Below are 57,671 nucleotides of genomic sequence, written 5' to 3'. Positions count from 1 at the left end.
GTCTGCCCATGAATATCATTCCTCTTCTCATGCTCGTCCTGTCGCAACCGGTAGCCGACCCACCCGTGCCACTCAACGAAACCCAGCAACGTGACCTGTCCTGTGTTGCCGTGCTGGCGATCATCGCTTCGGAGCAGGAGCGCGGCGTGGCAAGCGCATTCGATTATCCTTTGCTGACCGAACGCGGTGCGACCTATGCCGGTCTGGTCGGAAAGCGGATCATGGATGAAACCGGCAGAACGAGGGAGCAGGTCCGCGACGATATTCTGGCGGCGCTGGCGGCCGAGCAAACCCTTGGGAAAAATGCCGCGGATCCCGATGAAGCAGTCCGGCGGGAAATGACAACCTGCCTGCCCTTGCTCGATGCCGCGGTTCCGCCCAAACCGAAACCCGATCTCAACCAGTGCGCCGGCATGTTGCAGCTGGCCTATGAAGAAGTCCACGACCGGGAGGGTTTGTCCAAAACCGCGCAGGATTTGAAAACCCTGGCCGCTGTTCTGGACAGCCGCGCCCGCGACAGGATGCGCGCCGAGGGTCTGAGCGGTCAGGAAAGTGATATATTGCTCACCCAAAGCCGTGAGATGATACTGGCGGACGCTCAACAGAAAGCGGCCTTGGGTCAGGGTTCCGATCTGGATATCGAACATTGCTTCACGCTTGCCGCGCCCGAAGATAAAGGCAAACAATATGAACATTGAAACAAACACGCCGCTAAGGCCCTTCCATCTCGCCTTTCCGGTGCGCGATCTTGAGGAAGCGCGAAAATTTTACGGTGGCCTGCTTGGCTGCGCGGAAGGCCGCAGTGACCAACGCTGGATTGATTTCAGCCTGTTCGGACATCAGATCGTTACCCATCTCGACAAGCAGCATGATAACCGTCAACTGATCAACCCGGTTGATGGCGAAGAGGTGCCGGTTCCCCATTTTGGCGTGGTGTTGACAATGTCTGGCTGGCAGGCGCTGGCTGACCGTCTAACGGCAGCAGGCATCACCTTTGTCATCCCGCCGACGATCCGCTTCAAGGGCCAGACTGGCGAACAGGCAACGATGTTTTTTCAGGACCCCAGCGGCAATGCGCTCGAGTTCAAGGCCTTTGCCAGCGACGATCAACTGTTCGCCAAGGATTGAGAATCAGAGAAGCCTAGGCTTCATGCTCGCATTTCCAGCGTTCCAGCGCGTCTTCAAGTTGCCTTTCGGCCATGTCCCGGGCGGAATCGCGAGGCAGACCGAGCGAGCCAGACAGACGGTCGCCGATCAGCGCATCACCCAGGGCCATCAGAACCAGCGCCAGCGTGTCATCATGCTTTTCCCGGTCTTCGTGGCCGCCTTCGCCAATATCATCGACCAGCGCATGGATAGCATCGACAATCGGGTCGAGCGCGTCCTCGTTGCCGGTCAGCATCATCCACGACCAGAGCGCCGCCCCGCCCTGCTTGTCAAAAGCGTCGAACGTCAGGTCAACAATATCACGGACAGTCCCTTCGCCGGTACGGGATTTCAGGATCGCCTGCGCAATCATACCGCAAACCTCGTCTGACAAATAAGCTGCAAGCGCCTTTTGCAGGCCGGATGCGGAACCGAAATGGTGCAATAGATTGGCGTGGGTACGCCCGATACGGGCGGCAACCGCCTTTAAAGTAACCGACTGCGGGCCCGTTTCGATCAGCAAATCGCGGGCTGCTGCCAGCGCCATGTTACGGCTTGCTTCGGGGGACAGACGTCGCTTCGCTATTGACATTTATGTTAGTAACCTTATTATGAACCTCCTGACTATAGGCCGCATTCCGCAAAATGGAAACATCCGATGACCATGCTTCGTTCCGTCAACGCCAAACCGGAAACCATCCAGACGCCAACACCTGCCGATCATAAAATTACACCGCGCGACCGTCGTTTCGGGCGGGAAGAAGGTTATGATCCTGGAAAATACTGGCAAAATGGCGATCCTGTTGCGACAGCTTTTTACAATTGCCTGTCGCTCACCTTTCCGCGCGGCGAGGCGTTTTTCATTGAAAGCGTAAAAGCATTTAGGGACCATACGCCCGAAAAGCTGCAAAACGAGATTCGCGCTTTTGTAAAACAGGAAGTGATCCACAGCCGCGAACATCTGGCGCTCAACCGACGGGTGGAAGAAAATGGCTATGACACCAGCCGGATAGAAAAGCGGATCACCGAATCTCTCGCGATGACCAAGGACCGGCCCGAGATAACCAATCTGGCAGCGACCATGATCCTCGAGCATTTTACCGCGATCATGGCCCAGCAATTTCTGGCCAATCCGCTGCATTGGAAAAATTCCGACGAGGAAACCGCCGACCTGTGGCGCTGGCATGCACTGGAAGAGATTGAACACAAGGGCGTCGCCTATGACACATGGCTCTATGCGGCCAGGGACTGGAGTCGGCGAAAACGCTGGCAGGTGAAAGCGGTGATGATGATATTGATCACCCGCAATTTCTGGGGCAACCGCTGGCGTGATACGCTCGACCTGCTGGCGCAGGACGGTATCACCGGATGGCGGGTGAAAATGAAGCTGCTGAAATTCCTGCTCGTCAAGCCGGGCATTGCGCGGGCGATTATCATTCCCTGGTTCAAATTCTTCCTGCCGGGATTTCACCCGTGGAATGAAGACGACCGGCATTTGATCCAGCGGGCCGAAAGCGAATATGAAGCGGCGATCACGGGACGACCGGCGACAGTCTAGATCGCAGTGGTCAATGCGCCGCTTTGCTGACGTCGACTTTGTCGACCCATTCCGGGAAAAAGCTTGGTGCACGATTGGACCATCCGGGCGCTGTCGCAGCGGCCTCGCTGATCGATTGCAGCAAGCTCTTGCGGGACTTCGGATGGAGATGCGGAAGCGATGCCGCTGCACAAAATGCGCCGGGCAGCCATGGACGCGATTCCGGACCGAGCAGACGCTCATATAGAAAACGAAATGCCGGAAAACTGTGGATACGCCCCTGCCCCAGATCAAAGGCTGCCAGAGAAATCAGCGAAGGCATGAAGGCCTCGATACTGTCGATGGCACAATCCTCGGGAATTGCTTTGCGAATATCGCCGATCCGCCGGTATAGCGACATCTGGACCTTGATCCCCGCCTCCTCGACCTTGTCGCGAGACCATGTTTCAACGGCATCGGAGCGCTCAAGACCAATATCAAGCGAACGCCGGATATAGCGTTGGGTCGCAGAGCTGAAACTCGCGAACTCCTTCATCTCGGCCAGCGTCATGGCGCCGGGAACCGCTTGTGTTTCCTTGGGCATGTCTGCGCGTCTCCCTGTGGGCTCATCCCACCCGGACATTTGAGCAATATATGGTTAGCAATTGGTTAAATCGGCGGGATATAATTCCCTGCGGACGGGCCAAATTCAGAAAGTTGCGCGCCGGACTCAGAAAGTTTCGACCAACCGTAAGCCTGTTTCGACGGGACACGATTCCACTAGAGACAATTGATACCATATTGTCCTAAGCTGATGCGCAACGATGATTGAACACATATGAGAAAATTTGAACTGGGAAAACACAAGCCGTCGGTCGGGCATCAGGTCGCCATCCTGTCGATTCTGGGCTTCTGGCTTTTCTACGTGATTGTCCTGACCCTGCGCGCCTCGATCGGCGACTGGCCAGCTCAGGGTGAAATGGCAATGCGGCGGATTGTCGTGACGATTTTCGGTATCGGCATCACCTATCTACTCTATCTGTTATTTCAGCGCTTTGAGGAAAAGCCCCTGTCGACGCGGATCATCACGGCCTTTGCGGCCGCGATTCCCGCCGCAATCATTATCGCCTCGTTCAACCATTATATTTTCAATATCTATTATCCGGAAAATCTGTGGGACGAAGCGCATGTCGAGGAAATGCGCAAATATATGTCCCAGGAAAATCTGGCGCTCAAGGCCATTTCCGAAGATGCTATCTCCCGCTTTTTCTTCCTTATCAGCTGGGCCTCGCTCTACCTGACGCTCAGCTATGCCGGGGAAGTCCGTCAGGTCGAGCGCAAGGCCGCCCGCTTTGCGCAAGCAGCGCAGGATGCGGAACTCCGGTCATTGCGCTATCAGGTCAACCCCCATTTTCTGTTCAACACACTCAACAGTCTCAGCACTTTGGTCATGCGCAGCCAGCCGGAAGAAGCGGAAGAAATGATTCTCAATCTTTCAAAATTCTATCGCACCAGTCTCTCTGGAGATCCGCTGGAGGACGTTCCCTTGTCGGATGAAGTGCATCTGCAGAATCTCTATCTCGACATCGAAGCGGTCCGTTTCCCGGAACGCCTCCGGACCCAAGTGAATATTCCCAACGAATTGCTGGGCGTACTGGTGCCGGGTCTGATTCTGCAACCTCTGGTCGAAAACGCGATCAAACATAGCGTCGCACACAGCAAACGCCCGGTCACGATCACAATCAGTGCGCGGTCTGATGGCGATAATCTGATCCTGACGGTGGCCGACGATGGCGATCCGCGTCCGGTGGATCTGGACGATGACGGGACGAGCAGCGGTATCGGCCTCGCCAATGTCCGTGACCGGCTGGAAACGCGCTTTGGCCAGCAAGCGAGTCTACAGACTGTACGTCTCGCGGAAGGTGGCTATATTGCCCAACTGACCTTTCCGTTGATGCTGGACAATCCATGATAGAAGACATCGAAACCAAAGCGCTCAAGACACTGATCGTCGATGATGAACCGCTGGCGATCGAACGCCTGCAACTGCTTTGCGCACGACAGCCGGATATTGACCTGATCGGTACGGCCAGCGATGGCGAAGCGGCGCTGCGCCTTACCGAACAATTGAAACCCGATCTTCTGCTGCTCGACATCGCCATGCCCGGCAAGGACGGATTGCAGGTCGCGCGTGCCCTTTCCGGCAAGGCCGATGCCCCCGCGATCATCTTTGTCACCGCCTTTGACAGATTTGCTGTCGAGGCCTTTAATGTGGCAGCGATCGATTATGTGCTGAAACCGGTTGAGAACGAGCGACTGAAACTGGCAATTTCCAGGGTGCGGGAGCGGACTGCGGAACCGCGTAGCAGTGATGCGGACAATTCGCCCTGGGCAGAAGAATTCTGGGTTCCCTACAAGTCAGAACTGCGCCGCATCGTCGCCAGCGAAATCGACCGGGTCGAGGCCGAACGCGACTATATGCGGTTGCATGTCGGTAGCGTCAGCTATCTGCTGCACCAGACCATTACCGGTCTTGAAGAGCGTCTGAACCCGGAAGAGTTCATTCGCTTGCACCGTTCGCATCTGGTTCGCCGCGACTGGATTGCGGGACTGCGCCATGATGGCGGCGGCGTGTGGATGGCCTGCCTGAAGTGCGGCACCGAAATCCGCATCGGCCGGACCCACCTGGCAGAAGCGAAGAAGCTGGCGGGACGCTAGACGGATCAAACGCCCTAGAATCTGTTGCGCGCACCGATGCAATTGGGATTAATAATCGACAAGCGGCCCGGCAGGAGTCTATCCTGTCCCTCCATCTTCCGTGATCATCGGACTTTGTCTTGATATTGAATATTTTCATCATCCTGTCGGTGATAGCGACCGGCTTGCTGTTGCTCGCGCCGCGCCTGTCAAAATCGCAGGTCTGGCGGGCGACGGTGACGCCGCTGGCTTCGATCATCGGCAGCGGATTCCTGGTGCTCGCGCCGATATTGGTATCGGATTACGGCTATATCGCGCCGGCTATCATGGCTGGTCTGTGTCTCGGGGCCTATCTGTTCGGATCGGCGATCCGCTTCAATATTTTTCATCGCAATGTCCGCAAACCGGTTCAGAATGACGGCGTCAACCGGCTGGAAAATGCCGCCTCATGGGCGCTGGTTTTCGCTTTCACCATTTCGGTCGCCTATTATCTCAACCTGTTCGGTGCCTTCGGCGTCAGCCTGACGTCTTTCGACAGTCGTGCCAATGCCAAGTTGCTGACGTCCGCCGTCTATATCCTGATCCTGATCGTCGGCTGGACCCGCGGGTTCAAGGCGCTGGAAAAGATGGAATATAGCGCCGTGACGCTGAAACTGGCGATCATCGTTGGCCTGCTCGTCGGCCTGACCTGGTATTTCTACCAGAAGGCCAGCGCCGAGACGCTCTTTGCCCATCCCCCCCTGCTTTCCGGCTGGCCAGCTATAACGCTTGCCTTTGGCTTGATCATCACGGTCCAAGGCTTCGAAACCTCGCGCTATCTTGGCCGAGACTATGATGCTGCGACCCGGATCAAGTCGATGCGCCTCGCCCAGATCGTCAGCGCGGTGATCTACATGATCTATATCGGCCTGTTCGCCTATAGTTTCGAGCGCGAACAATTCGCCCTGACCGAGACCGCCATCATCGACATGATGGGTATCATTACCCCGGTTCTGCCGTTGCTGCTGGTGGCCGCTGCGCTGGCGGCGCAGTTCAGCGCGGCAATCGCCGATACCAGCGGATCCGGCGGGCTGGTCGAAGAATTGACCAAAGGCCATGTAAAAGCGCGTGCCGGTTATGCAATCTTGGTCGGAATCGGCCTGTTCCTGACCTGGAGTGTCAATATTTTCCAGATCATCGCTTACGCCAGCCGCGCCTTCGCACTCTATTATACGCTACAATCGGCGATTGCCGCACGACGAGCATTTCTTACTCCCGGAAAGCGACTGGAAGGCGTAGGTTTCATCCTCATGGCCATGTTGGGAACCATGATCATGTTGTTCGGCAATGATGTCGAATCAACTAACGGATAACAATTGCCTCAACTTTTGATCGTTCGTGGGCGCGCTTGCCGATAAGTTCCCAGAACCCGCACACTATTGCAGTGAAAGCTCAACTCCTCGAGCGCGCGATCTACTGCCGGATCCCCTGGAGCACCCTCAATGTCGACGAAAAATTCGGTCGCGGCAAAGCTGCTTCCCTGCTGGTAACTTTCGAGCTTGGTCATATTGACACCATTGGTCGCAAAGCCGCCCATCGCCTTGTATAGAGCCGCAGGAATATTTTTAACCTCGAAAACAAAAGTCGTCATCACCGGACCACTGGCTGCGGGTGTCGCTGCATCCCGGGCGAGCACAACAAAACGGGTGATATTGTCAGGAGAATCCTCAATCGCATCTTCAACCGGCTCCAGATCGTAAATCTGTGCAGCCAGACCGGGCGCAATGGCAGCCGCGTGCGGATCGTCGGACTGGGCGACAAAAGCCGCTGCGGCCGCTGTATCGGCATAGGCGACCGGGATGATACCGCGCTTGCGCAGATAATGGCGGCACTGGCCTAGCGCTTGCGGGTGACTCATCGCTGTCTTGATATTGGCGTGGGCCGATTTGGCCATCAAGCAATGCCGGATCGGCATGAAATATTCGTCGACAATATATAGTCCCGATTCGGGGAGCAGGAAGTGAATATCGGCAACCCGACCGTGCAGCGAATTTTCGATCGGAATGATCGCGCTTTCCGCCGTACCCTGCTTCACTGCATCGATCGCGTCTTCAAAAGCGAAACAGGGAACGGGTAGACAGTCCGGAGCATATTCGAGCGCAGCCAGATGCGAATTAGCACCGGGTGCGCCCTGAAAAGCAATTGCTTTTTCTGGCATCTCGGTGCCTTTTTCGGTCATTTTCCTGACCATACCCAATGCGTTTTTCGGAAAGCTGTCCATCATGCCTCTCTTTTGCAGCGCTGCGATAGTCGAACGGAACATGGCGGGGCAAGAAAGAAGTGGCCTTTCGACTAGGCCCAATCAATTTAGCAGCGATAATTGCGCCATTTGCGGCAATTGAGGTCTTGCGTTGCTCCTTCGCCCTCTTTACAGACAGCACAAATTTGGCAGGCCTATAGCCGCCGCTCACTCAGGGGTTTGAGAGACAATATGAGCAACAGTAACACCATCGCAGGCTGGGTTCTTGCTGGCGGCATTGCCGCACTGGGATTTTCCATCGTTAGCGGCAAATATTTCCACGCTGGCAAGCACGAGCGCCCGGAAGTCATGGGTTATGTGATCGAAGGTGTGGAAGCCTCCGGTGGCGCCGCGGCGGGCCCCTCGATTGAAGAGTTGTTGCAGACCGCCGATCCTGCTGCCGGCGAAAAAGTTTTTGCCAAATGCGCAGCATGTCACACGATCAACCAGGGCGGTGCCAATGGCATTGGTCCGAATTTGTGGGCCTCGATGGGCAAACCGCATGGCCATGTCGCCGGCTTTGCCTATAGCGATGCGCTGAAAAGCGTCCCGGGCAATTGGGACTGGAAAAGCATGGATGCCTGGCTGACCTCACCACGCAAATATGCAGAAGGTACGAAAATGACCTTTGCCGGCCTTGGCAAGGCTGAAGACCGTGCGAATCTCATGGTCTATCTGAACTCGCAGGGATCGAATATCCCCCTTCCCCCGGCACCGGTAGCGGAAGAACCCGCCGAAGAAGCTGTTGATGCGGAAGCAGAAGCAGGCACGGATGCCGAAGCTCAGGAAGCAGTCGAGGCAGACGCAGCGGCAGCGGAAGAATAATATTCCGCTGAATAGGCTCAGTTGCAGTCCAGTTCATAAAATTTCTGGATAATATCCCAGGCCTCGTCCGCGGTTTCCACGAACTGGAACAGATCAAGGTCCTTGCGGCTGATTGTGCCTTCATCTGCCAGGGCCTCAAAATTGACCACTCGGTCCCAAAATGTTTTACCGAACAACAATATCGGTAGCTTTTCCATTTTGCCGGTCTGCACAAGCGTGACCAGCTCGAGAAACTCGTCCAGCGTTCCAAACCCGCCAGGGAACACGGCAACCGCCCTCGCCCGGAGCAGAAAGTGCATTTTCCGCAGCGCGAAATAATGGAACTGGAAACTCAGGGACGGCGTCACAAATTTATTCGGTGCCTGCTCATGAGGCAGAACAATATTGAGCCCGATTGATTCTTTGCCGACATCAGCAGCACCGCGATTGGCGGCTTCCATGATCGAGGGTCCGCCACCGGAGCAGACAACGAAATCGCGCTTGCCATTGCTGGAAATACCGCAAGCACTGGCCAATCGTGCCAGATTGCGCGCTTCGTCATAAAATCTGGCTTTTTCTTTCAACCGCTTGGCGACTTTGAGAGTTTCCTCGTCCGTCGCGGCGTCGATCAGTGCGTCGGCTTGGTCAGGCGCGGGGATTCGTGCGGATCCGTACATCACCAACGTGGAGCCGATACCGGCTTCGTCGAGCAGCATTTCCGGCTTCAGCAATTCGAGCTGGAAACGGACAGGACGCAATTCTTCACGGAGCAGAAATTCGGTATCCTGGAAAGCCAGCCTATAGGCGGGGTCTCGCGTCTGAGCCGTGCCGACATCGGCCTTTTCGGCAAACTCGGCTTCCTGTTTGGCGTGGTAAAATCGGTCGTCGCGGAGATCTTTATTGGTCATGGCTTCGCCCTAGAGCAAAGATTTGTGACTGACCAGTGACCTTGTCCTGTTAACGACAATATCCGTTGCCGCTCATATCCAGATGAAAATGGTCGCGATGTGCTGCATTGTAATTGGGGCTCAGAACGGTGCCAAAACGCTTGCAGGCACTGTCATGTATCGCAGCCAGAAACAGCATTTCCTGACGTCCGCTTTTCCAGTTATTTTCAACCGTTATCCGGCGACCGTCGGTCAGCACAAAGGCCGACACGTCGATCGCATTGGCGTGGGCATGTTGTGACAATTTGCCTGATCCGGCAATATTGCGGCAATTGTAGCTGCCCATGGTTTCGATACGCTTGAGATCACTACCAAGATATTTGCGCGCCGCGCGTTTCACTGCATATTCGGTCCAGGCAGCAAATTTTCCGGCCAGCTCGCATTTCACCGGACCGAGATTGGTAACATCCGCTCCCACGTCAAGCAGTTTGATACTGTCGATCTGGCTGCATCCGCCACTGAAATGCCGATTGGGCAAGGGAGAGAAACGAACGTTGGCTTTGCCGAGATCGCTGAAACATTGGCGAGCGGCGGGCGTGGGGTTAAAAGAACCGAGCCCCGCAGATGGCTGAGGCCGTTGCGATTGACCGCTATTCCCCGCAGGTATCGCACCACAAGCGCTGAGCAATAGGGAAGCCAGGGCCAGAAATCCGACAGTCCGGCCACGGCGTGTAATTTGTAATTTCATTTCCATGCCAGGTTCAATGACAGAAGATGGTTAAATCCAAGCTGAAGATGATGGTTAATAAATGCTTACCAAAGGAGCGAATCGGAGCCTGCGACAGGTTGCGACAAAATTATGCTGGACCAAAGGGTCTGCGAATCCCATGATATTATCATGTCCCTTGTCCGAAAAATGAACAGCCTGCCGGTCTTTTGGCTGGTGCTGTCTATTCCTGCCATTCTGCTGGTCAGGGAATATTGGACAGGCGATATCATCGCGATGGACATGCTGCATCCGACGGGCGAATTTTCCGCGCGGTTCATGATCCTGGCTCTGATCATTACACCGCTTTCGGTGATATTCGGAAACCGCCGGTGGATTGGGTGGTTGATGAAACGCCGCCGGTCCTTCGGGCTTGCCGCCTTTGGATATGGTATGCTGCATCTGGTCTTCTACGTGATCGATATGGAAGCGCTGAAGCCGATTCTGGCAGAATTCTGGGCACCGGGAATCTGGACCGGATGGGCAGCGTTGATCCTGTTTGTACCGCTGGCGATTACCAGCAACAACGCATCCATGCGATGGCTCAAGCAGGGCTGGAAGCGATTGCAGCGACTGGTATATGTTGCTGCCTTGCTGACGCTGGCGCATTGGCTGTTGATACATGATGGCGTCAGCGGAGCTCTCGTCCACTTCATTCCGCTGTTGCTACTTGAGCTTTTGCGAGGCATTATCATATATGCCAGAGGAAGCAATGATGCGAAGCAGCGCGAATCGCTGCAAACCGAATAGGCCTGGAGAAAATGAGATGAAATATTCCGTAATAGCCGTCGCAACCGCCACGTTTCTTGCCACCGCTGGCTTGTCCTCCCCTGCTCTGGCAACCGGAAAGATGACCTGCGAAGCAGGACCACAGTCTGGCTGGAAAACGCAGGCCGAACTAAAAGCCGATCTGATCAAAAAAGGTTGGACCATCAAGAAATCAAAGATCGATGGCGGCTGCTATGAAGTCTATGGCACGACGCCGGAAGGAGACCGGGTCGAAGCCTATTTCCACCCGGTATCGCTGGAAAAATTGCTGGTTTCACGCCGCGGCGAGATTCTGTTCCGGAAGAAATAGCCGGTTTCATTCGCAACCAAGAACGCGCTTGACATGCTGCGCCGCACAAGACAAAGCGGCGCCGGGCCACGCGGTCCCAACGCCGCGCGAGCTCTCTGTAAGGAGAAGCGTTTAAATGACTGATACCAATGTACCGACGCCAGAATTGCGTCCTGACTGCCCGAATTTTTCTTCGGGTCCCACAGCCAAATTTCCCGGCTGGTCCCTCGACAAAATCAACACCATCGCCATGGGCCGTTCGCATCGTTCCGCAACCGGCAAGGCGCGCCTGAAATATGCTATCGACCTCAGCCGCGAGCTATTGGGCATCCCCGACGACTATCTGATCGGCATCGTGCCGGCGTCTGATACCGGAGCCGTCGAGCTGGCGATGTGGAATATGCTGGGCGCCCGTCCGGTGACGGTCGCGGCTTGGGAAAGCTTTGGCAATGTCTGGATCCAGGACGCTGTAAAGCAGCTAAAGCCTGCGAACCTGACCGTGCTCGAAGCCGATTATGGCGAAATTCCCGACCTGACCACGATCGACAAGGGTGACGATATCGTCTTCACCTGGAACGGCACGACCTCGGGCGCAAGAATTCCCGATACCGACTGGATTGCCGACGACCGCGAAGGTGTCACCATCAACGACGCGACCAGTGCCGTCTTTGCCCAGCCGATGGACTGGTCGAAGCTCGATGCCACCACCTACAGCTGGCAGAAGGTCATGGGTTCCGAAGCCGGTCACGGCATGCTGATCCTCAGCCCGCGCGCCGTCGAACGGATTGAAAGCTACACCCCGTCCTGGCCGCTGCCGAAAATCTTCCGGGTGAAAAAGGGCGACAAGCTCAACACCGCGATTTTTGAAGGCGCGACGATCAACACGCCGTCGCTGCTCGCGACCGAAGACTATATCGCTTCGCTCGAATGGGCCAAGTCGATCGGCGGCTTGCCCGAACTGCATGCCCGCGCCGACCGCAATGCCAAGACGGTTCACGACTGGCTCGAAGCCACGCCGTGGATGCGCAATATGGTCAGCGATCCGGCCAAATGGACCAACACCGGCGTCTGCATGGTGTTCCAGGGTGACTGGTATGACAGCCTCGACGACGACGCCAAGGCTTCCGTGCCCAAGAAGATCGCCGCAATGCTCGAGAAGATGGACATTGCCTATGACTTCAACGGCTATCGCGATGCTCCACCGTCGCTTCGCATCTGGTGCGGTTCGACGGTCGAGCAGGAAGACATTCGCCGTCTGCTGCTGTGGATCGAATGGGCCTATGCTCAGGTGAAAGCCGAGCTTTCCTAATTGTGTCGCCCCGGCGCAAGCCGGGGCCAGACCAATGCCCTGCTGTAAAGCCATTGGTCTAGAAGCCGGCCCATGCCGGCGCGATCATTCCGACAAGGAACATTATCATGCCAAAAGTACTTATTTCCGACAAAATGGACCCGAAAGCCGCCGAGATTTTTCGGCAGCGTGGTTGCGACGTTGACGAAATTACCGGCCAGACGCCGGAAGAGCTGATGAAGATCATCGGCGAATATGACGGCCTTGCCATTCGCTCCTCGACCACAGTCACGCCCGAAATACTGGAAGCCGCGACCAACCTGAAAGTCGTTGGCCGCGCCGGTATCGGCGTCGACAATGTGGATATCCCGGCTGCTTCCGCCAAGGGCGTCGTGGTCATGAACACGCCGTTCGGCAACAGCATCACCACGGCAGAACATGCCATCGCGCTGATGTTCGCCCTCGCGCGCCAGCTTCCATCAGCCGATGTGTCCACACAGGCTGGCAAATGGGAAAAATCCAAATTCATGGGCGTCGAGCTGACCAACAAGACGCTTGGCCTGATCGGCGCCGGCAATATCGGTTCGATTGTTGCCGAGCGCGCCATCGGCTTACGGATGAAAGTTGTCGCTTATGATCCGTTCCTGACCGAAGAGCGGGCCGTGGAAATGGGTGTTGAGAAAGTCTCGCTGGACGATCTGCTCGCCCGCGCCGACTTCATCACCATGCACACGCCGCTCACCGACCAGACACGCAATATCCTGTCTGCGGAAGCCCTGGCCAAGACCAAGCCGGGCGTGCGCATCATCAACTGCGCGCGCGGCGGCCTGATCGACGAGGCAGCCTTGAAAGAGGCTCTCGAATCCGGCCATGTCGCCGGCGCTGCGCTTGACGTTTATGCACAGGAGCCAGCGAAGGAAAATGCGTTATTCGGTACGCCGAACCTGATCTGCACCCCGCATCTCGGCGCTTCGACCAGCGAGGCTCAGGTGAATGTGGCAATCCAGGTCGCCGAACAGATGGCCGATTATCTGGTCAATGGCGGCGTCGAAAATGCGCTCAATATGCCAAGCCTCTCGGCTGAACAGGCGCCGAAGCTGAAACCCTATATGGCGCTTGCCACCCAGCTCGGTTCTCTCGTCGGCCAGCTTGCCGCCGACCAGATCAAGGGCGTTGCGGTTGAAGTCGAAGGCGCAGCAGCCGAACTGGACCAGAAGCCGATTACAGCAGCGGTGCTGGCCGGACTGATGCGGGCCTATAGCGACACCGTGAATATGGTCAACGCGCCCTATCTGGCGAAAGAACGCGGTCTCGATGTCCGCGAAATCCGTCACGAGCGCGAAGGCGACTATCACACGCTGGTCCGGGTATCGGTAACCACCGACGAAGGCGAAAAATCGGTTGCCGGCACCCTGTTCGGATCTTCCGGACCACGGCTGGTCGAGATGTTCGGCATCAAGGTCGAAGCCGATATGGAAGGCGACATGCTCTATATCGTCAACCGCGACGAGCCCGGCTTTATCGGCCGCGTCGGTTCGACGCTTGGCGAAGCGGGCGTCAATATTGGCACGTTCCACCTTGGCCGTCGCAGCGATGCGCCAGGTGGCGAAGCGGTCTTGCTGCTTTCGATCGATTCGCCGGTGGAAGAGCCGGTTCTCTGGTCCGTTTGCCAGTTAGAAGGCGTAAAGACGGTCAAGGCACTAAGCTTTTAGTTCGATAGACCGAGACCCAAGAAAAAGGATGGCCTGAGCCTTTGCTTGGGCTATGGAGCAGGGCCATGCGAACACCATCGAACCTCTTGCCCGAAGGATTCCACGACGCGCTGCCGCCTTATGCCGAGGCGGCATCGCGACTCGAACGCGACGTGCTCGATACCTTGGCCAGCCATGGATATGCCCGGGTAACGCCTCCGCTCGCAGAATATGAAGATGGACTGACCGAACGGATGCAGGGGGCATCGCGTAGCGACCTGATGCGCTTCGTCGATCCGATTTCTCAGCGCACTCTGGCGTTGCGACCGGATATGACGATGCAGATCGGTCGTATTGCCAAGACCAGTCTGGCTGATCGGTCGCGGCCGCTCCGGCTCAGCTATTCGGGACAGGTTTTGAAACTGCGGTCGGGACAATTGCAACCAGAACGCAGCCGGTTGCAAATTGGCGCCGAGCTGATTGGCAGCGATAGCGTCGTCGCGGCCAGCGAAATTGTCTCGGTTGCGATCGAGGCACTGGAGCGTGCAGGCGTTTCTGGCATTACCGTCGATTTCACCATGCCCGATCTGATCGACATATTGGCAGCGGGTCCGTTGCCGCTGAACGAAGCCCAGATTAAAGAAGTGCGCGGCGAACTGGACATGAAGGATGCCGGTGGCCTGAGCGCCATGGGTGCAACCGGCTATCTGCCGCTGATCGAAGCGACCGGCCCGTTTGACGAGGCAATGGCAAGATTGCGCGAATTTGATACCGACGGCTTGCTCGATTCGCGACTGGATGGTGTTTCCCGGATCGCCGCAAGCATCAAGGGGAAAGCCAGCCTCACTCTTGACCCGACCGAACGCCATGGCTTTGAATATCAGAACTGGTTCGGCTTCACGCTGTATGCCGAAAGCTTTATCGGCGCGCTGGGGCGCGGCGGCAGCTATGAAATTGCGCGTCACGATGACGAATCCGAAGCGGCGGTCGGCTTTTCGCTTTACCCCAATCCGCTGATCGATGCCGGTTTTGGCGCGAAAGCCAGCGAGCAGGTTTTCTTGCCGCTCGGACATGATCAATCCGCAGCCGCACGGTTGAGAGAGAACGGCTGGCGCACGGTGGCCGCCCTTTCAGACAAGGATCAGGCCGAAGCGCTTGGTTGTTCCCATATTTTGAACGGCAATCAGCCGGAACCATTATAAGAAAGTGAATCCATGGCCAATGTAACGGTAATCGGCGCACAATGGGGTGATGAGGGCAAAGGCAAGATAGTCGACTGGCTGTCTGAACGCGCCGATGTTGTGGTCCGCTTTCAGGGTGGCCATAATGCCGGCCACACGCTGGTTGTTGATGGCGCGGTTTACAAGCTTTCGTTGCTCCCGTCTGGCATTGTCCGTGGCGCATTGTCGATCATCGGCAATGGTGTCGTGCTCGATCCCTGGCATTTGCGCGATGAGATCAAGAAGCTGGAAAGCCAGGGTGTCGCGATTAACATCGATAATTTCGGTATCGCCGAAACCTGCCCGCTGATCCTGCCGATCCACCGCGATCTCGACGCCATGCGCGAAGACGCCAGCGGAAAGGGCAAGATTGGTACAACCCGGCGCGGCATTGGGCCCGCTTATGAAGACAAGGTCGGGCGCCGTGCGATCCGGGTCTGCGATCTCGCCCATCTCGACGATCTGGGACCGCAGCTCGACCGGCTGTGTGCGCATCATGACGCGCTCCGTGCCGGCTTCGGCGAACCACCTGTGGATCGCGAACGGCTGCTCAATGACCTGAAGGAAATCGCGAGCAGCGTTCTGCAATATGCCCAGCCCGTCTGGAAACGCCTCAACGAAGCCCGGCGCGACGGCAAACGCATCCTCTTCGAGGGCGCGCAGGGCGTGCTGCTTGATGTCGATCATGGCACCTATCCGTTCGTCACCAGTTCAAACACGATTTCCGGCACCGCTGCTGGGGGATCGGGTATCGGTCCGTCCGGCACGGGCTATGTCCTGGGAATAACCAAGGCTTATACAACCCGGGTCGGGTCCGGGCCGTTTCCGACGGAGCTCGACGATGCGATCGGTCAGCGACTGGGCGAACGCGGGCATGAATTTGGTACGGTAACCGGCCGTCAACGGCGCTGCGGCTGGTTCGATGCCGTGCTCGTGCGCCAGGCGCTCGCCGTGTCTGGTGTTGCCGGAATTGCGCTTACCAAACTCGACGTGCTCGACGGGTTCGAGGAACTGAAAATATGTGTTGGCTATGATCTGGACGGCGTGACATATGATTATCTTCCACCGCATCATCAGGATCAGGCGGCGGTCAAACCGATTTACGAGACGCTGGAGGGCTGGAACGAAACCACCGCCGGTGCGCGCAGCTGGGCAGACCTGCCGGCACAGGCGATCAAATATATCAAGCGGGTTGAGGAACTGATCCAATGCCCGGTTGCACTGGTGTCGACCTCGCCCGAACGTGACGATACGATTCTGGTGACGGATCCCTTTGCTGATTAAACGCTATCGGCGTCCCGATAACGGGGCACTGGTCTATGAGGATCGGACAAAAGCAATGCTGAATGTCGGGTCTTGCATGGCTCATGGTTCCTTGATCACCGCGCCACCTCAGGCTCTCCTGACCATTTTGGTGAAGGCAGGCCTTCATTGACTATACATCGTCAGTTCATCGCGGCGATGTCACCAAGCTCGAGCAATCATGTCCCATTTTTAATGTGGTCGTTCTAAACCAAAGTAATCCCTGTTTTATGCGTAGCTTTTTCAAACTCCAGTCACTCGACTTGGCGATCGATCTCGGTACTGCCAACACGCTCATCTATGTGCGCGATAATGGTATCATGCTCAACGAACCATCCGTCGTGGCTCTGGAAACCAATGACGGTGTGACAAAGGTGCGTGCGGTCGGCAGCGATGCAAAATTGATGATGGGCAAGACGCCCAGCAATATCAGCGTCATTCGTCCCCTCAAGGACGGGGTCATCGCCGACCTGGATGTCGCCGAGCAGATGATCAAACATTTCATCCAAAAAGTGCACCAAAAGAAGCCGGGGATGTTCCGTCGCTTCGACATTGTCGTCTGCATTCCTTCCAGTTCGACCAACGTGCAACGCCGCGCACTTCGCGATGCCGCCTCGAATGCCGGCGGATCGAGCGTATTCTTCGTTGAGGAACCGATGGCCGCTGCCATTGGTGCGGGGATCCCGGTCGCCGAACCAACCGGCGCTATGGTGGTCGATATTGGCGGAGGAACGACCGAAGTTGCAATTCTGTCCTTGCAGGGCTTGGCGTATAGTACATCCGGACGGATGGGCGGCGACAAGATGGATGACGCCATCGCCTATCATATCCGGCGCAAGCATAACCTGGCGATCGGTGAAACCACCACCGAACTGATCAAACATGAAATGGCGAGCGCGGTGAGCCCGGTCGACAAGGGCCAGACCATGCATATCAAGGGCCGAGATCTGGTCAGCGGCATGCCAAAGAAAATCGCTATCACCGAAGCCGAAATTGCCCATGCCATTGCCGAGCCAGTGAGCCAGATAGCCGAATCCGTGCTCAATGCGCTGGAGAATACCAAACCGGAACTGGCCGCCGACATCATGGATCAGGGCATTGTCCTGACCGGTGGTGGTGCATTATTGGGACGGATCGACGAATTTATCGCCGACAAAACAGGATTGCCGGTTACCATTGCGGATGACCCGCTGACCTGCGTCGCCAACGGAGCTGGCCGTGCGCTGGAAGACCCGCTTTTCACCAATGTATTGTTTCCTACGTGACACAGTAATATTTACGATGGCAGAACGCGCCTAGACATCGTCGGCCGAGATCATTTCCTCACGGTCAATCTCACCGGTCATTGATGCGACGGTCACTGCAACCGCGGCATCGCCGGAGACGTTGGTGGTGGTCCGCATCATGTCCATGATCCGGTCGACGCCGGCAACAAAGGCGATGGTTTCCAATGGCACGCCAACGCTACCGAACACCAAAGCCATCATGATCAGGCCCGCACCGGGGATGCCCGCTGCACCGATGGCACCGAGCGTCGAGGTGATCGAGATCAGCACATAGTCACCAAAGCTGAGGTCGACGCCGAATATCTGCGCGCCGAACAAAGTGGCGAGCCCGAGATACATCGCGGTGCCGTTCATGTTGATCGTGGCGCCGAGCGAGACGACGAAGCTGGCTACCGAATTGCTGACACCGAGATTGCGTTCGACGCAGCGCAGGGTCACCGGCAACGTCGCATTGGAAGAAGCGGTGGAATAGCTGACGGCGATCGCATCGATAATCCCGCGAAAGAAATCGATCACGGGCAGCTTGGCAACGAACTTGATCATCCCCGAATAAACAATCCCAATGATCAGCAGGCAACCCAGATAGTTGAGCCCGACCAGCTGCGCCAGTGATATCAGGGCGTCCGTGCCGAGTGTCCCGGCGACCCATGCCATCAGCGCAAAGACACCAAAGGGCGTCAATTCCATTACAATCATCGTGACTTTCTGCATCACAATGGCACCGCTATCGAAGATTTTTGCCAGCGGCTTGCCGTCTTCCTTGGCCATGAGAATACCGATGCCGATCAGCAGCGCAAAGACGATCAGCGGCAGCACCCGCACGTCGGCCATCACCTGAACAGGACTGTCGGGGACAATCGACAGGATCATGTCAATGGCACTGGTGTCATTGGGCATCGGCGTTTCGCCCTTCTCGATCGCGCCTGTGTCTACACCGTTGCCGGGTTGAAAGAAGGTGCCGAGCGCAAGACCCAGCCAGGCAGCAATCTGCCCGGTGATGACGAACAATATCATCGCCCGTCCGCCGACGCTGCCCAGTTTCTTCAGATCACCAAGCGCCGCCACACCGGCAACGAGCGAGAAGAAGATCAGCGGGACGACGAGCATCTTGATCGCCTTAATGAAAAAATCGCCGATCCATTTGATGGTTTCAGATTCGGGCCCCCAGATCAGGCCGGTGATCACACCGAGGACAAGAGCCGCGATTACCCGCTGCCAGAGCGGAATCTTGAACCAGAATGCCAGCATGTGATTTCCCCCGTATTTTTCCGGCCCGAGCCTATCGTCAGCAGCAGAGCGCGGCAAGCCTTTAGGGACAGGCTACATCCAGAAGCTGATCGCCAGACAGGTTGATAGTCCGACGCCAAAGGTCAGCGGAATGCCGGCCTTGAAGAAATCGGTAAACCGGTAGTTGCCGGCCGCGTAAACCAGCGTGTTTGTTTGATAGCCGATTGGCGTCGCAAAGCTTGCAGAGGCGGCGAACATCACCGCGATCACCAGCGGCCGGGGATCAACACCCAGATCATTGCCCAGCGCGATGGCTATCGGGGTGATGATGATGGCGACCGCATTGTTGGTCACAATCTCGGTCATGATCACCGACAGCACATAGATAGCGAACACAAGCCCCCAGGGCGGCACTTCCCGCAAAAAAGGAGTCAGTTCGGCAACCAGCAGGTCTACACTGCCAGCCTGCTGCAGACCGAGCCCCACCGCAAGCATGCCAAAAATCAGAACCAGAACATTGCCGTCTATCGACCCCCAGGCTTCTTCCGCATCGATGCACCGCGCCAACAGGATGGCGCCGACCGCAAGAATGGCTGCGACAGCCAGCGGGATGACATTGAGCGCGGCGAGCACCACCACTGCGACCAGTGCGCCGATGGCAATCGGTGCGCGATCCCTACGAAAAGCACGGATTTTGGTTTGTCCGACTCCAAACAGATTCGGATTTTGATACATGCGACGGATATCTTCGCGGGAACCAGTCACCAGCAGTCGATCTGCCGCGTGGATTCGCGCATTGGTCAGGTCTGACCGCGGCAGATTGCGATACCGGGTCATCCCCAAAACACGGACGTTAAGTTGTGACAGAAAGGGAATATCGTACAGGCGATTACCGATGCTGGGATGACTGGGAGCAACCGTCGCCTCGACCAACTCCTCACCCAAAGCGCCCACATCACCTTTATGAACGATACCGACCTTGAAATCTTCCGATTCTCGCAGAGAAATGAGCTCGGCGAGGTCCAGTTGCACGACAATACGGTCGCCCGCCCGCAGTTCGTGAAAATCAAGATCATGGCGGATATAGCTGCTCAACCGCTTGACCGCCGTGACCTTCAGGCCCGCCCGGCGCAGTTCCGGAACGGTGTACAGCTTCTTGTCGATTACCGACGCTTTGCGGCGAACGGTCAATTCGGTGAGAAAAGCACTTTCATCGCTGCTGTCAAACTCCCCCCTGACTTGGCCACCGGGAAGCAGCCAGCTGCTAAAAAGGACCATCATCACAGTGCCCGCAACCGCCGCAATCAGTCCATAAGGTGTGATTTCGAATATTCCGAAACCGGCCAGACCTTGTTCGCGGGCCACCGCATCAACGATCAGGTTGGTCGAGGTACCGATCAGCGTTGTGGTACCACCCAATATGCAGATGAAGCTCAGCGGAATCAGCAGTTTCTTGGACGAAAAACCGGTCGCCCGTGACAGACGCAGGATGATCGGAATCAGAACGATCACGACCGGCGTATTGTTCATGAAGGCAGATGCTACAAAAGCGCCCAGAAACATCTCGGCCACCGCCAGTTTGGGACGGCGCTTTGCACGCTTGATGATGAAACCGGCGATTGCGTCGATCGTCCCTGTTCGCAGCAACGCTCCCGAAAGAATGAACATCGCGGCGATGGTGATCGGCGCGGTGTTGGAGAAAACTGAAAACAGGCCGTCGGAATCGATGATTCCGAGGAACAGAAACATGCAGGCCCCGAGCACCGCGACCACCGCAGCAGGGAAACGTTCCATGATGAATCCGGCAAACAGAAAGCCAAGGATCACCAGACCGATGACAGCCTTGTTTGCCTGAATATATTCGTCGATGATGTGAAGAATGAGGTCGATCATGAATCAGGAACAGCCTTCGATATAGCCGACTGGTCCTGCCAGTCCGGCTCGGAAAGCGGTAACCAATTTGGGCTGGCTTCCGATTTCCATTACATCCACATCATTTGCGGCGGTTTCAAAAATCATGGCATATTTGCCATCGCTGGAGACAAGACGGGGATAGGATTCTGCTCATCCGCATTGCGCCCTGTGCATCATCTTCTGGTCAGCCAGAACCACGGCCATCATCGCCTCGACTACCGGAACGCCGCGAATTCCGACACAGGGGTCATGTCGGCCCTTGGTCGATATTTCGGTCGCCTCGCCCTCCGGCGTGATGGTCGGCACAGGCGTCAATATGGAACTGGTCGGTTTGAACGCTACCCTGCAAAAGACCGGCTGGCCGGTGGATATTCCGCCAGCCGTTCCGCCTGCGTGATTGGAGTCAAATCTCGGGCCATCGTTGCCGGGGTGCATCGCGTCGGCATTTTCTTCGCCGCGCAGACGGGCAGCGGCAAAGCCGTCACCGATTTCGACGCCCTTGGTCGCATTGATCGTCATCATCGCTGCCGCAATCTCGCTGTCCAGCTTGGCATAGATTGGCGCTCCCCATCCGGCGGGCACGCCTGTCGCTTCGCAGGCGATAATCGCGCCGATGCTGCTGCCATCCTTGCGGGCACCATCGACCAGCGCTTCCCAGCGCTTCGCGGCTTCGGCGTCAGGGCAGAAAAACGGGTTGTTGCCGATCTCATTAGCATCAAAATTTGCCGGATCGATGGCATCGCCGCCGATTTCCGCAACCCAGGCCCGGATCGTCACTTCCGGAATCACCAGCCGTGCAACCGCACCGGCAGCAACCCGCGCCGCGGTTTCGCGGGCGCTGGAGCGGCCACCGCCGCGATAGTCACGAAAGCCGTATTTCTGGTCATAGGCATAGTCGGCATGACCGGGACGATAGGCTTTGGCGACTTCGCTATAATCCTTGGACCGTTGATCGACATTCTCGATCATCAGCGAAATCGGCGTGCCGGTTGTCTTGCCTTCAAAAACACCCGAGAGAATTTTGACCTGATCCGGTTCCTGCCGCTGGGTCGTATATTTCGATTGGCCGGGACGCCGCGCATCGAGTAACGGCTGGATGTCCGCTTCGCTCAGGTCCAGTCCGGGCGGGCAGCCGTCAACCAGTGCACCAAGGGCGGGTCCGTGACTTTCTCCCCAGGTGGAAAAGCGGAAAGCATGGCCAAAGATGTTAAAACTCAAAACTCGCTCTCCGCGTTGATAAATTCAATTCTGTTTCCGAAAGGATCATTCACGAAAAAACGGGAATGATGATCAAGCGGTTCGGCAGATTGTATCCGATAACCCGCATTTTTCAGCTTTTCCATCAAGTTGTGGAAATCACTTGCCTGAAAGGCGGGATGTGCTTTTTTTGCCGGGCGAAAATCGCGTTCGATTCCTAAATGCACACGGACTTGCTCCTTCTCAAACCAGCAACCCCCATTCGACTGCAAAGTTGCAGGCTTCGTACGTTCGGGGATATCCAGGAGCTCACTATAAAACTCCCTCGCCTGTTCTTCTCCTGCTTCGGGCATGGCCAGCTGGACATGATGCAACCCCGTGATCATCAATCCAGCGCGATATCCGGCGCGTCTTCCTGCTTCATGCCGACCGTATGATAGCCAGCGTCGACATGATGGGTTTCGCCCGTAACACCTGCCGAAAGATCGGACAGGAAATAGAGAGCCGAAGCGCCGACATCATCAATGGTAACGTTGCGCCGCAGCGGCGAATTCAGCTCGTTCCATTTCAAGATATAGCGGAAGTCGCCAATTCCGGAGGCGGCCAGTGTCTTGATCGGCCCGGCAGAGATTGCGTTGACCCTGATACCGTCAGGACCCACATCATTCGCGAGATATTTGACCGAGGTTTCAAGCGCGGATTTGGCTACGCCCATAACATTGTAATGCGGAATGACTTTTTCGGCACCATAATAAGACAAGGTGAGCATGGATCCGCCTGCGCTCATCAGCGCCGCAGCGCGTTTTGCAACGGCGGTGAAGCTGTAGACGCTGATATTCATGGTCATCAGGAAATCGTCCAGAGTCACGTCAAAATATTTACCGCGCAGCGCTTCTTTATTGGTGAAGCCGATCGCATGAACGACAAAATCCAGCTTGCCCCAGCGTTTTTCGATCTCGGCAAATGCTGCATCAAGCTGGTCCATGTCGCTGACATCGCAATCAATCAGAAAATCACAGCCCAGTTGTTCGGCAAGCGGATTGACCCGCTTGGCCATCACCTCGCCCTGATAGCTGATCGCCAGTTCGGCACCATCTGCAACCAGACGCTGGGCAATACCCCAGGCCAGTGACTTGTTATTTGCAAGCCCCATGATCAAGCCGCGCTTGCCTTTCATTAAATCACTCATCGCCCGGGTCTCCTGAATTCAGATAATCATCGCTGATAAACGCTATCAAAATGATTTTCCAGCGGATCATTCGCTTGTCTCCTTGTGCGAGGGCCTTTCGGCTAGGGCGGCATTAATCTCTGCGCCGATTACCATGCCAAGTCCGATCAGATAGAAAAAAATTAGCGTGATGATAACCCCGGCGAGACTACCATAAGTGAGCTGGTAATTGGCCGCATATTTGAGAAAAACCGGTAACAGCCCGGTGATCAACAACCACCAGCCGCTGATGAATACGGCACCCGGCCATTTGGGATATTGCCGCGGCCTATATTGCCGCGGGGTCAACAGGCGGAACAACAGATAAAGCGTGGCAAATAACATGAAAAACGGGATCGCGCTGGACAGTGAAAGCCAAAGTGCATCGGTTTCAACCGCCGGAAAATAGGTGCCGAGGAAGCCGGTTATCCCGGCCACAATAAACTGCGCACTCAGTGCCAGCATCGCGAAGAATACCGATAATAGAATGAGCAAGATTGATGTCAGGCGATACTCCCAAAACGCTCGCTGTGCCTGTACGCCATATGCACGGTGAAGAATCTCCCGGATGGTCTCGATCAGGCTCGTCGTAGTCCACAACCCGACGATCGCGCTGAACCACAGCAACGGCCCGGTCCGTGCGGTCATCGCGTCTCTGATCGGATCATGCAGCGCTGCCGCAACCGAGGGCGGAACAGTGACCAGAAAAGCCTCTACAAAATCAGTGCCGATTGCCGTCTGTCCGAATCCCCCGACAATTGCCGCGGCTACGATGAAAAAGGAAAAGACCGCGAGCAGCGACAGATAGGCGAAATTACCTGCAAAGGTGAACCCGTCATAATAGACACCGACAGCGGTGCGCTCGAGAATGATATAGGCCCGGCGGAACGGACTTTTCTCGGTTCGCGCGTCAGCGCCGCTATTGGCAGATACGCCCGACGCCCGTTTCTCTTCGCGGCGCGCTTCGGGAGAAAGTTCTGACATCGGGTTCAGAGCCAAAGCTATACACCCAGACTGGCGCGAGGATTGCCTTCCGGATTCCAACCTTTCACAAATTCGATGAGCTTTTCATCTCTTTTTGGCAAAACGATCATCAAGGTGACCAGCTGATTTCCGCGAACACCCGATTTTCCGGTAAAACCCTTGTTTTTGAGACGCAGGGTCTTGCCGGAATCCGATCCTGCGGGGATAGAAAGCATGACCGGCCCATCTACCGTAGGGACCTTGATCTTGGCACCTTCGACCGCCTCTTTCAGACTGATCGGCAGATCCAGCCTGATGTTGTCGCCATCACGTTCATAAAAGGGATGAGGATTGATGTGAATGGTGACAATCGCATCGCCATTGCCGCCCGGCCCCGGCCGGCCCTTACCGCTGAGGCGCATCTGGGTACCTTCCTCAACGCCCTTGGGCAGGCTGAGGTCGATAGTTTTGCCATCTTCGAGCGTAATGCGCTGCTTCTGTAGTGTCGCAGCAGCGACAAATTCGACGTTCAGCCGATAGGCAACATTGGCACCCTTGACCGGTGGAGCGCTGCGCTGTCGACCACCGAAAGGCGAACCACCGCCGCCGCCAAAAAGACCCTCGAAAATATCGCCGAAATCTGCGCCAGCATTTCCGAAATCATGTTGCTGCCCCGCCGGGCCGCGCTGATATCCACCGCCACCATAGCCGAAGGGTGCGGTAGGATTACCGTCCGCATCAATCTCTCCGCGATCGAATTGCGCGCGCTTGTCCTTGTCCAGCAACAAGTCATAAGCCTTGGTGACGTCCGAAAAACGCTCCGTCGCCTTTGGATTATCCTTGTTCTTGTCCGGGTGCAGTTCCTTGGCGAGCTTGCGATATGCGGATTTGATCTCCTTGTCGCTAGCACCCTTGGCAACACCCAATGCTTGATAGGGATCTTTCATTATTTACCCTTTTTCAAATCCTTACCATGCAGAGATTGGAATTATCCGCCAATTTTCAACTCCGCTGTTTTATTCGGGTACAACGGCGTCTGCAACCTTGTTGTGCCGCGTGAAACGCAAAAGCAGATACAGAACCAGCCCCAATGGTCCCAACATGAGAACAAACAGCAGAATAGGTATCTGCAACCAGCGTGCAAACCCGTATTTATCCGCATTGCGCGCTACCCATAGGCCGACAAACAGATCAAAGGCCAGATAGTGGATCCATCCCACGGTCGCGCCGCCTGGACTCCCAAGCAATTGCTGGACGCCAGCCAGAGTCGTGAAATCCGGCACCCCACCGCCTCCGTCAATCATACCGGTCATCAAAGGGATGATGATCACCGCATAGGCGCACGCCAGAAGACCAATGCCTCCGTAGAACAGAACGGTCATTATCATATCGCGCCGGGGTGCAAATGCGAGGATCAGCCACATCAACAATGCATAATTATTGGCAATTGTAAAAACCAGATCCCAGTTCATCACCCGTCCTTTTCCGGATGGTTCTAACAGAAAGCGGCGCCTTGTCGCAGATCAAATTTTTGTTTGTTTGCGGGTCGTCGACAGGATGTTACAGAATGACTCATGACCGATCCATTTTCACTATTCGACACGTGGTTCACCGAAGCACGCGCAACCGAAATCAATGACAGCAATGCCATGACCATCGCCACCGCCGATGCCGACGGGCAGCCCTCAGCGCGGATGGTGTTGCTTAAAGGCCATGGCCCCGACGGCTTTATATTCTACACCAACCAGCAAAGCCGCAAGGCTGGCGATATAGGTGAAAATCCCAAGGCCGCAATATTGTTCCACTGGAAAAGCCTGCGCCGCCAGATCCGGATCGAAGGACATATCTCGACGGTAGCAGATAGCATGGCCGATGCTTATTTTGCTACCCGCAGCCGGGATTCCCAGCTCGGGGCATGGGCCTCGGACCAGTCCCGCCCGCTTGCCGACCGCGCCACGTTCGAAGCCCGTTTTGCCGAAATGTCGCAGCGATTTGACGGCAGCGACGTACCGCGCCCACCACATTGGTCAGGCTATTGCCTCACACCGGCACGATTTGAATTCTGGCAGGACCGGGCACACCGGCTGCACGAACGACGGACTTTCGTCCGCAACGGTGACGAATGGTCGGAAGGACTGCTGTATCCATGACCAACCTGTCTTATTATCACGTCGATGCATTCGCCGACCGCCCTTTCACCGGCAATCAGGCAGCTGTGATGCCCCTCCCGGTCTGGCTGGAGGATAATGTCCTGCAGGCCATCGGCGAGGAAAATAATTTTGCCGAGACCGCTTTTTACCTGCCCGACGCAAGCAATGCAGCGGATTACGAACTGCGCTGGTTCACGCCCACCGTGGAAATCGCGCTCTGCGGCCACGCGACGCTGGCCAGCGGCCATATCATATTATCCCAGAATCCCAATCAGCAGCAAGTGACGTTCCGGACCAGAAAAGCCGGCATATTGACGGTGAAGCGCGAGGGGGATGGCTATGCACTGGACCTGCCGGCCTACCCCCCTGCGCCGAAAGCCATGCCGGAAATCGTGGCGCTGGTCGGTGGTCGCCCGGTCGAAACTCAGTTTCATGAAGGGCGATATCATGTTCTTCGTTATGAAAATGCCGATGACATCCTTGCCCTCAAACCGGACCTGAAAGCGCTCGCCGCACTCGGCAATGCGCAATTCATCTGCACCGCGCCCGGCAAGGATACCGATGTGATCAGCCGGGTTTTCGTGCCCGGTGGCGGGGTCGACGAGGATAGTGTGACAGGATCGGCTCATGCCGTGTTGACGCCTTATTGGACCGAACAATTGGGCCGCGACAGCTTTACCGCCTATCAGGCCAGCCAACGCGGGGGCTATGTCAACTGTCGCCGCGACGGCGAACGCGCGTGGCTAGGAGGGAAATGCGTGACCGTGGTGGAAGGCATGTTTCGCCTGTAGTCTGAGCGCGGCCGGGGCCTAGCCCTTTACCGGAAACAACGCCATGATCCGGCCGATCTGTGCGCTCATCGGCGCAAGAACATCATCCTGAGTCTTGCCGAGCCTGACCACGGTCAACTGTTGTTCCGGTGAGACAACGATCTGCTGGCCCAGATGACCAAGAGCGGCAAATATCGTGTCAGGACCATTGTCAGGAAACAGGACCGGATTTCGGCCTTCCGGACGTTTCTTGTTGAGCCAGATATGTCCACCATAAGCCGGATCATTATTCGACGATGTCTTCATGAATTTCACCCAGCTGACCGGCAGATGCTGCGCGCCTTTTCGGGCCCCATTGTGGCGCAGGAACTCTCCGAACTTTGCATAATCCCGTGCCGTTGCCTGAATGAAGCTGCCACCGAGAAACGTGCCGTTGGGATCAAATTCCGGATAGGTGCTATCCATGCCGAGGGGTTCCAGCAACCGCCCCCGAATGAACCGCAGGGTCACGTCACGCCGGACTTGCGGATCCGTGCTCTCGGTCAGGGTGCGGGCGATGATATCGGAAAGGATGATACTGGTTGCAGTGCTATATTCGAATTTCTCACCCGGCTTGGCCTCCATCGGCCGTGCTTCGGCATAAGCAGCGGTGTTTTGAGCGCCATCGAGAAAAAGCATCCGGTTGGTGTCGGCCTCGAACACCGTTTTTTCATCCTCCCCGGCCACTTCGGTATGATCGAGGCCGGATGACATGTGGAGCAAGTGCCGCAGGGTTATGTCGCCGCGCGGATCGCCGGGTCTCTGCCACGCGGGCACGGGCGCCGGGTCATCAAGCACCAGTCGCCCGTCGGCAACCAGAAATCCGATCAGCGCACCGGTAAAGCTTTTGGCCATCGACCAGCTGATGAATCGCGTGTCTTCATCATATCCCTCGCCATAACGCTCGGCGATGACTCGTCCCTGATACATCACCAGAAACGCCCGCGTCTCCGCCATCGTCGGGTCTTCGAAAAGCGGCGCAATTGCGGCATCGAGCCGCGCCTTGGCTATTGGGCTGTCATCCGTAATATAGGCCAGTTCCGCAGCGCTTTTCTGTGGTGGGGCATTAGGGGCGCTGTTGTCTCCACACCCGGAAATGGCGAGCATCAGGGCCAGGATAAAGGCGAGTTTAATCTTGTGCATATTCTATCGTTGCACCAATAGAAGCCGCTATGGCAACACCAAAAGGCACATCCCGAAATACCCTGACCCGAAAGCGCGCTGCAGTTTATGCCGGAGCATTGTTCCTGCTCATTCTGGCCATGCTCTTTGCTTATAATTACAGCTCTATCAAAGGCCAGCTGGACGTCGGCACCGCCTATGGAGCCCGGGTGGCCTGCTCCTGTCACTTTCTTGGCGGCAGGGATATCGAGGATTGCAGCAAAGATTTTGAACCGGGTATGGAAGTGATCGGATTGTCAATGGACGAGGAGCGCAAAAGAGTGACCGCATCTGCTTTGCTGATGGAGTCGGCTACAGCCGAGTTTCGCGAAGGCTGGGGTTGCGTGATCCTGACCGATGCGCAGCTTAAGGCTGAATAGCCTAGACTTCGACGCCGGCTAGCCATTGTTGTTCGACCGCATTGGTGCCGTCAATCCAGCCGCCCCCCAACACGCGTTCCTTGTGATAGAAAACTGCCGCCTGACCGGGCGCAACGCCGAATTCCGGATTGTGAAATTGTAGCTCCTGCCCTTCCAGCCGTGCAAGGGTCGGTTTTGACATCGACCGGACCTTGACCTCGACCGGGCCGGCATAATCACCGCCGATCCAGTTGATGTCACGAAGTGACGCAGCCGCAACCGCCAATGCGGCTTTCGGGCCGACAATCACGCGTTTCGCTTCCGGTTCCAGGCGGATAACATAAAGCGGCTCGGCCTGACCGCCGATTTCCAGCCCTTTGCGCTGACCAACGGTATAATGGATGAGCCCCTTGTGCCGTCCCATGATCGTACCATCGATATGGACGATCTCGCCGTCATCATCCGCGTCCGGCCGCAATTTGCGCACGACACTGGCATAATCGCCATCGGGAACGAAACAGATATCCTGACTGTCCGGCTTGAAGGCCACTGCAAGTCCCATTTCTTCGGCTATTTCGCGCACCTGCGTTTTCGGCATATCGCCCAGCGGGAAGCGCAGATAGTCCAGCTGATCCTGTGTTGTGGCAAAGAGGAAGTAGCTCTGGTCTCGGGCCGGATCGAGGGCCCGGTGCAGTTCGGCACCACTGGCAGTTGCGACCCGCCGCACATAATGTCCTGTTGCCAGACAATCGGCGCCCAGTTCGCGGGACAGTTGCAACAGATCAGTAAATTTGACGCCCATATTACATTGCACACAGGGAATCGGAGTCCGGCCCGCCATATATTCATCGGCGAAGACATCCATCACCGAATCCTTGAAACGGCTGGCGTGATCAAAAACATAATGGGCAATGCCGAGCCGGTCGGCCACGGCGCGCGCATCGCGGATGTCCTGTCCCGCGCAACAGCTGCCAACCCGTCCCACCGCTTCACCATGGTCATATAGCTGCAATGTAATGCCGATCGTTTCTGCACCGGTGCGTGCAGCCAAGGCGGCAACCACACTCGAATCCACCCCACCCGACATGGCCACGACAATGCGTTTGCCCGTCAGATCGTCACCGAGCTGGAAATCTCCATTGATCATATTCGTCATAATAATGATGCCCCTAGAGAAATCCTATCGTTTGCGCCAGTGCTGCGCGCTTAGCCGGTTAAAGCGTGCCTTGTGTGCCATTTTGGCATGCTTGGGTTGGATTCAAGGGTCGCATTGTTTAATTAGTCCTAAGATGGTGTGAACAACCCTTTTACCGAAGTTTATATCTTCACTGCTAGATCAGGGTCTATGGATTTGAACTTTCCCCATAAGACCCTGGAATGGACGGCTTTAAATGGGCGCAATGCTGCGACCGCTCAAGTTGCGGATCAAGGCTCATTGCTTGCCGAGGCCATTGCGCGGCAGGCATCGAGCCAGTCGGCACGATATTATGTAGCGGCGACCCAGGATCAATCAAATCCGTTAGCGGGATCTCCGGGTTCCTTCCTGGATGACCGGATGGCTTTTTTTGCCGGAAGAATGAGATCGGACAGAAAACGCTATCGGGACAGGACATTATTCACATCCGGCTGTTTTCGACCGGATTTGGCGCGAAAGGAAGTCACCGCGATGCATGAATAATCGAAATTATGAACGTGACGTTTACCTTGGCAATTCAGGTAATCGAAAAGCTCTCCCGGTACGAAGACCAGACGGAACGGAAAACAGGGCCAAATGCCGAAAGGCAAATTTTGAGGGTAGTATGATTGAAAATCAGAAAATAAAACCAGCGCAAGTTGTCGGTCCACTGGGTGAGCCACTCACCATCAGTGATTTGCCGAAACCTGGTACGACTCGCTGGGTGGTCCGTCGGAAGGCGGAAGTTGTTGCGGCAGTCAATGGTGGCTTGCTGACAGTTGACGAAGTTTGCGATCGCTATGATCTTTCGCTGGAAGAATTCGCCTCCTGGCAACGGGCGGTGGATCGCTCTGGCATGCCCGGCTTGCGGGTGACCCGAATCCAGCATTATCGGGACTTATACGAGCGTCAGCAGAAATATTGACCGGTATTATTCGACTAAAACCGTTATTGCGCGGACTGATTAGCTCGGATACTTCTTTTTATTTCTTCAAGTCCCCGGTAAAATCCTCTATGTGACTGTATTCACGAGCGTATGAATTGCACGCTCGCATATAATCAGGAGGTACATATGGGTTGGATTATTGCATTGATCGTCGGCGGTATCGCAGGCTGGCTGGCCAGCATGGTGATGGGACGTGATGCCTCCATGGGCATCTTCTGGAACATCATTGTCGGGATCATCGGTTCGGTAATTGGCAATTTTGTTGGTCGTTACCTAGGCTTCGGTGGTAGCATTCAGGAATTTTCAATCGCTGGATTGATCACCGCCTTCGTAGGCGCCGTGGTACTGTTGCTGATACTGAACCTCATCCAGCGTGGCAGGGTACGCTAAAGCCTGCTTTTCAGAATAAATTCGGAAACTGGAAGGGCCGGTTCGTTCGCGAACCGGCCCTTTCGTGAGACTACATCGGTTGTTGGTCGAAGCTAGGCTTGTAAAACTGGCTGAATACTGTTCCAGCTTGCCGCTGGTGACATATTGATGTAACACAGCTAAAGAAAATCCGAATAGACCGGAAAATCAGCGATTCTTTTGTGTATTGCGTGCAAGAATGCGATAAGGGCCTGACCGAAGAGTGAAAAAATGAACTATGAATCGACCATCCCCGTCAATGAGATTTCGATTATGGATGATCCTGAGCAGCGCAATAGCAATCGTCGCCGTCTGATTGTCGCAGCAGCCGTGGTTGTGGCGCTACTGGCGGCTTATATCGGCTATCATTATTTTTTTGGTGCCTCCGGCGATGAAGAAACCGTGAGCCAGGCGCCCATGGTTACGGTCATGACTCCCGGCAAGCAGCAGGTGACACGAACTATCAATGCAACGGGAACGCTGGCGGCCCGCCGCGAGATACCGGTGAGTGTCGTCGGTGAAGGCGGCCGGGTCACCCATGTCTACGTCGACGCGGGCGACTGGGTCAAACAGGGCCAGATCATGGCCAGCATCGATCGATCGGTTCAATCCCAGCAAGCTGCTGGACTGGAAGCGTCGGTCGGTGTGGCGCGCGCCGATCTCGACCTGGCGCAGTCAAATCTCGATCGTGCGCTGAAGCTAGTGGACCGGGGATTTATCGCCAAGGCAGATGTCGACCGGCTGACGGCAACCCGCGATTCCGCTGCCGCCCGACTACGATTATCCCAGGCCCAGCTAAACGAGACCCAGGCGCGCAACAGCCGTTTGAATGTCGTAGCTCCCAAGGCCGGTTTTGTACTGGATCGCAATGTCGAGCCGGGGCAGACGGTAACCCAGGGCAGCGGTGTTCTCTTCCTGCTGGCACAAAATGGCGAAATGGAATTGCAGGCACAGCTTGGCGAAAGCGATTTGGCCAATATTTCGGTGGGCATCTCCACACAAGTCACCCCTGTCGGTACCGACAAGGTCCTGACCGGACAGGTCTGGCAGATTTCGCCGACCATCGATCCACAGTCCCGTCAGGGTATTGCCCGAATTGCTCTGAGCTATGACAGCGCTCTACGACCCGGCGGATTTGCCAGCGCGCGGCTTCAGAGTGGCACTTCCGAGGTCGCGATCCTGCCCGAGTCCGCTTTGCAAAATGACAGCAAGGGAAGCTTTGTCTATATCATCGGTTCAGACAACAAGGCGATACGGCGCGATGTCGTCGTCGGCGCAGTGTCGTCCGCAGGGCTTTCCATCACGTCCGGATTGAATGGAAATGAGAGGGTCGTGCTTCGAGCAGGCGGCTTCCTGAGTCCCGGCGAAACCGTGCAGCCGAAACTCCAAAAGAAAGCCGGCGGCGCGTGAGTCGTGCACAAATTTGAGGCCTGATCGATGAATCTTCGCAATATTTCCGCCTGGAGTACCCGAAATCCGGTGGCACCATTGGTGCTTTTCGCCGGGCTGCTTTTTGCGGGCTTGTTAAGTTTCAATCGCATGGACGTCGTGAACAATCCGGACGTCGAATTTCCGGCAGTTTCTGTTCAGATTTCGCAGCCAGGTGCTGCGCCGACAGAAATTGAAAGCCAGATCACCCAACGGATAGAGGCAGCGGTCAGGTCGATCAGCGGCGTCAAGAATATCAGTTCGACAGCCAGCGAAGGCAGCAGCCGGACCTTTGTCGAATTTGAAATTGGCGCGGATGTAAACAATAGCGTCAATGAAGTAAAAAACGCGGTTGATCAGGTTCGCGGGTCTTTGCCGGAAGGCATTTTGGAACCGCAGGTGGCAAAGGTCGATGCGGTGGGCGGCCCGATCGCATTTTTTGCCGTTAAAGCCGATGACATGACCGTCGAACAGCTCAGCTGGTTCGTCGATGACACCGTGGCCAAGCGGCTGTTGTCGGTTGATGGAATGGCGGAGGTTGACCGGTTTGGCGGCGTCGACAGGGAAATCAGGGTTATATTGCGTCCCGACCGGATGCAGGCGCTGGGCGTTACGGCCAGCCAGATCAACACTGCTTTGCGCCAGATTAATATCAACGCGGCTGGCGGACGAGCAGAAGTCGGGGGCACACGGCAATCCGTCCGCGTTCTCGGCAATGCGGATGATGCCTATGATTTGTCACAGACCCAAGTATCGCTGGGCAATGGCAAAACGATCAAGCTGAGCGATGTTGCAGAAGTAAACGATTCCTTCGGCGAGCGCAGTTCAATCAGCAAGGTCAAGGGCGTTGAGGTTGTCAATTTCTCCATGACCCGCGCCCGGGGCGCATCCGACGTGACCGTCTACGACAATGCAATCGAGATCATGGACAAGATCGAGGCCGAAGTCCCCGGCATCGAATTCATCCCGCTTTTTAACAGCGTCACCTATACCAAGTCGCAATATAAAAGTTCGATGCTGGCGATGATTGAAGGGGCCATTCTGGCCGTCGTTGTGGTTTTCATATTCCTGCGCGACTGGCGAGCGACGGTTATCTCGGCGATCGCCATTCCCTTGTCGGCAATACCAACATTCTGGTTCATGGACCTGCTTGGGTTCAATCTCAATTTCCTTTCGCTGCTGGCACTAGGTTTGGTAGCCGGGGTGCTGGTCGATGACGCGATTGTGGAGATCGAGAATATCGTGCGCCATATGCGCATGGGGAAAAGTGCCTATCAGGCATCGATTGATGCCGCCGATGAAATTGGCCTTGCGGTCGTCGCCACCTCATTCTGTATTGTCGCCGTATTCCTGCCGGTAGGCCTGATGCCAGGAATATCTGGCCAATTTTTCAAAAATTTTGGCATCACAGTGGTTATTTCGGTGCTGATGAGCCTCGCGGTCGCGCGAATGATAACGCCCATGATCGCGGCCTATTTCCTCAAGGCTCACGGCCAGGCCGAACATGGCGGTGGGATCTGGATGGACCGGTACATGCGATTGCTGCAGTGGGTATTGGATCGGTCGGAGGCTGACCGTATCCGGCAGACGCTAGTCCCCGCCAAAGCCGAATGGTGGCAATATCTGATCGGCTTTGTCCTGTTCACCCTGATCGTAGTGGCATTTATCGTACCAGCGAATTTGGCGGGTGGTCAGATCTACAGCGTCCTTACAACTTTGATACCCAGTGACTTGCTGCGAGCTATATTGAGCCTGATAGCCGGTATCACTGCCGGTTCCTTCGCTGCGCTCCTGCTGGCTAAGGGTATCAAATGGGTGGTTAGCAGGTTCGATGGCCGCTTTGCTCTCTGGTATGCCTATCGTTCCGGTCGCTTCCGCGCCCGCGGATATGATCACCGTATCTGGATGATGGGAATCGGTCTGCTTGCCTTTGGCTTCACCGTCATATTGTTCATGATCACCCCTGCTGAATTTCAGCCGAAAATCAATGAAGACAACAGCCGCGTCCAGATCGAGGTCGTGCCGGGCACAACACTCGAACAGACCGAAAAAATCGCTGATCAGGTGTCAGAACTAATGTATGCACAGCCAGAAGTGGCACGCGCCCTGACACGGGTCCGAGAAACCAACGCCACGGTTTTCGTCAGTCTGAAGGAAGACCGCAAGAAAACATCGATCGAATTCGAGCGCGACCTGGCCCCAGAGCTTCAGAAAATTCCCGATGCGCGGATTTCCTTCCAGTCACAAAGCGGTGGCGGTGGAACCGGACGCGACATTTCCATCATGCTGACCGGTTCTGACCCGGATTTGCTGGATGCTACTGCTGCCGAATTGGTCGAGCAGATGAAGGACATAAATCTGGTGCGTGCGCCACGGGTGGCCTCGGATCTCAGCCGACCTGAAATCATTATTACGCCTTATATGGAACTCGCATCGCAACTCGGCGTTACAACGGCAGCGCTCAGCCAGACGATCCGGATAGCTACCTTGGGTGAAATCGATCAAAATGCTGCGAAGTTTTCACTGTCGGACAGGCAGATTCCAATCCGTGTCATGTTGCCGCTCGAATCACGAACCGATCTGACAACTATCCAGAACCTCCCAATCCCAATTGCCAGTGGCGGCACGGTTCCTCTCAGCCGAGTGGCCTCGGTAAGTTTCGGGTCTGGGCCAACATCGATCCAGCGCTATAACCAGAACCGCCGGACATTTGTCGGTGCGGATCTGGCACCGGATGTCGTCAAGGGCGATGCCATGGCAAAAATATTCGAACTGCCGATCATGAAAAACCTGCCCACGGGCGTGTCCAATGAAGCTTTCGGCGAAGACGAATGGCAGCAGGAGATGCTGCTTAACTTTGTGATCGCCTTGATCGCCGGCATATTGCTTGTGTTTGCCACACTCGTATTGCTTTACAAGCGCCTGATGTCACCTTTGGTCAACATGGGATCGCTCGCGCTGGCACCGCTCGGGGGTATATTGCTGGTCTGGGCTACAGGATCAACCGTCTCCATGCCGGTCCTGATCGGTGTGCTTATGCTGCTCGGTATCGTCAGTAAGAACTCCATTCTGCTGATCGATTTTGCAATCGAGGAAATGCAAAAGGGCGTTCCAAAATTCGAGGCGATCATGGATGCCGGGCACAAACGTGCACAACCGATCGTGATGACCACCGTGGCGATGACCGCGGGTATGGTGCCGACCGCCCTGTCCCTGTCTGGCGATGGCGCCTGGCGCGCGCCGATGGGCATCGTGGTTATTGGTGGCCTGACCGTTTCGACCTTGCTCACCCTGGTCATTGTGCCCGCAGGATTCAGTCTGGCCGATGGTTTCGAACGACGGGCTGGCCCATGGCTCCGGAACAGGATGCTGACTTACAAGCCCGGCGATGACCGTCATGACGGAACCAACATTGAGGCCCAGCCAGCCGAGTGAAGCCAATTTCGTCACAATCAGGTAGCGGAGGCGCCACGAACTCTGTCACGAAACCCAAGAATGCCGGCCGGGATATGAAGATCATCGCCACCGGCATGCTGGTGGTCATGGCAATCATATATTTCACCTCGAAAAGCTATGAAGCGGTGCATCCGGCCCTGGGTTTTGTTCGTGCCTTCGCCGAGGCCGCAATGGTCGGCGGCCTTGCGGACTGGTTCGCCGTCACCGCCCTGTTCCGCCATCCGATGGGCATTCCGATCCCGCATACCGCGATCATTCCGCGCAACAAGGACCGGATAGGCGACACGCTGGCCAATTTCCTCAAGGACAATTTCCTGATTTCGCGTCTGGTGGCCCAGCGGATGCGAAATGTGGATCTGGCCAGTGGCATTGGCCGCTTTCTGAAATCGCCAAGCGGAGGCGAAGGCCGGCTGAAATTCGGGGCCTCGCGACTGCTCGGTGACGCCATTGCCTCGCTTGACAAGGATCGTCTCGGGACCATGTTCAAGGGTGCGGTCAAGAAGCAGGCCGTAGGTCTCGACATCGCAACACCCATGGGACAGATTCTGGAAGTGGTTATGGCCGAAAAACGCCATGGCCCGCTGATCGATTCCACCATTCGCTGGGCCTATCGCACGCTCGACACCAATGAAGCGGTGATTCGCAATATCGTGACCGACCGCGCCAATGCGGTGATGCGCTGGACCGGGCTTGATGACCGGGTCGCCAACGAAGTGCTCGACGGTCTTTACAAGCTGCTGGCAGACATGGCGGCCGATCCGCATCATCCGGTCCGCGCCAAAACAGAAGAAAGCATTGAGCAACTGGCCGCGGAATTGCAGCGTGATCCGGAGCTTCGCGAGAAGGTCAACGAGTGGAAGCTCGAGATGATTGAAAACCCGGCCATCGCGTCATGGCTGGACGGGATATGGGAACAAGGCAGAGAGGCACTGCTGCGCGCCGCTCGTGACCCCGATGCCGCGCTTGCCGGCCAGTTTGGCGACGCTCTGATCCAGCTCGGAAACAGCCTGCAGCAGGACAAATTGCTCAACCGGCAGATCAACCGGTTCGGTCGGCGCGCCGTCATCGGCGTCGTCGCCAGTTACGGCGACAATATCGTCAAGCTGGTATCAGAGACGATCCGTGACTGGGATACCCAGACAATAACCGACCGGGTCGAAAATGCCGTTGGCCGCGACTTGCAATTCATCCGTGTAAACGGAACGCTGGTCGGCGGTCTGGTCGGCCTCTCCCTTCATACGCTAGGCTATTGGATCTAGCGCGAAAGCAACAGCCGCGCCTGCCCGGCAATTTGGGCCAACATCGCTATCGAGGGTCTTGCCGACTGCTGCGCCCGGTCCATGATCTTTCTGAATTGTGCAACGCGGTCGATATTGCGTTCAGCCCAGCTTTCGACAAATTGCGACATATCCTTGCCCCGGGTCCGGCGTAGAAAATCAAGACGCATCTGCTGAAAGTCGCGAGCCAGCCCTGCCACCAGCAAGCGGTCCCACGGATCGGACGGATTGATCCGGTTAGCGGTCATTTGTGCCCAGTCCAGGCCTAGCTGGCTACCAAGCGCGGTGAAGGCAGCGGCCACGTCCAGGGCATCAATCTCGCGGCTGTGCGCAAGATAGGCGATCCCGGCAGCGCCATCATTTTTGTAGATATCGGCAATTTTTGCAGCGATTTCCGGAGTTGCCCCCGCCTCGACCATCGATTTCGTCTGTTTTGCAGCCTGCAAGCGCCCTTCGGCGGTTATCAGATTTTCGACATTCTCGTTGAGCGCAGTCACGCCCGGCGCCAGCATATTGACGGTATCGTCAATCCGGTCGTCGGACACGCCGATCCGCATCAGATCCGCCATGTGCGAGCGCAGGACGTAAGCGAGGCGATCAAAAAGGGATATCCTGATATCTTCCCCGATTTCAGCGACTTCCAGCGTGTGCCAAAGCCGGTCTGCGTGGAACAGGCGTTCGGCCATGACGAATGCGCGCGCCACTTCGCCAAGCGAGCAGCCCTCTTCCTCGGCCAGTTCAAACGGGTCAATCAGACCCAGCCGGTTGATCATCCGGTTTGCCAGTTTGGTGGCAATGATTTCGCGGCGTAACTGATGATGGAGGACGGCCGATTCATGACCTTCCTGCATCGCAGTCGGGAATGCCAGAAGCAGCTCGCTGTTCAGGCCGGGATCATCGCCCAGATCGCTATTTTCGATGGCATCCTGCAATACCAGCTTGGCGGTCGAGATCAATACAGCCAGCTCGGGACGGTATAGCCCCTTGTTTTCCTGACCGCGGCGGATCAGGTCTTCATTGCTGGCCAGCCCTTCGACGGCCCGGTTCAAATGGCCCTGTTCTTCAAATTGATCGATCAGACGAACGTAGGACGGCAGGTTTTTCGAACCGCCCTTTTCGGCGATCGACAGACCCAGAGCCTGCAAGCGGTTGTCTTCCAGAACCAGGGCGCCGACATCGTCGGTCATCGATTCAAGCAGGATATTGCGTGCATCCGGCTTCAGCTTGCCGCTGGCCAGTTCGGCGTTGAGCGCGATCTTGATGTTGACTTCATTGTCCGAGCAATCAACGCCGGCGCTATTGTCGATAAAATCGGCATTGAGCCGTCCGCCTTTGGCAGCAAAGGCGATACGCGCGGCTTGCGTAATGCCGAGATTGGCACCCTCGCCAATCACCTTGACACGCAGTTGCTCGGCATCGAGGCGAATCTTGTCATTGGCCGGATCGCCAACTTCGATATGGTTCTCGGACGCTGCCTTCACATATGTGCCGATGCCGCCAAACCATAACAGATCCGCATTGCAGGCCAAAATGGCCGTCATCAATTTTGTCGGCGTCGTCTCGGTATCATTGGACAGTCCCAGCAGGCTGGCAATCTGCTTCGATATTTTTATCGTCTTCAAACTGCGGGAGAATACGCCACCGCCCTTGGATATCAGCTTCTTGTCATAATCATCCCAGCTGGAGCGCGGAAGTTCGAACAGCCTTTTGCGCTCGACCCAGCTTTTCGCAGCATCGGGATCCGGATCGATGAAAATATGGCGATGGTCAAAGGCGGCCACAATCTTGATGCTTTTCGACAGCAGCATGCCGTTACCGAACACATCACCCGACATGTCACCGACACCGACGACGGTAACGGGAGCGCTTTGTACATCGACGCCCATTTCGGCGAAATGGCGCTGCACGGATACCCACGCACCGCGGGCCGTGATCCCCATCGCTTTGTGATCATAGCCGTTGCTGCCACCACTGGCGAAGGCATCGCCAAGCCAGAAACCACGATCAATCGCAATCTGGTTGGCAATATCGGAAAAGCTGGCTGTACCCTTGTCGGCGGCCACAACAAAATAGGGATCGTCTTCGTCAAGACGTTCTACCTTTGAAGGGGGAACGACCTTGCCTTCGACAATATTGTCGGTCACCGACAGAAGCGCGCTGATGAAGATTTTATAGGCTTCGATGCCTTCCGCGATAAACGCGTCACGATCATCGCCCGAAGGCAATTGCTTGGCAAAAAAGCCGCCCTTTGCACCGGTCGGAACAATCACCGCATTCTTGACTCGCTGGGCTTTCATCAGGCCCAGTATCTCGGTGCGGAAATCATCTCGCCGGTCCGACCAGCGCAAGCCGCCACGAGCCACCGGCCCGGCCCGCAAATGGATGCCCTCGACGCGCGGGCTGTAGACAAATATTTCCCGCCAGGGAACCGGAGCGGGAAGCTCCGGAATTTTGGCGCTTTCTATCTTGAACGCCAGCGCTTCACCGGCCTGATAGGCGAAAGCATTGGTGCGCAATATCGATTCAATAACCGCACGGAACAGACGGAGGATGCGATCATCGTCAATCGCGTGAACGCTGACCAGAGCCGCGTCCATATCGCGTATTGCAAGGCCAGCAGCCTGCGACCGGTCCCCCTCGAACGCAGGATCATGCAGGGCACGGAAAAGCTTGATCATCGCCGCGGTGACATCCGGAGCCTCGGCCAACGCCTCGACAACCGTAATCAGGCCGTAACTTAAACCGGTCTGGCGCAAATAGCGGAACCAGGCCCGCATCCACACTGTCGACCGGGCATCAATACCCGCGGTCGTGATCAGCTGGTTAAAGGCATCATTTTCGGCCTCACCGTCCAGCACGCTGGTTATCGCCGCTTCTATTTCATCAGCGCGGGCAATCAGGCTGTCACACCGTTCCTTGGATCGCAGTTCGAGCATGAAATCGTGAATATAGCCCAGCCGGCCGTCATCCAGCGGGGTCGGAACCGACTCGAGGACGGTAAAACCAAAATTTTCCAGCGTCGGAACCGCATCAGAAAGCGGCAGCGCTCCGCCCAGATGATAAATTTTCAGCCGCAACAAATGCTCGGCGTCACTCGCAAGCCGATAGAGCCGCGTCGACCGCTGCCCGCCCCGTTCGAGCCGGAACAATCGCATGATATCCTTGGCTGCCTCCAAAGCACCATAGGTCGATTGATAAGTGCCCGGAAAGCAATTGGCATAGCGTTGCGCCAGCACCGCTGCCCGATTTTCCTGCCCGGCTTCTCTCAGATTCCGTTCCACTTCCGGTTTCCAGCCCCGGACCATATTTTCCAGTTCCTGATCGAGCAGATCAGGGTCTGGAACTCTGCCATTTGCCCCCATATCGAGCGTGTAACGCAGCGAAGATACGCCGCCTTCTTCGAGCGTACTCGACCAGCTCAATATTTTCGCATCGGTCGCGTCCATCAGCATTTTCTCGACATTCTTGCGCCGGGCGGTCGAGAGCTGCTCGCGTGGCAGCCATACAAAGACAAACAGATGGCGAGCCAGTGGCGAAATCACGCTATGCAATTTCGGTCGCGGACGATCGATCAGTGACATCGAGATCAGCGCCAGCTTTTCAAGATCATCTTGGGCGAAGGTGATCAGGAGATCGTGGGGCAGCGCCGTCAACGCATGGGTGAGACTTTTGCCTGCATGGCCCGCTTCCGAAAATTCGAACTTGTCAAACAGCCGGGTGAGTTGGGTGCGCAATACCGGAATATTTTCTGGCGCAGCGGCAAGCGCGGCGCTGGTCCACATCCCGTATATGATCGAAAGCGCGACTATCTTGTCCTTTTTCCTCACCGGAACGATGATCAAGTCCATCAGGACATGACGATGAACCGTTGAAAGCTGATTGGATTTGATGATCAGCGGTGCTTTTCCGCCATGTTCATACCATTCGAAGGCGCGTCGGCGGCTTTCTTCAGACAGGATTGGCTCAGACCGCATCCGCGCGAGTCCGAGCTTCTGTGTGCGATCACCGCTGTTTGAGACAATTTCGTGGCCAAGCAGCGTAAAATTTCGATCAAGGAACCAGCGCAGCAATGTTGCGCCCTCACCTTCCGGAAGCGCATCGGCATTTTCGCCCAGCACGATCTGCAACTTCAGCCAATCGGCCACAGCAACGGCAACATCCTTCAGGTTCGAGCGCAATGCGCTGATCAGTTTCCGGCGAATACGAGCATCGGTCCGTTCGAGCTCAATATAGATTATCGATTCGCGTTTCTCACCGCTGGTCGCCTGTTCGGTTATCTCGATCAACTGGCCTTTAGCATCCCGCCGCACCGCGACCACCGGGTGGATCAGCCGCTCTATGGTCAAGCCGAAACCGGCGATGGTGGCACAAACCGAGTCGACCAGAAAGGGCATGTCGTCGTTAACTATCGCGAGACGTAAATGCCTGTGATGCTGATGGCCGCTGACGCTTTCCAGCGACAGACTTGCTTCGCTCCCCTGGCGCTCCTGCGCGCATCGCAGAGTGAAGCGCGCCGCTTCTTCACAAGCCTTTTTGTCAAAACCGATATTCTCGCCGGGTAAGGCGCTTTCTCGAAAAGCGGATACAAGAGCCTGTTCTAAATTGTCACCGGCTTTGCCCTGCCGCGCGGATTTTGATTTGAGTTCGGCTGCCATTTTCTTCCCCAAGTGGATCACGACGGGTTATAACCCTGTCATCATGGCTGTGCTATGCGCCCAATCCCCAACCCGCTCAAGAGGCTAGCCAAACCTTTTGGACTAGATATTGGGGAATATTGGGAATAGTGATATTTTAGTTACATTCGGTACTATTTAATGCGTGATGGCAGGGGAATTTCTGCCGTTGGAGCGATTAGAACTGGGTATGTTTTAGGACCCGACTGGTCAATTTGTCGTCAGCTCGAACAGGTCCGACAATAGTCAGCTCGCCAGCCAAGTCCTTGCGGGCGACCAGCACGACAAATTCGGAATCTCCAGCGTCAATCTCCTGCAACTGGCGCGACGGCGCGGAACGCAATTTCGCCAACAGATCTTCGCCGACTGTGCGAGCCTTGGACAACAGGCCAGACGGTCGTTTTGCGTTGCGTTCGGCATAGACAATCGCTTTAAGGCCACCGTCATGCTGACGAAGCAAATCGCCGAGCGCTCCTTTCGCGATCGCATTGCGTTGCGCATATTTGAGTACGGTCGCATATTCGGTCAGTCTTGTTTTGTCATAGTCTGCGCCAAATACCAATTTCACAATCGGCGTCATCGGCGCACGCTCCTGCACCACCAGACCGGCATCTTCGAGCAATATCTGATAATCCTCCGGATATTGCTCGGTCATCAGATAGAAATCATAAGCCTGACCGATTGCATTGTAGAGCGCCAAGCGACTGCGCTCCACGCAAACAGCGGCATTGTCAGCACTATCCCGGGCGGCGCAAAGCCAGTCGGCCAGGCTCGCCTCTTCATCCAATGGCGTGGCAACGACGCCGAAGTCATCATCGGGCATGATCTCCAGTTCTGCCGTGAGTTCATACTCTTCGAGATCCGCCGAATTCGGTCCGTCATCCCACACCGGCCCCGCCGCGGTTTTTGCCGGAGCGGATAGCATCGCTTCGGAAACCTCATCTTCGATTTCTTGCCGTATGGTGTCGGCAGCGACTTCTTTCCAATTGATTACGCCATAGATAAAATCGATGGTATCATCGTCGGTCGAGAATGGCAGCAGAATCCCGCGATACATGATCGTGATGCCACGCTGATTGACGAATTCGGCTTCAAAGCCGATCGGCGCCTGATTGGCGATAATCTGAAGATAATGGTCGGTGATCCGCGACAGCAGCGAACGTGCGGGCACGTCGGCGACCGACGTGATCGAATCATCAATCTCGCATTCATCGCGCAGCGCCCGGCCGAGAAACTGGATCGTCGGATTTTCAAAACCATCGGTAAAGTCGAGCAAAACACTATTCGGTCCGAAATCGTCGTCGGTTTCAGGCTCTAGATCTTCGACGCTGGGAAATTGCCGTTCGCCCAGTAGGCCGGCCCAGAAATTATAGGCGCGCACATGCATCCGGCGCTCATCCTGACCAATGGCGGGTGGCGCTTCAACGGCACCGTCGTCATCTTCATAGACGTTGTAATCAGGTGCCGCAGCCAAATCCTGATCGTTAAGTTCGCCGTGATTTCGTAGGTTTTCCATGCTTCCCCACTGCAATTCCATTGGTTCGACCTTGATATGCATCGCCTAGGGTAAATATATGGTAAATTTCCCGATAATGACCTTCGGGCATGATTGGTTATGATATCCACCCAAACACCGATTATCGACCGTACGGACTTGTCACGGCAAAGCTGTGCTGGTAATGGCGCGCGATCGATGAAAACGCATGAGCCCGATGCCCATCCGTTTCGACCATGCCGCTTTAGCTCAGTTGGTAGAGCATCGCATTCGTAATGCGGGGGTCAGAGGTTCGAATCCTCTAAGCGGCACCACCCATTTTTCACTTTTCGACCGTCTCTGCACCTGCTTCGATATAGCAGAATTAATGCTATATTCCCGTAGCTTACGTGAGGGTCGTCGATCACATGCACGACCAGAGACGCTTTGTCGGTGGCGGAACGGTGCCAATATGGCCCGTAGGCTCAGAGGGCCATTTGGTGGCTGTCAGATGCAGACCGAGATTTTTGGTTGAGCGTTCAGGCGAACCTGAACATTTTCCTCTGCCTCGGCCAATCGAGCGGAATCGCATTGGCGCGGGTAAGCTTGCGACCCCTCAGATTGACCGGCGGTGTTCCATCCATGATGGCTCCGATGATATCCGGCGCGAGCCAAGAGATGCGAACCAACTGTCCTGGATACTGGCGGCTGTAATCGCAAAGCGCTTGATTGGGTTTGCCGGTGAGGAGAAGATCTTGTGCAGCAAAGGCTGGCAACCAGCTTTTGCAATGTAGCATCGGGTGCCGGGTTGATGATTATCCACTATGTTAAATTTCCGATATAGCGATCGGGCCAATCGTCACGATCAAGCTCCGCGCTCGCCCTCATTGTAAATTATTGGAATTTAAAGAATCGCTTCAGTTTGAGCGATTTCATCAATAACGTTCGCCTTCTCAATGGTTATAACATAATGATGTTTTAGCTATATGGGATTAAAAGTTACTGTTAATGCGCGTCGCGAACCTCCGCTCCCTTTTGAATAATCGCAATTACGCCATTTACACAGTCGGTAATGGTATTTCGCTGACCGGTACCTGGATTTACGGGATAGCCTTTGCTTGGCTGGTTTGGCAACTTACCGAATCCACGCTCTGGTTGGGCATCGTGGCCGCAGCAGGCATCCTGCCCACCATATTGGCCGGACTGATCGGTGGCGTCCTGGCCGATCGGCTCGACAGATTGAAGCTGGTAATCTGGACACAAATATTGGCTTTTCTGGCGACAGGACTGCTCTTCATTCTGTACCAATTCGACGCGGTCGGCATCTACTGGCTGATTCTATTCAAAATTGTAATCTCAACCACCGTCGCGATCTCCCAGCCGGCGCGGATGGCACTTATACCCAATCTTGTTGGAGAGAAGATGGTCGGTCCAGCGATTTCGTTCGGATCCATGGTTTTCAATACAGCACGATTCATCGGGCCTGCAATCGCGGGATTCATTATTGCTCGAGGCGGCGTCGGCATCGCCTTTTTGATCAACGCATTGACCTATATCGTAATGGCCGGGGCCATATTGATGGTGCAAATCCCTGACCGTTTGGTGCGTTCGCCAACGCCCGGCTCGAAGCCAAATAAAATGTCTCGGGATATGCAGGACAGTCTGGCATATATCCGCAATCATTCCGGCGTACTCACATTGTTTGTACTGATGATTTTTGTTGTCCTTGGCTTGCGCCCGATATCGAATTTCCTGCCGGCGATTTCGACAGGAATATTTGATCGTGGCGTCGACGGATTGGCGATATTGACATCAAGCGCAGCTGGTGGAAGCATCATCGGTGGCATCTGGTCGGCTGGAAGAGATATTGGCGGCCTCACAAAATCAGCTCTTGTGACGGTCAGCATTTATGCCATCCTCATTATCATATTCTTAGTGACACCTTGGTTCTGGATGGGATGTATTGTTTTTGCAGCTACCGGTTTTTTTACAACGATTTTTGCCATATCGGCGCAGACGTTGGTGCAAGCCAGCGTCGCGGATGAAATGCGCGGTCGGGTGATGAGCCTGTGGTTCATTCTTACACGCGGGGGGCCAGACGCGGGGGCCCTTTTCATCGGTATTGTCGGCGAAGTAGCCGGACTGCCAACTGCCTTCACGGTCGGAGCGAGCATATGCGTTGCTATCGCAGGCTGGGCATGGCTGCGACGTACAGACCTCGCCAAAGAATTGGAAGGCGGGACAAAACACATCGATTCCCGGGTAGCCGACCGACCGTCAATCTAATTCTCCTTAAGACATTGACAAAATTATATATTATAATATTATAACATCATAATCAATAACGGCACTCTATCAAATCCCTGACAAAGGACGGTCTCTCTATGAATAATGCCGATAGTCAACAGCATGCACGGCGCACAGGCGAGTCAACGCTCCAGCCCGGAGATGTCATCATCGTTGCCAACGACACCGTTCAACCGGCCGATATGCGCGCGGGACTGAAGGGTTGGGGGCGGCTGTTGCATTGTGACGATCAGCTTCGCATCAAGGGCGAATTGTTTACTGGAAAATTCGATCTGCTTCTGGGTTTGTCGATGGATGATCAACAACGATTAATCATGACCTGCCCTTCTACGGCAGACATATCTGTGTTTGACATGAACATGCAGGCGGTGACGACTAGGCTTCCCCCGCGCCGCCGCTATGGCAATATCATCAGTGATCGAAACAGCGGATTTCTTCTGGGAATCCATTCAAGCTATGGTGAGCCACTACCCCAAGACGAATTTGGTGATGGCAAGCTGGTCCAGTTCAAGCCACATGACGGACAAACTACAATCTTCGACGTGGATGTCGATGGCGGGCGCGGTAACAAGCATTTTGTCAGCAACTTGGCGATTGCACCAGACAGAAAAACTGTTTTTTATACGTCAGAAGCCGGTCGCCGGTTGTTGCGATATGATATAGAAAACCAGACCCAACTTGACGATTTCGCGACATTCGAGCCAGAGGAAGGCGGCACCTATGGTGTCGATGTGAATGATCAGGGGCATATTCTCATTGCCCGGGGCAGCTTCGCCGAAATCTACGACGCCTCCGGAAAATTGCTGCAACGTCTGGAAGGTGACGGCCGAAGCGGCTGGACCAGAGCAACCTTCTGTCACGACCAGAAATTCTATTTTTTCAGCAATTTTCTCGAGGGTGTATTTCAGCGACGCGATGTCGCGACAGGCGAAGTCGTTAGCGAATTGGTAACCGGCATGCGTGGTTCCTTGACCGCCAGCGTAGAATATTTCCCCGCATAGACCATTCAGGCAAAAACCATCAATCCTAAAAAGTGAGGCAAAAATCCGTGGCCAACAAGACCAATTATGATGCGATCATCGTCGGCGCAGGCCCAGCAGGAATGACCGCTGCCATTGCATTGGCAAACCGTGGTGGCCGGCTAGCTCTTCTGGAAATGTCCGACGACGTTGGCGGCGCAATGCGCATCAACCGCGGACAATTGAGTGGTGCCGGAACAAAGTTACAGGCCGAGCAAGGAATTTCCGATACGCCGCAGGAACATTTTGATGATGCCATGCGCCTGAGCCGCGGGACATCTGATCCAGATTTTCTGAAACTGGCGGTCGATTTGCAGGGCCCGTTTATAGACTGGCTGATGGAACATGGCTTTGACATGGAAGACAATATGCCATGCATTATCCATGGAAACGAAGCTTACAACAAGTCGCGAACCTATTGGGGGCGCGAACTGGGCATTTCATTGATCAAGACGCTCAAACCGATGCTGGACGAGAAAATCGAGGCGGGCAAAATAGATCTGTTATTGCACACCGAAGCCAGAGAACTGATCGTTGACAATGGAAAGGTGACCGGCCTGAAGACCGCCGATGGCCTTTCCCTTTATGGAAGTTCAATCGTGCTGGCCTCGGGCGGTTATGCGGCCAATCCCGAATTATTTGCCCAGCTTCACGACGGCGCCACCTTATGGTCGGGCTCCTATGAATATTCGACTGGCCAAGGTATCGAGATGGGCCAGAGGGTCGGCGCTAAAGTTGTCCTCGCCGATACATTATTACCGAATTTCGGCGGCTTTCTGGATCACACCCTAGATACTCCCCGTTACCGCGCGCCTGGCGGCCTGACGCCGCAAGACAGACAGCCTTGGGAAATCGTTGTGAACAGGCAAGGCAAACGATTTTATCCGGAAGACAATGAAAGCGTCGATGAACGGACAGTTCGCCTGCTGGAACAGGAAAACTCGCAGGCATGGGTGATTTTCGACCAAACCATCCGTCAGTCCGCACCTACCATATTCAGTTATTTCCCCGACATGGCTGAGCGTTTCTTTGAACCCGAAAGCAGCATGGAAAATGCCGATAGTTTGGAGGAGCTCGCTGATAAATGCGGTATCGACAAGAACGCTCTACTGAACACTGTAAGCCAGTATAATAGGGCTGTGGAAAAAGGGGCGGATGACGAATTTGGACGCAAACACATGCCCGTAAAGATTGAGAACGGTCCATTTTATGCGCTGCCAATCGTATCATATACGGTCAGGGGTTATGCCGGTCTGAAAGTCGATCTGAAATTTCGCGCACTGGATGAAAAGGATGAACCCATAGAAGGTCTTTATGCCGTCGGCGAGATATTGGGGTCGCTATTGTCCGGAAAAGGAAGTGTAGGCGGGATGAGCTTAGCCCCGGCACTGGCTTTTGGACAATATCTAGGGGAAATTCTGCCCGTCGATCCCGCTTGAAGGCGGCCGCTCTGGTCTCTGGTCCAGGGTATCGACTCTATCGCCCTGAAAGGCGCTCCGCGGTCATACTTTCCACCAAGGAAATCGCGAAAGCTTCTCCCGTTATTGGAAGCGAGTTGCAAGACATTGCTTCCGTCGCGACTTGTTCGCTGGGAATTACATTGCGGCGGCCGAAACCTTTCGCCTCGCGGGCGCGAGAAAGATGAGGAAGGTTGCATGAAGGCCTAGTCGGAAGGGCAAATCCCGACATATTTGAGTGAAAAAGCACATAGGCGACAGCCGGTTTGCTATGCCATAGCTTCCTGAATTCCCAATTCTTGCCTTCCAAATTTGGCCATCGCAGAGTTCCAGTCCATATTCGCCAGACTTTCCAGAGCGCGCATATCCCGAAACCGGCGCTGAACCGTATTTTTTTCGCTGAGCCCCATGGCGCCCATCTGCTTGTGCAGTCGTCCAATTGATTCCACGAGCTGCCGAGCGATATAGGCACCGTCCCTGACCAGTTCTATACAAGCTTCCTCCGACGGACCATTGCTGCCGATAGATGCGCGCAAATTGTCGTAAAGCATACGCACGGCTTTCATTTCGACACTGCTCTCGGCCAGACGAGACTGAACTTGGGTGAATTGTGCAACCGAAGCACCACCAATACCCGAAACCCGCTTGCGGGTCGATTGTACATAGTCGTCATAAGCCGCTTCGGCGACACCCATTAAAGCGCCCAACATCGCGATTCCGGTTAGCCGGTCCGAGCTGACCTGCGGTCGGATCGCAGTTTTATCAACCTTCACACCCCGCACGTCCACTTGCGACCAGCCCGCGCCTCTCAGGCCGCCAAAATAGTCCTTTTGAGTGATGGTGGCGTCCGCCGGGCGGATGAGTGCCGAGACCGGTTGGCCATTCAACGACAGCCCATGTAGCAGAATAAGCGATGCATGTCGGAGACCGCCGACAGCGGACCAAGTTCCGTCAATAATGAACATATCGCCTTCTGATCGAATGGACGCATCATCATGAAACAGTGCCGGAGCTACCAGATCATCGTCGCGTGCCAAATCCATATCCTTGACGGCGTCCAGGGATTGAGAAAAGCTGATTGCCAACATTCCCGACGCACCGCAAACGCAAGCGATTTGTCGTGCCATCTCCATCAACTCGGGATATGGTTGTGGAACGAACATTCCGACCGATTGCATCGCTTGAATCGTCTGATCGGAAATACCGTTCAAATCGGTATCGTCGGCATTTTGCTCTATCTGATGCAGAACGTCTTCGGTCGTCATTATAGCGTGATCCCTGTCATCAGCATGTTTAATAGCTCGTGTCATAGAAATTAAAGATGGTTACGAATTAGCTGAGGGTTAAAATGTCATTGGGCAGATCAAAGCTTGCCTTTGCACAGTTCAGCATATTGCGATCCCAGTTGACCCCGATCTGTTGCATCATTGCACAGAGGTCACGATGATGCCGCTGAATGGCATCGTCCGTCAGGACGCTTCGCATTCCCAGATTTTTTACAATCCGATTGGCCCCCTTCATGCACAGATGTGCTGCATAAGTACGGTCACGCACAATCGAGATTTGCGCTTCCTTCCCGATTGGTTGCCCCGAAGTGCCTTCGGCGATCTGCCTTTGCACAACCGAGTCCGTCAGACTTTTGGCCGCGCCGATTTCCGCTGATGCTTCGGCATATTCCAGCATGGTCTGCGGATCATCGAGACTGAGACCCATTTGTCCTTTTGCCATCATCTCTTCAAATTCGCGTAAAATTTCTTCGGCTGTCCCCATGATCGGCCCCATCAGGTTGGTACCTGAAAACGGACGCATGGATTCTGTGCTCAGATAATGTCGATTAATCTTCGAACCGGGGGGATTGGCAGCATACATATCTGCCAAAGAAATCACCCGATAGGACGGTATGAATATCTTGTCGGCAAATACGGTCTTCGAGCCGGTTCCTCGCATACCGCTGACAAACCAGTCATCTTCGATCGTCAGCTCTTCTTTTGGAATGAGAAAATAGGACTGGCGGGCATCGCCGGTGATCGAGGCGCGCAGAAGAGCCCAACTGGCATGGTCAATGCCGCTTGAAAAGCTCCAGCGACCGGTCAGAATATAACCGTCTGGTTTCTCCGAAATTTCGACGTCACGAATAACCGATCCGGTCGAGACCAAAACATCTGGCCCATTCCCCCAAACATCTTCCTGTGCTCTGGGATCCATTCGAGAGATATAGATCGGATGCGAACCGACGACACATGCTATCCACGATGTTGAACCGCATCCCCGGGACAGCGCGCGACCGACAGCAATCTGGTCGCCCCATTCCGCCTCAAAGCCACCGAATTTTTGCGGAACGAACAGTCGCAAAAGGCCCTTTTCGCGCATTTCATTCATGGTCTCCACCGGCAATATACGGTTTTTCTCGGTTTCGACTGCGCGTGCGCGCAAATTCTCCTCCAATTGCTGACCAAGCGCATATAACTGATCGGCATCGAGGCGTTCATCGCTGGCGATTGCGTTCACAGCTACATTCATCATCAATACTCCCGTTCGGTAGATGTTATATTACTATAACATTATAATGAGTCAACTTGTTTGTCGTCGATTCACTTTTGCAAAAAAGTAAAGGGACCGGAGACTCCAATCCAAAAGAAAAGCGCGGTGTTGAAACACCGCGCTCAGAAATTAACAAAACGGATGGTCTAGCGCATTCAGCAACCGCCAGATCCTGTCGCTGATTTCAAATATCCGATCAGATTCACACGCTCTTGCTGCGAACTCAAACCTGAAAATACCATCTTTGTACCTGGCGTGAAGCGAGATGGCTTTGCCAGAAAATCGTCGAGATTTTCATCATTCCATTTGGGTGCTTTTGTACGGAAAGAATTTGAATATTTGTAGCCCGTTGCACCCAATGCTGGTCGGTTAAACATGTTGCCAAGATTCGGACCTACGCGGTGCTTTTCGCCCCGAGGCAATGTGTGGCATGCGGCGCACTTCAGATACGACCGCTTACCATTTGTAATATCCGCAACATATGCACCCCCATTGACCTTGATCGAACAGGTCGTCGCGGCCCCCTTGGCCGCGACGCCGGTTAAAGCAATGCCTATTGTGGCACAAACCAACAATTTTTTGATGACCATCACTTGTACTGCTTTAGAACTTCTTCGTGACACTTAAACCAAACTGCCGTGGTTCTTGCAGAATAGCACTGAAGGATCGCTGTACCGCAATACCTGCTTGCGCCCCTACCGGCAGATTGGAAGGTGCATCAAAACGCACTGTCCGCAATACTGAAACAGGCGACCGGTCTTGCGTTACGTTTGTAGCAAACAACTCAAGCTTCCAGTCTTCGTTCGTTACACCAGCTCTCAGATTGAGAAGTTCGCGTGATCCACTGGACGCCTGACCATAGATTGAGGCAAACTGCTCACCTACCCAGCTGTAGTCACCGCGGAAGAACCAACCCCAGTCGTCGGTGATATCGCCGGTCAGGGTATTGGTGAGGCTGAAGGTCCATTCAGGATTGCCCGGCAACGGGGTCCCCGAAACAAGGGCACCTTGAGCCGTTGCAGGAAATCCAAAACCTAATGCTTCCGCCACTTCGCTGCCGCTGCCGACAACTTCATAGCTTTTGATTTCGCCATCATTATAGGCAGCTGTTGCCTGCACATTCCAAAAATCCGGGATAATCTCCATTGCGACTTCCGCTTCGAAACCCTGAATTTTAGAACGCCCGACATTGTCGGTATAGGTCATGGCCACCGCACATGCCGGAGGACTGCATTGCTGGGTTAGCTGCTGGTTATCCCAATCCATCGTATATGCCGCCAAGGCAAATCGCAGGCGATTGTCAAAGACACTGCCCTTTACGCCGATTTCCCATGTTTCAATGCTCTCTTCGTCAATTGGAATCAGGTTTGACGGCAAGCCTATCCGAGTATTGAATGACCCCGGTTTATTGCCTTGTGCATATACACCGTAAAGGAGGATGCCTTCCATGGGGGTCACGTCGATCGTAACCCGTGGCAACGTCGCTTTAAAGACAGCACGGAACTGATCTGTTCCCTGATGCAATGAAATTTGATCCCGTTGCGTGCGCACTTCACCGGTAACCGTCAACCAGTCCACCGGCGTAAATTCTGCAGCACCGAGCAATGCGAGATTTTCTTCCGAGTAGGTTCCGCGATCTTCGGGAATATAAGTAGCGGTCTCGTTCCGATCAGACGTAAAGAAATACCCCCCCACAGTCAGCTCGAGAAAGTCGCCAAAAGAACGCCGAATGCGAATTTCTTGCGAAAAATCTTCCCAGTCACGACTAATATCGACTGCACTGCCATTGGGTAGCAGAGGCGAGCTTACCACGGCACGATTCGTCGCATCCGACCCCCACCGTTCATCCTCGGTCTGATATGAACTGATCAGCTGGACAATCGTCGAATCGAAATCGAGATTGGTAATTAACGCGATACGCAAGCTTTCGCGATCCGTGCCTGCTTCGCCGCCAACATAGCCTTGGCTACCCCGGCTACCCGGATATTGATATTGTCCGGTTGAGCCTGCTGGCGCCGGGATTGCGCGGGTAATATTTTTTATGTCATTATAATCAATGTTGATCACGCCACAATAATATTGCCGCGGGGTCGACAGGTTGCAATTGTTGAATTCCGGTCCCTGCGTATATATGCCGATAGGATCAGCCTTGCTTTCGGAATAAGTCGCACGCAAATAAATGTCGGCTACAGAGGATTTGAAACGAAGGCCGAAGGTTCCAGAGTAGGATTCTTTCCCGCCCATATCCTTCCGATTTTCATAGGCGTTGTAAAAGAGGCTATCCTGATTGAAATACCCGCCGCCGGCCAGGAACGAGAAATTGTCATTCAAGGGCCCGGAGACGTAACCGCTAGCCGAATATTCATCCAAAGTTGCAGCTGTTACCTTGACCTGCCCTTCCCAGGTATCAGATGGCCGACGCGTGACATAGTTAACCGCACCAGCGAGCGTTCCGCGCCCGAACTGGGTACTTTGAGGACCCTTGACGACTTCGACACGCTCCAGATTATCCAGCTCCAGCGCGGTAACCGGTCCGGAAACGTAGATGCCATCAACAAAAACACCGGCGTTTGACCCGCCCGTGGTCGAGACTTGAGACACGCCGCGGATGGTAATCCGGTCCGACCGCCCAGTCACATTCGAGTTATAGACGCCTGGCGCAAATAGGAAAATGTCATTGAAATCCTGCAAGCCGGCGGCGGCGATATCATCGGCCGAAAATGCCGAAACCGCCAGAGGAGTCTCGAGAATCGATTCTTCTTTCCGTCGTGCGGTAACAACAATCGCAGGTTGCGAAGCACCCGAATGAGCTGAAGACGCCCTGCTCTGCTCCGCCGTGATTCCATTCTCATCACTTTGGGCCATCGCCCCCGAGAACGGCACCATTGCCGAACCCAATGCTAACAATACCAGTTGGCGCCTAAATTCTTTTCTCACAATATTAGCTCCCTGTTTGCTCAGATTAAAACCGCTTTTTATCGGTTCTTATGTTATAATGTTATAATGACATTAGATTCGCAAAAATTGCAAGAGCAATAACAAACAAAATGAGAATTTTATTACAGGGACAAAATTTCGATAGCGGCGCGCTCCCCGCTCTCCAGAGCACCTTCGATGCCCGCCTCAAGATCGGCAGTATGTTCACCCGCAAAATGCACGCGACCATGCGGAGCCTTGAGACTCTGCTGCAAACGCGACAAATTGCCTGGCGCGCGAAAGGCAAATGTAGACCGGGAAAAGGGATGTTCGCTCCATGAAAAGACGGTGCCGGGTCCGATCGAATCGGCAACCGCCGGACGAGCCTTCAACAACGCTTCTTTTGCACTTTTCGCCGCTAGCTCTGGAGGAAGATTCAGAATGTCCCGCGCATTGGTACCGCTTGCATAATACCACAAGGATGGGCCATCTTGCGTATGCCGATAGAAAACACGCCCTGTCATGCTGTTGCTCCAAAGCGACGGTGGCAACCCGTCCAATTCCCAAAATGGCTTGGTAATGGGAAAAAAGATGCTGACGGCCTGCCCATAGGGAACAGCCGACCACGCCATTCGCTGGCCAGGCGCCGGCAAGGGATCAATGCGGATTTTGTCGAGGACAGGCAATGGCACCGTTAGGACGACACGCGATCCAGAGAACTGCCGGCCGTCGCTACATCTAACGACCACGCCTGAACCGTTATCGGTGATCGAATTTACAATGGCGTTGAGATGCACAGAATCGCCCAGCATATCGGCCATCGCGTCAGGCAGGCGGCTCATTCCTCCCTTGATATATTGCATGTCGCCCTCGTTCACTGATTGCGCCCGGGAGAATGCCCTGCGCATCATGAACAACGCCGATAATTGCTCCTGAGGCAGCGAAACATCGACAAATCGCAACGCCTGATCATTCCCACCATAATCGACCAACAAATTGCGGTAACTTGCACATTGATAAGGCTGATCTGGCTGCAGCCAGGATTCATAGTCGGTTAGCGCCGGTGCGCGGCCCAGCAGCTTAGCCTCGATGGCATAGGGGGCGGTCGAACGCAGATCTTCCGGCAAATGGTTCAATCCGGACGTCCGCCACTGATTGGCTGACATCAATTGCCGATCGACGTGAAGTGCCATGCCCGGCATGGGCGCATCTACAGGGTCGACAAGTGACAGTGAATAGGAATCGCAAAGCTGGCGCGTCCTCGCGTAGAGCGGACCAACTTCAGCACCCCCGGCTTCGTAGTTCAGTTCGCTGTCATATAAAGTCCGGATCCTGCCACCGGGCCGCGAGTCAGCCTCAAGAACGGTGACCGACATCCCCTGCTCTTTCAACAATGAGGCCGCCATAAGACCGGAAAGGCCGGCACCGATAACGATGACGTCGGCCTTTTCCATGGCAAAGGCCATTTTCGGCCGGAAAGCCGCCGCCGATAACGCAGCACCCAATAAAGTTCGCCGGGACAGAATACCGATCTCGCGATTTGCCTTCATTTCCGACGGGGCATTATTGTTGGAGTTATTTTTCTGGACGTTTTTCATCGGCACCGAACCCATATGTTGACTTGCCACTGGATCCCGGTCTTGCAGAATCTCGATAGGCAATGATTAAGAACAGAGCGCACCCATGAATGCTTGAGATGACGCTTCGAGCAACCATGCTTAATCCTGTCCCGAAACCATTTTGATCATGTCTTTGTAATCGACCTTTGGAGCAGTCTGCCTCTCAAAATCGGCGTGAATTATCCGAAGAACCCTATCAACCAGCTCTTTGCGATAGACTGCACGCTGCTTGATTTCTTCTTCATCAGGCTGATAAGCCAGGACGTCATCTCGCTCGAACGCGAGACCTTTGGCAGCGACAGCCGCCAGATTCTCGACCTTGTCGTTCAGCACACTGACTTCTGCGGTCAGCGCTATCACCATATTCAACAGCTTTTCGCTGTCCTCGCTGTCCAGAGCAAACGGACGGCCGCCTTTTGATGCTTTCGGAAGTTCTGCTATTTCCATATTATTCCCCTCTCGCCTTTTGCGCACCATAGCCCAGCCAACCACCGACTTTGTCATTGTGTGTCGGCACTGTTTCTTCAAAAATATCGTCTTTATGGAAGCCGGCTTCGATCGCCGGTTTAACCAGATCCATTTCTCCCAGCGTTGCCCAGAATGGCTCGTTATTGTAGCGAACATCCCAACTGGTGATAAACTGATCGAATGCCTCGGTACGGCGGACAGGCACTTCGACGTGCAGCATCACGCCGCCGGGGCGTAACAACCGTGCGCACTCTGCAACGATATTCGGCAGGGCAGTACTCGAGGTTTCATGCAGAAGAATATGAGAAACGATGAGGTCGAAATAGCCGTCCGGATAATCGGTATGCTCAGCATTGCCTTGCTTGAAATGCACCGCTTTGCCCAACGCCTGTGCGCGTGCGAAACCATATCGCAGAGACGGTGCCGACAAATCGAGGGCATGTACTTCGGCATCCGGAAACGCATCGCAATATGGCAAGGTCGAAAGACCGACGGTACAACCCATATCCAAAACGCGCTTCACCTGAAGATCGGGAAATCGCTTTTTGACAAATGCCGCGCCAGCAACACCCTTGTCTTCATTCAAGGCTCCGTGCTTGCCCATCGAAAAGATGAACGAACCCAGATCACTTCGCGCACCGGACCAGACATCGTCTTCGGTCAGTTCAATGAAGTAGGAACCAGGTACGCAATGGATATCGACGTCATTCTGGTAATCGGGAATCGGCAAGCCCGGCGATAATTGCAGCGAGCCCTTGGTTTCCCCGCCGGTCAATTTCTTATAACGATCAATCAGATCAGGCAATTGCCGTATGCAGACAGCCGAGGTGACGTCGACATAATATTCCTGCTGGGCGCGCCCAAGCGCACTCCACCATTTATAGGCATCGGTCTGCTCCATGGCGTTACCAACTTCACGCCAATCCTGGGGCCTCCGCCCGTTTTCCTCCGCCCACTCGGGTGCAGCGCGATTTTCATAAACCGAAGGAAGTTTTTCCCGCAACGAACCGCGCAGAACGCCCTTGAGAGCGAGCGCGAAGTCCAGCCTCGCCTGCTCTTCGAAATCGGGCATGGGTGACATGGCATGTGGCAAAGGTCGTGTATAAGTCATTCTGCAGCACCTCCGTTTTTATCGCCTTGAGCAGCCGATTGCGCCGGTTCATTTTGAGCAACCTTGGCCATGTCAGCCTCAGCTTCCTGCTTTAGTTCCAGCCAGATTTTGTCATTGCGCGGCTTGGTGGTCGGCACTGCCTCATGTACCCAGCCTTTCGGATCGCGTCGCCGGGCCGGACTTGGAATGACATATATTTTCCGATCCCACTGCGCCTCCACCTTTTCATGATCTATTTCATATCCGGCATCGATCATCCGCATGACCATCTTGCGGAATTCGGTTTCCATCTGATCGGACTGCACCAACATTTCATCGCTGAAGCTTGTTGGCCCAATGGCCGGCCGCACATGCGTGATGACCGCAATATCCTCATCAATCGCCTGTCGCCGTCCATCAATACGTTCCTGATCGTTTTCAGGCTCGATCGCGTAATTACGGGCCTGTAGGCCGAACTGGCGAGTCCTCTTTG

The 57,671-nt window shown here is 55.1% G+C and carries 52 protein-coding genes and 1 tRNA gene (1 of these 53 cut by a window edge); 27 read left to right on the top strand and 26 right to left on the bottom strand.

What is annotated here, in order from left to right; all coding sequences use genetic code 11:
- Window positions 1-8: 8 nt before the first annotated feature.
- Window positions 9-698, top strand: coding sequence for a hypothetical protein (locus tag ACN0VD_RS07925; RefSeq protein ID WP_417593396.1), 690 nt, complete (start codon window positions 9-11; stop codon window positions 696-698).
- A complete protein-coding gene (locus ACN0VD_RS07920; protein ID WP_417593395.1) occupies window positions 688-1,128 on the top strand; it encodes a VOC family protein in 441 nt (146 codons plus the stop codon). The genes ACN0VD_RS07925 and ACN0VD_RS07920 overlap by 11 nt, the downstream gene beginning before the upstream one ends.
- Before the next feature lie 13 nt (window positions 1,129-1,141).
- Here the strand turns inward: ACN0VD_RS07920 and ACN0VD_RS07915 are convergent, their stop codons facing one another.
- On the bottom strand, window positions 1,142-1,738 hold the full coding sequence (locus tag ACN0VD_RS07915) for a helix-turn-helix domain-containing protein (RefSeq protein WP_339688932.1): 597 nt from the start codon (window positions 1,736-1,738) through the stop codon (window positions 1,142-1,144).
- A gap of 66 nt (window positions 1,739-1,804) precedes the next feature.
- Between ACN0VD_RS07915 and ACN0VD_RS07910 the strand changes: the two genes are divergently transcribed.
- Window positions 1,805-2,704 carry a metal-dependent hydrolase gene (locus tag ACN0VD_RS07910; RefSeq protein ID WP_417593394.1) on the top strand — a complete coding sequence of 300 codons (900 nt, stop codon included), beginning with the start codon at window positions 1,805-1,807 and terminating at the stop codon, window positions 2,702-2,704.
- A gap of 10 nt (window positions 2,705-2,714) precedes the next feature.
- Here the strand turns inward: ACN0VD_RS07910 and ACN0VD_RS07905 are convergent, their stop codons facing one another.
- Complete coding sequence (locus ACN0VD_RS07905) at window positions 2,715-3,266, bottom strand: hypothetical protein (protein WP_417593393.1); 552 nt, start codon at window positions 3,264-3,266, stop codon at window positions 2,715-2,717.
- Between the two features lie 234 nt (window positions 3,267-3,500).
- Here ACN0VD_RS07905 and ACN0VD_RS07900 point away from each other — a divergent pair, with 234 nt between their 5' ends.
- From ACN0VD_RS07900 to ACN0VD_RS07890, 3 genes are all read left to right on the top strand, one after another.
- Window positions 3,501-4,634: a sensor histidine kinase gene (locus ACN0VD_RS07900; RefSeq protein WP_417593392.1), complete on the top strand. Its 1,134-nt coding sequence runs from the start codon at window positions 3,501-3,503 to the stop codon at window positions 4,632-4,634.
- Window positions 4,631-5,380, top strand: a complete 750-nt coding sequence (locus ACN0VD_RS07895) for a LytR/AlgR family response regulator transcription factor (protein WP_417593390.1) — start codon at window positions 4,631-4,633, stop codon at window positions 5,378-5,380. The genes ACN0VD_RS07900 and ACN0VD_RS07895 overlap by 4 nt, the downstream gene beginning before the upstream one ends.
- 119 nt (window positions 5,381-5,499) lie before the next feature.
- On the top strand, window positions 5,500-6,711 hold the full coding sequence (locus ACN0VD_RS07890) for a hypothetical protein (protein WP_417593388.1): 1,212 nt from the start codon (window positions 5,500-5,502) through the stop codon (window positions 6,709-6,711).
- A gap of 8 nt (window positions 6,712-6,719) precedes the next feature.
- Here ACN0VD_RS07890 and ACN0VD_RS07885 read toward each other — a convergent pair whose 3' ends face one another.
- Complete coding sequence (locus ACN0VD_RS07885; RefSeq protein ID WP_417593407.1) at window positions 6,720-7,589, bottom strand: prephenate dehydratase; 870 nt, start codon at window positions 7,587-7,589, stop codon at window positions 6,720-6,722.
- A gap of 240 nt (window positions 7,590-7,829) precedes the next feature.
- On the opposite strand from ACN0VD_RS07885, the gene ACN0VD_RS07880 reads away from it, so the two are divergent.
- Entirely contained in the window at window positions 7,830-8,462 is a 633-nt protein-coding gene (locus ACN0VD_RS07880; RefSeq protein ID WP_417593386.1) for a c-type cytochrome, read from the top strand.
- A 17-nt stretch (window positions 8,463-8,479) separates the two neighbouring features.
- Here the strand turns inward: ACN0VD_RS07880 and ACN0VD_RS07875 are convergent, their stop codons facing one another.
- Together ACN0VD_RS07875 and ACN0VD_RS07870 are read right to left on the bottom strand one after the other, a co-directional pair.
- Window positions 8,480-9,349: a TIGR00730 family Rossman fold protein gene (locus tag ACN0VD_RS07875; RefSeq protein WP_417593384.1), complete on the bottom strand. Its 870-nt coding sequence runs from the start codon at window positions 9,347-9,349 to the stop codon at window positions 8,480-8,482.
- Between the two features lie 49 nt (window positions 9,350-9,398).
- On the bottom strand, window positions 9,399-10,082 hold the full coding sequence (locus tag ACN0VD_RS07870) for an extensin family protein (protein ID WP_417593382.1): 684 nt from the start codon (window positions 10,080-10,082) through the stop codon (window positions 9,399-9,401).
- Window positions 10,083-10,226: 144 nt separating this feature from the next.
- On the opposite strand from ACN0VD_RS07870, the gene ACN0VD_RS07865 reads away from it, so the two are divergent.
- The 7 genes from ACN0VD_RS07865 to ACN0VD_RS07835 all read left to right on the top strand — a co-directional run bounded on the left by ACN0VD_RS07865 (window position 10,227) and on the right by ACN0VD_RS07835 (window position 17,917).
- Window positions 10,227-10,844 carry a sulfite oxidase heme-binding subunit YedZ gene (locus tag ACN0VD_RS07865; protein ID WP_417593380.1) on the top strand — a complete coding sequence of 206 codons (618 nt, stop codon included), beginning with the start codon at window positions 10,227-10,229 and terminating at the stop codon, window positions 10,842-10,844.
- 16 nt (window positions 10,845-10,860) lie between these two features.
- The gene (locus ACN0VD_RS07860; RefSeq protein ID WP_417593378.1) at window positions 10,861-11,172 is read left to right on the top strand and encodes a PepSY domain-containing protein; all 312 of its coding nucleotides are present in this window, start codon (window positions 10,861-10,863) and stop codon (window positions 11,170-11,172) included.
- Window positions 11,173-11,287: 115 nt separating this feature from the next.
- A complete protein-coding gene (locus ACN0VD_RS07855; protein ID WP_417593376.1) occupies window positions 11,288-12,460 on the top strand; it encodes a phosphoserine transaminase in 1,173 nt (390 codons plus the stop codon).
- 107 nt (window positions 12,461-12,567) lie between these two features.
- Window positions 12,568-14,151, top strand: a complete 1,584-nt coding sequence (gene serA / locus ACN0VD_RS07850) for a phosphoglycerate dehydrogenase (protein WP_417593374.1) — start codon at window positions 12,568-12,570, stop codon at window positions 14,149-14,151.
- Window positions 14,152-14,216: 65 nt separating this feature from the next.
- On the top strand, window positions 14,217-15,332 hold the full coding sequence (locus ACN0VD_RS07845) for an ATP phosphoribosyltransferase regulatory subunit (protein ID WP_417593372.1): 1,116 nt from the start codon (window positions 14,217-14,219) through the stop codon (window positions 15,330-15,332).
- A gap of 12 nt (window positions 15,333-15,344) precedes the next feature.
- Window positions 15,345-16,634 carry an adenylosuccinate synthase gene (locus tag ACN0VD_RS07840; protein ID WP_417593370.1) on the top strand — a complete coding sequence of 430 codons (1,290 nt, stop codon included), beginning with the start codon at window positions 15,345-15,347 and terminating at the stop codon, window positions 16,632-16,634.
- Between the two features lie 248 nt (window positions 16,635-16,882).
- A complete protein-coding gene (locus ACN0VD_RS07835; RefSeq protein WP_417593368.1) occupies window positions 16,883-17,917 on the top strand; it encodes a rod shape-determining protein in 1,035 nt (344 codons plus the stop codon).
- A gap of 30 nt (window positions 17,918-17,947) precedes the next feature.
- Here the strand turns inward: ACN0VD_RS07835 and ACN0VD_RS07830 are convergent, their stop codons facing one another.
- From ACN0VD_RS07830 to ACN0VD_RS07790, 9 genes are all read right to left on the bottom strand, one after another.
- Window positions 17,948-19,186, bottom strand: coding sequence for a dicarboxylate/amino acid:cation symporter (locus ACN0VD_RS07830; protein ID WP_417593366.1), 1,239 nt, complete (start codon window positions 19,184-19,186; stop codon window positions 17,948-17,950).
- A 72-nt stretch (window positions 19,187-19,258) separates the two neighbouring features.
- Window positions 19,259-21,058, bottom strand: a complete 1,800-nt coding sequence (locus tag ACN0VD_RS07825) for an SLC13 family permease (RefSeq protein WP_417593364.1) — start codon at window positions 21,056-21,058, stop codon at window positions 19,259-19,261.
- 3 nt (window positions 21,059-21,061) lie between these two features.
- Complete coding sequence (locus tag ACN0VD_RS07820; RefSeq protein WP_417593362.1) at window positions 21,062-21,184, bottom strand: hypothetical protein; 123 nt, start codon at window positions 21,182-21,184, stop codon at window positions 21,062-21,064.
- 45 nt (window positions 21,185-21,229) lie between these two features.
- Window positions 21,230-22,297 carry a chorismate synthase gene (gene aroC / locus ACN0VD_RS07815; RefSeq protein ID WP_417593360.1) on the bottom strand — a complete coding sequence of 356 codons (1,068 nt, stop codon included), beginning with the start codon at window positions 22,295-22,297 and terminating at the stop codon, window positions 21,230-21,232.
- A complete protein-coding gene (locus ACN0VD_RS07810; protein WP_417593358.1) occupies window positions 22,294-22,662 on the bottom strand; it encodes a VOC family protein in 369 nt (122 codons plus the stop codon). Before ACN0VD_RS07810 ends, aroC begins: the two co-directional genes overlap by 4 nt.
- Complete coding sequence (gene fabI, locus ACN0VD_RS07805) at window positions 22,662-23,465, bottom strand: enoyl-ACP reductase FabI (RefSeq protein ID WP_417593356.1); 804 nt, start codon at window positions 23,463-23,465, stop codon at window positions 22,662-22,664. The genes ACN0VD_RS07810 and fabI overlap by 1 nt, the downstream gene beginning before the upstream one ends.
- 66 nt (window positions 23,466-23,531) lie before the next feature.
- Window positions 23,532-24,467, bottom strand: a complete 936-nt coding sequence (locus ACN0VD_RS07800; protein ID WP_417593354.1) for a YihY/virulence factor BrkB family protein — start codon at window positions 24,465-24,467, stop codon at window positions 23,532-23,534.
- 17 nt (window positions 24,468-24,484) lie between these two features.
- Window positions 24,485-25,393 (bottom strand): DnaJ C-terminal domain-containing protein, encoded by a 909-nt coding sequence (locus ACN0VD_RS07795; RefSeq protein ID WP_417593352.1) that lies wholly within the window; start codon window positions 25,391-25,393, stop codon window positions 24,485-24,487.
- Between the two features lie 69 nt (window positions 25,394-25,462).
- Window positions 25,463-25,918, bottom strand: a complete 456-nt coding sequence (locus ACN0VD_RS07790) for an ABA4-like family protein (protein WP_417593350.1) — start codon at window positions 25,916-25,918, stop codon at window positions 25,463-25,465.
- A 102-nt stretch (window positions 25,919-26,020) separates the two neighbouring features.
- Here ACN0VD_RS07790 and pdxH point away from each other — a divergent pair, with 102 nt between their 5' ends.
- Window positions 26,021-26,596: a pyridoxamine 5'-phosphate oxidase gene (gene pdxH / locus ACN0VD_RS07785; RefSeq protein WP_417593348.1), complete on the top strand. Its 576-nt coding sequence runs from the start codon at window positions 26,021-26,023 to the stop codon at window positions 26,594-26,596.
- Window positions 26,593-27,387 (top strand): PhzF family phenazine biosynthesis protein, encoded by a 795-nt coding sequence (locus ACN0VD_RS07780; RefSeq protein ID WP_417593346.1) that lies wholly within the window; start codon window positions 26,593-26,595, stop codon window positions 27,385-27,387. The genes pdxH and ACN0VD_RS07780 overlap by 4 nt, the downstream gene beginning before the upstream one ends.
- 18 nt (window positions 27,388-27,405) lie before the next feature.
- Here the strand turns inward: ACN0VD_RS07780 and ACN0VD_RS07775 are convergent, their stop codons facing one another.
- On the bottom strand, window positions 27,406-28,548 hold the full coding sequence (locus ACN0VD_RS07775) for a serine hydrolase domain-containing protein (RefSeq protein ID WP_417593344.1): 1,143 nt from the start codon (window positions 28,546-28,548) through the stop codon (window positions 27,406-27,408).
- A 29-nt stretch (window positions 28,549-28,577) separates the two neighbouring features.
- Between ACN0VD_RS07775 and ACN0VD_RS07770 the strand changes: the two genes are divergently transcribed.
- Window positions 28,578-28,946, top strand: coding sequence for a hypothetical protein (locus ACN0VD_RS07770; protein ID WP_417593342.1), 369 nt, complete (start codon window positions 28,578-28,580; stop codon window positions 28,944-28,946).
- A 1-nt stretch (window position 28,947) separates the two neighbouring features.
- Here ACN0VD_RS07770 and mnmA read toward each other — a convergent pair whose 3' ends face one another.
- Window positions 28,948-30,072, bottom strand: coding sequence for a tRNA 2-thiouridine(34) synthase MnmA (gene mnmA, locus ACN0VD_RS07765; protein WP_417593406.1), 1,125 nt, complete (start codon window positions 30,070-30,072; stop codon window positions 28,948-28,950).
- A 147-nt stretch (window positions 30,073-30,219) separates the two neighbouring features.
- On the opposite strand from mnmA, the gene ACN0VD_RS07760 reads away from it, so the two are divergent.
- From ACN0VD_RS07760 to ACN0VD_RS07735, 6 genes are all read left to right on the top strand, one after another.
- Window positions 30,220-30,603, top strand: coding sequence for a hypothetical protein (locus tag ACN0VD_RS07760; RefSeq protein ID WP_417593340.1), 384 nt, complete (start codon window positions 30,220-30,222; stop codon window positions 30,601-30,603).
- A 121-nt stretch (window positions 30,604-30,724) separates the two neighbouring features.
- Window positions 30,725-31,024, top strand: coding sequence for a DUF1153 domain-containing protein (locus tag ACN0VD_RS07755; RefSeq protein WP_417593405.1), 300 nt, complete (start codon window positions 30,725-30,727; stop codon window positions 31,022-31,024).
- Between the two features lie 147 nt (window positions 31,025-31,171).
- Entirely contained in the window at window positions 31,172-31,435 is a 264-nt protein-coding gene (locus ACN0VD_RS07750; RefSeq protein ID WP_417593338.1) for a GlsB/YeaQ/YmgE family stress response membrane protein, read from the top strand.
- A gap of 249 nt (window positions 31,436-31,684) precedes the next feature.
- Window positions 31,685-32,863, top strand: a complete 1,179-nt coding sequence (locus ACN0VD_RS07745; RefSeq protein WP_417593336.1) for an efflux RND transporter periplasmic adaptor subunit — start codon at window positions 31,685-31,687, stop codon at window positions 32,861-32,863.
- Window positions 32,864-32,890: 27 nt separating this feature from the next.
- A complete protein-coding gene (locus ACN0VD_RS07740; RefSeq protein WP_417593334.1) occupies window positions 32,891-36,316 on the top strand; it encodes an efflux RND transporter permease subunit in 3,426 nt (1,141 codons plus the stop codon).
- A 74-nt stretch (window positions 36,317-36,390) separates the two neighbouring features.
- Window positions 36,391-37,596, top strand: a complete 1,206-nt coding sequence (locus ACN0VD_RS07735; RefSeq protein ID WP_417593332.1) for a DUF445 domain-containing protein — start codon at window positions 36,391-36,393, stop codon at window positions 37,594-37,596.
- Here ACN0VD_RS07735 and ACN0VD_RS07730 read toward each other — a convergent pair.
- Both ACN0VD_RS07730 and ACN0VD_RS07725 read right to left on the bottom strand, forming a co-directional pair.
- Complete coding sequence (locus ACN0VD_RS07730) at window positions 37,593-42,269, bottom strand: NAD-glutamate dehydrogenase (RefSeq protein ID WP_417593330.1); 4,677 nt, start codon at window positions 42,267-42,269, stop codon at window positions 37,593-37,595. The genes ACN0VD_RS07735 and ACN0VD_RS07730 overlap by 4 nt on opposite strands.
- 196 nt (window positions 42,270-42,465) lie before the next feature.
- Entirely contained in the window at window positions 42,466-43,803 is a 1,338-nt protein-coding gene (locus tag ACN0VD_RS07725; protein WP_417593328.1) for a hypothetical protein, read from the bottom strand.
- Between the two features lie 217 nt (window positions 43,804-44,020).
- Between ACN0VD_RS07725 and ACN0VD_RS07720 the strand changes: the two genes are divergently transcribed.
- The 4 genes from ACN0VD_RS07720 to ACN0VD_RS07705 all read left to right on the top strand — a co-directional run bounded on the left by ACN0VD_RS07720 (window position 44,021) and on the right by ACN0VD_RS07705 (window position 48,526).
- A tRNA-Thr gene (locus ACN0VD_RS07720) sits at window positions 44,021-44,096 on the top strand.
- A gap of 673 nt (window positions 44,097-44,769) precedes the next feature.
- Window positions 44,770-46,047 (top strand): MFS transporter, encoded by a 1,278-nt coding sequence (locus tag ACN0VD_RS07715; RefSeq protein WP_417593326.1) that lies wholly within the window; start codon window positions 44,770-44,772, stop codon window positions 46,045-46,047.
- 98 nt (window positions 46,048-46,145) lie between these two features.
- Entirely contained in the window at window positions 46,146-47,069 is a 924-nt protein-coding gene (locus ACN0VD_RS07710; protein WP_417593324.1) for a hypothetical protein, read from the top strand.
- Window positions 47,070-47,116: 47 nt separating this feature from the next.
- Complete coding sequence (locus ACN0VD_RS07705) at window positions 47,117-48,526, top strand: FAD-dependent oxidoreductase (protein WP_417593322.1); 1,410 nt, start codon at window positions 47,117-47,119, stop codon at window positions 48,524-48,526.
- A 287-nt stretch (window positions 48,527-48,813) separates the two neighbouring features.
- On the opposite strand, the gene ACN0VD_RS07700 is transcribed toward ACN0VD_RS07705, so the two are convergent.
- From ACN0VD_RS07700 to ACN0VD_RS07665, 8 genes are all read right to left on the bottom strand, one after another.
- Window positions 48,814-49,809 (bottom strand): acyl-CoA dehydrogenase family protein, encoded by a 996-nt coding sequence (locus ACN0VD_RS07700; RefSeq protein WP_417593320.1) that lies wholly within the window; start codon window positions 49,807-49,809, stop codon window positions 48,814-48,816.
- A 67-nt stretch (window positions 49,810-49,876) separates the two neighbouring features.
- A complete protein-coding gene (locus ACN0VD_RS07695) occupies window positions 49,877-51,067 on the bottom strand; it encodes an acyl-CoA dehydrogenase family protein (RefSeq protein WP_417593318.1) in 1,191 nt (396 codons plus the stop codon).
- A gap of 173 nt (window positions 51,068-51,240) precedes the next feature.
- Window positions 51,241-51,675: a c-type cytochrome gene (locus ACN0VD_RS07690; protein ID WP_417593316.1), complete on the bottom strand. Its 435-nt coding sequence runs from the start codon at window positions 51,673-51,675 to the stop codon at window positions 51,241-51,243.
- A 13-nt stretch (window positions 51,676-51,688) separates the two neighbouring features.
- Complete coding sequence (locus ACN0VD_RS07685) at window positions 51,689-54,022, bottom strand: TonB-dependent receptor (RefSeq protein ID WP_417593314.1); 2,334 nt, start codon at window positions 54,020-54,022, stop codon at window positions 51,689-51,691.
- A 122-nt stretch (window positions 54,023-54,144) separates the two neighbouring features.
- Complete coding sequence (locus ACN0VD_RS07680; protein ID WP_417593312.1) at window positions 54,145-55,629, bottom strand: flavin monoamine oxidase family protein; 1,485 nt, start codon at window positions 55,627-55,629, stop codon at window positions 54,145-54,147.
- A 90-nt stretch (window positions 55,630-55,719) separates the two neighbouring features.
- Window positions 55,720-56,067, bottom strand: a complete 348-nt coding sequence (locus ACN0VD_RS07675) for a hypothetical protein (protein ID WP_417593310.1) — start codon at window positions 56,065-56,067, stop codon at window positions 55,720-55,722.
- A gap of 1 nt (window position 56,068) precedes the next feature.
- Window positions 56,069-57,199, bottom strand: coding sequence for a class I SAM-dependent methyltransferase (locus ACN0VD_RS07670; RefSeq protein WP_417593308.1), 1,131 nt, complete (start codon window positions 57,197-57,199; stop codon window positions 56,069-56,071).
- On the bottom strand, window positions 57,196-57,671 hold the final stretch of the coding sequence (locus tag ACN0VD_RS07665; protein WP_417593306.1) for a Rieske 2Fe-2S domain-containing protein. Its footprint extends 760 nt past the window's final position; only the last 476 of its 1,236 coding nucleotides appear in the window; the start codon falls outside the window, past its right edge; it ends in the stop codon at window positions 57,196-57,198. Before ACN0VD_RS07665 ends, ACN0VD_RS07670 begins: the two co-directional genes overlap by 4 nt.

The sequence above is a fragment of the Parasphingorhabdus sp. genome, from assembly GCF_048267785.1.
Taxonomy (GTDB): Bacteria; Pseudomonadota; Alphaproteobacteria; order Sphingomonadales; family Sphingomonadaceae; genus Parasphingorhabdus.
Note: the sequence above shows the minus strand (reverse complement) of the source record. Positions and strands in the feature narration are given on the sequence as shown.

Excerpts from the sequence above, each read along its gene's own strand:
- ACN0VD_RS07925 (WP_417593396.1), top strand. The coding sequence starts at position 9 with ATGAATATCATTCCTCTTCTCATGCTCGTCCTGTCGCAACCGGTAGCC.
- ACN0VD_RS07920 (WP_417593395.1), top strand. The coding sequence starts at position 688 with ATGAACATTGAAACAAACACGCCGCTAAGGCCCTTCCATCTCGCCTTT.
- ACN0VD_RS07915 (WP_339688932.1), bottom strand. The coding sequence starts at position 1,738 with ATGTCAATAGCGAAGCGACGTCTGTCCCCCGAAGCAAGCCGTAACATG.
- ACN0VD_RS07910 (WP_417593394.1), top strand. The coding sequence starts at position 1,805 with ATGACCATGCTTCGTTCCGTCAACGCCAAACCGGAAACCATCCAGACG.
- ACN0VD_RS07905 (WP_417593393.1), bottom strand. The coding sequence starts at position 3,266 with ATGCCCAAGGAAACACAAGCGGTTCCCGGCGCCATGACGCTGGCCGAG.
- ACN0VD_RS07900 (WP_417593392.1), top strand. The coding sequence starts at position 3,501 with ATGAGAAAATTTGAACTGGGAAAACACAAGCCGTCGGTCGGGCATCAG.
- ACN0VD_RS07895 (WP_417593390.1), top strand. The coding sequence starts at position 4,631 with ATGATAGAAGACATCGAAACCAAAGCGCTCAAGACACTGATCGTCGAT.
- ACN0VD_RS07885 (WP_417593407.1), bottom strand. The coding sequence starts at position 7,589 with ATGGTCAGGAAAATGACCGAAAAAGGCACCGAGATGCCAGAAAAAGCA.
- ACN0VD_RS07880 (WP_417593386.1), top strand. The coding sequence starts at position 7,830 with ATGAGCAACAGTAACACCATCGCAGGCTGGGTTCTTGCTGGCGGCATT.
- ACN0VD_RS07875 (WP_417593384.1), bottom strand. The coding sequence starts at position 9,349 with ATGACCAATAAAGATCTCCGCGACGACCGATTTTACCACGCCAAACAG.
- ACN0VD_RS07870 (WP_417593382.1), bottom strand. The coding sequence starts at position 10,082 with ATGGAAATGAAATTACAAATTACACGCCGTGGCCGGACTGTCGGATTT.
- ACN0VD_RS07865 (WP_417593380.1), top strand. The coding sequence starts at position 10,227 with ATGTCCCTTGTCCGAAAAATGAACAGCCTGCCGGTCTTTTGGCTGGTG.
- ACN0VD_RS07860 (WP_417593378.1), top strand. The coding sequence starts at position 10,861 with ATGAAATATTCCGTAATAGCCGTCGCAACCGCCACGTTTCTTGCCACC.
- ACN0VD_RS07855 (WP_417593376.1), top strand. The coding sequence starts at position 11,288 with ATGACTGATACCAATGTACCGACGCCAGAATTGCGTCCTGACTGCCCG.
- serA (WP_417593374.1), top strand. The coding sequence starts at position 12,568 with ATGCCAAAAGTACTTATTTCCGACAAAATGGACCCGAAAGCCGCCGAG.
- ACN0VD_RS07845 (WP_417593372.1), top strand. The coding sequence starts at position 14,217 with ATGCGAACACCATCGAACCTCTTGCCCGAAGGATTCCACGACGCGCTG.
- ACN0VD_RS07840 (WP_417593370.1), top strand. The coding sequence starts at position 15,345 with ATGGCCAATGTAACGGTAATCGGCGCACAATGGGGTGATGAGGGCAAA.
- ACN0VD_RS07835 (WP_417593368.1), top strand. The coding sequence starts at position 16,883 with ATGCGTAGCTTTTTCAAACTCCAGTCACTCGACTTGGCGATCGATCTC.
- ACN0VD_RS07830 (WP_417593366.1), bottom strand. The coding sequence starts at position 19,186 with ATGCTGGCATTCTGGTTCAAGATTCCGCTCTGGCAGCGGGTAATCGCG.
- ACN0VD_RS07825 (WP_417593364.1), bottom strand. The coding sequence starts at position 21,058 with ATGATCGACCTCATTCTTCACATCATCGACGAATATATTCAGGCAAAC.
- ACN0VD_RS07820 (WP_417593362.1), bottom strand. The coding sequence starts at position 21,184 with ATGATTTTTGAAACCGCCGCAAATGATGTGGATGTAATGGAAATCGGA.
- ACN0VD_RS07810 (WP_417593358.1), bottom strand. The coding sequence starts at position 22,662 with ATGATCACGGGGTTGCATCATGTCCAGCTGGCCATGCCCGAAGCAGGA.
- fabI (WP_417593356.1), bottom strand. The coding sequence starts at position 23,465 with ATGAGTGATTTAATGAAAGGCAAGCGCGGCTTGATCATGGGGCTTGCA.
- ACN0VD_RS07800 (WP_417593354.1), bottom strand. The coding sequence starts at position 24,467 with ATGTCAGAACTTTCTCCCGAAGCGCGCCGCGAAGAGAAACGGGCGTCG.
- ACN0VD_RS07795 (WP_417593352.1), bottom strand. The coding sequence starts at position 25,393 with ATGAAAGATCCCTATCAAGCATTGGGTGTTGCCAAGGGTGCTAGCGAC.
- ACN0VD_RS07790 (WP_417593350.1), bottom strand. The coding sequence starts at position 25,918 with ATGAACTGGGATCTGGTTTTTACAATTGCCAATAATTATGCATTGTTG.
- pdxH (WP_417593348.1), top strand. The coding sequence starts at position 26,021 with ATGACCGATCCATTTTCACTATTCGACACGTGGTTCACCGAAGCACGC.
- ACN0VD_RS07780 (WP_417593346.1), top strand. The coding sequence starts at position 26,593 with ATGACCAACCTGTCTTATTATCACGTCGATGCATTCGCCGACCGCCCT.
- ACN0VD_RS07775 (WP_417593344.1), bottom strand. The coding sequence starts at position 28,548 with ATGCACAAGATTAAACTCGCCTTTATCCTGGCCCTGATGCTCGCCATT.
- ACN0VD_RS07770 (WP_417593342.1), top strand. The coding sequence starts at position 28,578 with ATGGCAACACCAAAAGGCACATCCCGAAATACCCTGACCCGAAAGCGC.
- mnmA (WP_417593406.1), bottom strand. The coding sequence starts at position 30,072 with ATGATCAATGGAGATTTCCAGCTCGGTGACGATCTGACGGGCAAACGC.
- ACN0VD_RS07755 (WP_417593405.1), top strand. The coding sequence starts at position 30,725 with ATGATTGAAAATCAGAAAATAAAACCAGCGCAAGTTGTCGGTCCACTG.
- ACN0VD_RS07750 (WP_417593338.1), top strand. The coding sequence starts at position 31,172 with ATGGGTTGGATTATTGCATTGATCGTCGGCGGTATCGCAGGCTGGCTG.
- ACN0VD_RS07745 (WP_417593336.1), top strand. The coding sequence starts at position 31,685 with ATGAACTATGAATCGACCATCCCCGTCAATGAGATTTCGATTATGGAT.
- ACN0VD_RS07740 (WP_417593334.1), top strand. The coding sequence starts at position 32,891 with ATGAATCTTCGCAATATTTCCGCCTGGAGTACCCGAAATCCGGTGGCA.
- ACN0VD_RS07735 (WP_417593332.1), top strand. The coding sequence starts at position 36,391 with ATGAAGATCATCGCCACCGGCATGCTGGTGGTCATGGCAATCATATAT.
- ACN0VD_RS07730 (WP_417593330.1), bottom strand. The coding sequence starts at position 42,269 with ATGGCAGCCGAACTCAAATCAAAATCCGCGCGGCAGGGCAAAGCCGGT.
- ACN0VD_RS07725 (WP_417593328.1), bottom strand. The coding sequence starts at position 43,803 with ATGGAAAACCTACGAAATCACGGCGAACTTAACGATCAGGATTTGGCT.
- ACN0VD_RS07715 (WP_417593326.1), top strand. The coding sequence starts at position 44,770 with ATGCGCGTCGCGAACCTCCGCTCCCTTTTGAATAATCGCAATTACGCC.
- ACN0VD_RS07710 (WP_417593324.1), top strand. The coding sequence starts at position 46,146 with ATGAATAATGCCGATAGTCAACAGCATGCACGGCGCACAGGCGAGTCA.
- ACN0VD_RS07700 (WP_417593320.1), bottom strand. The coding sequence starts at position 49,809 with ATGACGACCGAAGACGTTCTGCATCAGATAGAGCAAAATGCCGACGAT.
- ACN0VD_RS07695 (WP_417593318.1), bottom strand. The coding sequence starts at position 51,067 with ATGATGAATGTAGCTGTGAACGCAATCGCCAGCGATGAACGCCTCGAT.
- ACN0VD_RS07690 (WP_417593316.1), bottom strand. The coding sequence starts at position 51,675 with ATGGTCATCAAAAAATTGTTGGTTTGTGCCACAATAGGCATTGCTTTA.
- ACN0VD_RS07675 (WP_417593310.1), bottom strand. The coding sequence starts at position 56,067 with ATGGAAATAGCAGAACTTCCGAAAGCATCAAAAGGCGGCCGTCCGTTT.
- ACN0VD_RS07670 (WP_417593308.1), bottom strand. The coding sequence starts at position 57,199 with ATGACTTATACACGACCTTTGCCACATGCCATGTCACCCATGCCCGAT.